This window comes from Oscillospiraceae bacterium (assembly GCA_031265355.1).
Classification (GTDB): domain Bacteria; phylum Bacillota; class Clostridia; order Oscillospirales; family UBA929; genus JAIRTA01.
In genome coordinates, this window is record JAISCT010000075.1 from 1 (window position 1) to 41,740 (window position 41,740).

At 62.6% G+C, this 41,740-nt stretch carries 30 protein-coding genes and 1 tRNA gene; 10 read left to right on the plus strand and 21 right to left on the minus strand.

What is annotated here, in order from left to right; genetic code table 11:
• The 10 genes from LBK75_11330 to csaB form a co-directional block, all read right to left on the minus strand.
• Positions 1-7,217, minus strand: a 7,217-nt coding sequence (locus LBK75_11330; GenBank protein ID MDR1158869.1) for a carboxylesterase family protein, incomplete at its 3' end; no start/stop codon positions are given.
• A 235-nt stretch (positions 7,218-7,452) separates the two neighbouring features.
• Positions 7,453-8,946 (minus strand): histidine kinase, encoded by a 1,494-nt coding sequence (locus LBK75_11335; protein ID MDR1158870.1) that lies wholly within the window; start codon positions 8,944-8,946, stop codon positions 7,453-7,455.
• Between the two features lie 6 nt (positions 8,947-8,952).
• Entirely contained in the window at positions 8,953-10,575 is a 1,623-nt protein-coding gene (locus LBK75_11340; protein ID MDR1158871.1) for a response regulator, read from the minus strand.
• Positions 10,576-11,063: 488 nt separating this feature from the next.
• Positions 11,064-11,696 (minus strand): hydrolase, encoded by a 633-nt coding sequence (locus tag LBK75_11345; GenBank protein ID MDR1158872.1) that lies wholly within the window; start codon positions 11,694-11,696, stop codon positions 11,064-11,066.
• Positions 11,697-11,847: 151 nt separating this feature from the next.
• Complete coding sequence (gene purN / locus LBK75_11350) at positions 11,848-12,489, minus strand: phosphoribosylglycinamide formyltransferase (protein MDR1158873.1); 642 nt, start codon at positions 12,487-12,489, stop codon at positions 11,848-11,850.
• Between the two features lie 57 nt (positions 12,490-12,546).
• Positions 12,547-13,572, minus strand: a complete 1,026-nt coding sequence (gene purM / locus LBK75_11355; protein MDR1158874.1) for a phosphoribosylformylglycinamidine cyclo-ligase — start codon at positions 13,570-13,572, stop codon at positions 12,547-12,549.
• 158 nt (positions 13,573-13,730) lie between these two features.
• Positions 13,731-14,441: a phosphoribosylaminoimidazolesuccinocarboxamide synthase gene (locus LBK75_11360; protein MDR1158875.1), complete on the minus strand. Its 711-nt coding sequence runs from the start codon at positions 14,439-14,441 to the stop codon at positions 13,731-13,733.
• A gap of 3 nt (positions 14,442-14,444) precedes the next feature.
• Complete coding sequence (gene purE, locus LBK75_11365; GenBank protein ID MDR1158876.1) at positions 14,445-14,960, minus strand: 5-(carboxyamino)imidazole ribonucleotide mutase; 516 nt, start codon at positions 14,958-14,960, stop codon at positions 14,445-14,447.
• A gap of 119 nt (positions 14,961-15,079) precedes the next feature.
• Positions 15,080-16,249 carry a glycosyltransferase gene (locus LBK75_11370; protein ID MDR1158877.1) on the minus strand — a complete coding sequence of 390 codons (1,170 nt, stop codon included), beginning with the start codon at positions 16,247-16,249 and terminating at the stop codon, positions 15,080-15,082.
• The gene (gene csaB, locus LBK75_11375) at positions 16,237-18,474 is read right to left on the minus strand and encodes a polysaccharide pyruvyl transferase CsaB (protein ID MDR1158878.1); all 2,238 of its coding nucleotides are present in this window, start codon (positions 18,472-18,474) and stop codon (positions 16,237-16,239) included. The genes LBK75_11370 and csaB overlap by 13 nt, the downstream gene beginning before the upstream one ends.
• A gap of 283 nt (positions 18,475-18,757) precedes the next feature.
• On the opposite strand from csaB, the gene LBK75_11380 reads away from it, so the two are divergent.
• The 7 genes from LBK75_11380 to LBK75_11410 all read left to right on the plus strand — a co-directional run bounded on the left by LBK75_11380 (position 18,758) and on the right by LBK75_11410 (position 26,910).
• Positions 18,758-20,113 carry a phenylacetate--CoA ligase family protein gene (locus LBK75_11380; GenBank protein MDR1158879.1) on the plus strand — a complete coding sequence of 452 codons (1,356 nt, stop codon included), beginning with the start codon at positions 18,758-18,760 and terminating at the stop codon, positions 20,111-20,113.
• 75 nt (positions 20,114-20,188) lie between these two features.
• A complete protein-coding gene (locus LBK75_11385; protein MDR1158880.1) occupies positions 20,189-20,692 on the plus strand; it encodes a DUF4330 domain-containing protein in 504 nt (167 codons plus the stop codon).
• Positions 20,685-22,316, plus strand: a complete 1,632-nt coding sequence (locus LBK75_11390; protein ID MDR1158881.1) for an O-antigen ligase family protein — start codon at positions 20,685-20,687, stop codon at positions 22,314-22,316. Before LBK75_11385 ends, LBK75_11390 begins: the two co-directional genes overlap by 8 nt.
• 106 nt (positions 22,317-22,422) lie before the next feature.
• Positions 22,423-22,496, plus strand: a tRNA-Gln gene (locus LBK75_11395).
• Between the two features lie 163 nt (positions 22,497-22,659).
• Complete coding sequence (locus LBK75_11400; protein ID MDR1158882.1) at positions 22,660-23,529, plus strand: pyridoxamine kinase; 870 nt, start codon at positions 22,660-22,662, stop codon at positions 23,527-23,529.
• A 92-nt stretch (positions 23,530-23,621) separates the two neighbouring features.
• Positions 23,622-25,868: a topoisomerase IV gene (locus LBK75_11405; GenBank protein MDR1158883.1), complete on the plus strand. Its 2,247-nt coding sequence runs from the start codon at positions 23,622-23,624 to the stop codon at positions 25,866-25,868.
• Between the two features lie 190 nt (positions 25,869-26,058).
• A complete protein-coding gene (locus tag LBK75_11410; GenBank protein MDR1158884.1) occupies positions 26,059-26,910 on the plus strand; it encodes a DegV family protein in 852 nt (283 codons plus the stop codon).
• A 25-nt stretch (positions 26,911-26,935) separates the two neighbouring features.
• Here LBK75_11410 and LBK75_11415 read toward each other — a convergent pair whose 3' ends face one another.
• From LBK75_11415 to LBK75_11445, 7 genes are all read right to left on the minus strand, one after another.
• Positions 26,936-28,414 (minus strand): MATE family efflux transporter, encoded by a 1,479-nt coding sequence (locus tag LBK75_11415; protein ID MDR1158885.1) that lies wholly within the window; start codon positions 28,412-28,414, stop codon positions 26,936-26,938.
• A 149-nt stretch (positions 28,415-28,563) separates the two neighbouring features.
• Complete coding sequence (locus LBK75_11420) at positions 28,564-29,175, minus strand: hypothetical protein (protein MDR1158886.1); 612 nt, start codon at positions 29,173-29,175, stop codon at positions 28,564-28,566.
• 107 nt (positions 29,176-29,282) lie between these two features.
• Positions 29,283-29,627, minus strand: coding sequence for a type II toxin-antitoxin system PemK/MazF family toxin (locus LBK75_11425; GenBank protein MDR1158887.1), 345 nt, complete (start codon positions 29,625-29,627; stop codon positions 29,283-29,285).
• Between the two features lie 143 nt (positions 29,628-29,770).
• Entirely contained in the window at positions 29,771-31,006 is a 1,236-nt protein-coding gene (gene alr / locus LBK75_11430) for an alanine racemase (GenBank protein ID MDR1158888.1), read from the minus strand.
• 107 nt (positions 31,007-31,113) lie between these two features.
• A complete protein-coding gene (locus LBK75_11435; protein MDR1158889.1) occupies positions 31,114-31,713 on the minus strand; it encodes a hypothetical protein in 600 nt (199 codons plus the stop codon).
• 7 nt (positions 31,714-31,720) lie between these two features.
• Positions 31,721-32,620, minus strand: a complete 900-nt coding sequence (locus tag LBK75_11440; GenBank protein MDR1158890.1) for an NAD(P)H-hydrate dehydratase — start codon at positions 32,618-32,620, stop codon at positions 31,721-31,723.
• Complete coding sequence (locus tag LBK75_11445) at positions 32,617-33,177, minus strand: manganese efflux pump MntP family protein (GenBank protein ID MDR1158891.1); 561 nt, start codon at positions 33,175-33,177, stop codon at positions 32,617-32,619. The genes LBK75_11440 and LBK75_11445 overlap by 4 nt, the downstream gene beginning before the upstream one ends.
• A 350-nt stretch (positions 33,178-33,527) precedes the next feature.
• Here LBK75_11445 and LBK75_11450 point away from each other — a divergent pair, with 350 nt between their 5' ends.
• Positions 33,528-34,523, plus strand: a complete 996-nt coding sequence (locus LBK75_11450; protein ID MDR1158892.1) for a biotin--[acetyl-CoA-carboxylase] ligase — start codon at positions 33,528-33,530, stop codon at positions 34,521-34,523.
• A 113-nt stretch (positions 34,524-34,636) separates the two neighbouring features.
• On the opposite strand, the gene LBK75_11455 is transcribed toward LBK75_11450, so the two are convergent.
• From LBK75_11455 to LBK75_11465, 3 genes are read right to left on the minus strand one after another with little or no spacing between them, the layout of a single operon-like run.
• On the minus strand, positions 34,637-36,844 hold the full coding sequence (locus tag LBK75_11455; protein MDR1158893.1) for a hypothetical protein: 2,208 nt from the start codon (positions 36,842-36,844) through the stop codon (positions 34,637-34,639).
• Entirely contained in the window at positions 36,841-37,755 is a 915-nt protein-coding gene (locus LBK75_11460; GenBank protein MDR1158894.1) for an ABC transporter ATP-binding protein, read from the minus strand. Before LBK75_11460 ends, LBK75_11455 begins: the two co-directional genes overlap by 4 nt.
• Positions 37,748-38,140 (minus strand): GntR family transcriptional regulator, encoded by a 393-nt coding sequence (locus LBK75_11465; GenBank protein ID MDR1158895.1) that lies wholly within the window; start codon positions 38,138-38,140, stop codon positions 37,748-37,750. Before LBK75_11465 ends, LBK75_11460 begins: the two co-directional genes overlap by 8 nt.
• Before the next feature lie 373 nt (positions 38,141-38,513).
• On the opposite strand from LBK75_11465, the gene serC reads away from it, so the two are divergent.
• Both serC and LBK75_11475 read left to right on the plus strand, forming a co-directional pair.
• A complete protein-coding gene (gene serC / locus LBK75_11470; protein ID MDR1158896.1) occupies positions 38,514-39,596 on the plus strand; it encodes a 3-phosphoserine/phosphohydroxythreonine transaminase in 1,083 nt (360 codons plus the stop codon).
• 14 nt (positions 39,597-39,610) lie between these two features.
• A complete protein-coding gene (locus LBK75_11475; GenBank protein ID MDR1158897.1) occupies positions 39,611-40,792 on the plus strand; it encodes a phosphoglycerate dehydrogenase in 1,182 nt (393 codons plus the stop codon).
• Positions 40,793-40,830: 38 nt separating this feature from the next.
• On the opposite strand, the gene LBK75_11480 is transcribed toward LBK75_11475, so the two are convergent.
• A partial coding sequence (locus LBK75_11480; protein MDR1158898.1) for a DUF4825 domain-containing protein occupies positions 40,831-41,740 on the minus strand: 910 nt, incomplete at its 5' end.

Genomic DNA, 41,740 nt, shown 5'->3' on the forward strand with positions numbered 1-41,740 from the left:
CCGTCCGTCTCCGTCACCCTGGCGACGGCCGGGTTGCTGACTGTCACCTCGTAGAACGCCGGGTCGGCGTCCGTCAAAAGATTCAGCGGCGCTTTGCCTTTGATGCGCAGCGAGATGCGAGCGCTGCTGTGGGCCCGCAGCACCGTCGTGTAGATAGGCGCTATGTGGGTGACGCCACCCACCGTGACGACATACTCGTGGCCGCCCAGCCAGGATTTGTCCGCCGTGACGTCCGCCGGCACCGTGACGCTGAACCGGCCGTCCTCATCCACCGTCACCGTGGTCTCATAGTCGGCGTCGTCCATCGTCGGCGTCCGGTTGTACGCCGCGAGAAGCGGCAGTTCCCAACCGGGCACATAGTTCCGGCCAGTGATCGTAACGATCTTCTCCGCCTTATCGGCCGTGACGGTGAAGTCGCCCGTTTCGACCTGTGCGAAGAGCCAGTCGACGACACCGAGCGTCTCGCCGTCATAGCTGTCGTTCGCCACCGGCACCCAGGACCAGTGCCCGTTGTACTCCACTGTCGGGAAGATCGTATACTTGAGGTCGTCGCCGGGCTCCTTACCCAGTTCTTGCAGCGTAGCGTAGATCAGATCCGAACTCTGCGCGATGGGGACCGTGGGGTCGGTCTGCGCGTGGAACAGCCACATCGGCAGGTCTGTGAGCTTTGCATAGTCCGCCGTCGTGAACGCCGGGTCTGCCACCATCGTCGCCGCGCAGATCGGTATCGCCGCCGCGAATAGGTTCGGGTAAGCGGTGATCATCGACATCGTCATCATGCCGCCCATCGAGCAGCCCGTCACGTAGATGCGCGCCGTGTCTACATCCGGGTGGGCCGCCAGGATCTCGTCGATCATGGCTTTGATCTTGGCCGCGTCCATCCGCTCCCAGACCAACACAGCCTGCGGCGCCGCCACATAGCTCGGATTTTGCGCCTGCCGCGCGGGCTCGGCCCAGGCCGTCGCGCCCTCGTTGCCGAGGAGCTGTTCCTCGTTGCCCACGCCGAAGTCGGTCTGGCTGTGCCCCTCACCGGCCCCGTGGAGCCAGACGATCAGCGGGTATGTCTTTCCTTCTTCCTTCTCGGGGGTGAACAGTCGGTAGCTCAGGCCGTCATCCGTCGTCTCGCGGGAGAAGTCGTCGACAATCAGATTGATCCGCCCTGCGTTCACGTATCGGGTGTCCGCCGCAATGGCGGTCTCACCGTTTTGGATGGCGGCCGTCTGCTGTACCGCGTACATCTCCAGCGGCCGCACCACATTGTGCGAGGCCATGAAATTTGTAAAATTGAACATGTACTGCATCACGTAACTGTAGTTCGCGTCGTTGTACCCATAGGGCAGCTCCAGCACGATATAGCGGCCGGAGGCAGTCCCGACGCCCGCCGGGTCGATTTCCTCTCTGTCGTTCACATATGCCTTGGCGATCGCCCGGGCCACCGGCGTTGGGTTCACTCCTCCCGTGAACATGTCCAGTTGGTTCAGCGTGACGGCGAACGCGTCCGCGTAGGCGTCGCCGGCGGCAACACTCTCACCCATGTCGATGATCACGGCCGGCACCACCGCGCCGTACTCCTCCACGCGCGTGACCACCTTGAACGCACGTACTTTCTCAAGGACGGGCACTTCTGCAGCCGCACCCAGGATTCCGCTTCTCGCGGTCACGTAGTAGGTCCCGACGTCCGGCAGTTCCTCGTGATGGATAACCGCCTGGCCGCCCGTCCCCGTGACGCCACGGCCGTACACCGTGCGCCCGTCTGTAAGCATCACTTCGGCCCCCTGCACGGACGCGCCGCCCGCTGCCGTCACCGCCACGGACAGGTCTCTCTCGATCCCGGCCAGCACCTCCGACGTCAGGACGGAGACCGTCAGTGTGTCGAGTCCGAGTGTCTCGTCTGACATTTGATAAAGACTGTTTTTGGCATATACCAAATTGACAAAGTCGCGCCGCGGGAACTCGGATCCGTCGGGGAACGCCTCTCCTAAGCGGAAACTCATGAACTCTCCGCCGCTGGCGGCGTCGGCGGTGCGCCACAGCGGCAGTTCCTCGCCGTTCGGGTCACCTGTCTTGACGAAGTTCGCCCAATAAGAAGACATGAGCTCACCCAACCGGTAGTCGGCCTCGGTCCACTGTCGCTGTTTGGGATCCGTTCGCATGGAGTTGAACATGTACCACAACTCAGAGGAGTGGAAGGCATGGTAGAACGCCTCGTCACGGTCCCCTACAACCTCTTGGCTGTGCGGCGGAAGCTGATGCTCAAAGTAGTACACATAGGCTCTGTGGTCCTCGTTGTGCAGGTTGCTGTACATCGCGGAGAGTCGGTACTGGGCAAGAATGCCATCGGCGTTGCTCCGCAGATTCATGCGGTAGGCGTCCTTGTCCGTCTGCGCGTCATAGATATCCTCTTCGTAATAAGGGCCAAACCGGTTCGCCATATTGTTTTGGAACGCACTGCGGTTTGTCGTACCGCTTGGATTTCCAAAGAGAGAGGTGTACTCGTCGGAGGTGCCGCCAATGACGATGTCAAGACCGTCGAAAACACCCGGCCGGCTGAGATCCACAGATTCCTGTGTGAGGACATGACCGTCCAGCACCATGTTGCCCACATTCAACTGCCCTTGTTTGGCCAGCAGTGTGGCGGCGTCGATCTGACGGAGTGCGGCGACGTCGGCGGTCCCGAACTGTGTCTGCATCCGGGTCGCCATTGCCTCCTGGGTCGTGACGAGCGTCGGATAACTGCTCGCCGCGTGATATCCGCTAAACCCGCTCTGCAGAATCGCGCGTTTAAACAACCCCTTCGCCAACGGTGAGGAAAGCAGACCCCTGACGGACATGCCGCCCGCGGACTGCCCTGACACCGTCACACGATTCGGGTCGCCCCCAAAAGCCGTGATGTTATTCTTGACCCATTCCAGACTCTTAATCTGATCGAGAAGTCCGTAGTTGCCCGAGACGCCGTTTGGATCCTCCGCAGAGAGCCCCGGCAGCGACAGGTAGCCGAAGACGCCGACGCGGTATTGGATCGAAACAACGATGATTCCCTTCGCCGCCAATTTGGAGGCGTTGAATTCCACCTCGGACGCGAAGCCGTGGTCAAACCCGCCGCCGTGGATCCACACCAGCACCGGCAGTTTTTCGTCACCGTTTTGCGCGGGTGTATAGACGTTCAGGTACAGGCAATCCTCGCTGACCGCAGGTCTCGGAGAGCCCTCATAGTAGAACTCGTCGCCCCAGAAGCCGCCGGGCGGATTGAGATCTGGATTTTGGTATGCCTGACTGCCCCAGGTGTCGCATATACGCACCGCATTGCCCCATACGACCGCGTCGAGGTCCTGCGGCGCCTTCCAGCGAAGTTCACCTACGGGCGGTTTGGCAAAGGGCACCCCCTTGTAAATTGTGACGCCCGCGGTGTCGGACGCTACGCCTCGGATCAGACCGCCGGTGACGGGAACAATCCCCAGTGTGCGCTCGCCTCTCACCTGCGCGAAGAGCCAATCGACGACACCGAGCGTCTCGCCGCCATAGCTGTCGTTCGCCACCGGCACCCAGGCCCAGTGCTGGTTGTAATCCACTGTCGGAAAGATCGTGTATTTGAAGTCGTCGCCGGGCTCCTTGCCGAGCCCCTGCAGCGTGGCGTAAATCAGATCGGAACTCTGCGCGATTCGGACGGTTGGGTCGTTTTGCGCATGGAACAGCCACATCGGCAGGTCTGCGAGCTTCGCGTAGTCCGCCGTCGTGAACGCCGGGCTTGCCACCGTCGTCGCCGCACAAATCGGCATCGCCGCCGCGAACAGGTTCGGATAAGCGGTGATCATCGACATCGTCATCATGCCGCCCATCGAGCAGCCCGTCACGTAGATGCGCGCGGGGTCCACATCGGGGTGGGTCGCCAAAATCTCGTCGATCATCCGTTTGATCTTGGCCGCGTCCGCCCGTGCCCAAGTCGTCGGGGATTGCGGCGCCGCCACGTAGCTCGGATTTTGCGCCTGCCGTGCTGGCTCGGCCCAGGCCGTCGCGCCCTCGTTGCCGAGGAGCTGTTCCTCGTTACCCACGCCGAAGTTGGCCGGATTGTGGCCCTCGCCGGCTCCGTGGAGCCAGACGATCAGCGGATAGGTCTTCTCGGCCTCCTTCTCGGGCGTGAAGAGGCGGTAGTTCAAACCGTCGTTCGTCGTCTCGCGGGAGAAGTCGTCAACGATCAAGTTGATCCGCCCCATGTTGACGTACCGGGTGTCCGCCGCAATGGCGGCCTCACCGCTTTGGATGGCGGCCGTCTGCCGCACCGTATACAGTTCCAACGGCCGCACGATGTTGTGCGCCACCGCGCCGCCGAATATGTACTGCATCACATAGCTGTAGTTCACGTCGTTGTAGCCGTAGGCCAGCTCCAGCACGATGTAGCGGCCGGAGGCGGTCCCGACGCCCGACGGGTCGATCTCCTCTTTGTCGTTTACATACGCTTTGACAATCGTCCGGTTCGCCGGCGTGGGATTCACTGTGGTGGCGTTTGTCAGCCGGTTCATCGTGACGGCAAACGAATCCGCGTCAAAGCCGCCGGCTGCGACGCTCTCGCCCATGTCGATGATCACGGCCGGCACCACCGCGCCGTACTCCTCCACGCGCGCAACCACCTTGAACGTACGCGCCGGCTCGTACGTAAACGAGGCTTTGACGCCCCGTTCGGCGAGTTCGAAGTTGTTGGAGGTGTCGCCGATGATTACGTCAAACGTCGTGCCCTCCGCCACTGTCCAACCGTCGCCCTCGCCGTAAGTCACATTGGACCCGCCGGTCGACGCGCCGGCGAGCACTTTGTCCTGATTCTGTCCGTCGTCGAAGTATTGCAGATCCGACAGACGGATCGTGAACGTGACGTCCTTTGTCTCATCCGGAGCCAGTTCCACTTTCGCGTAGTCGCGCAGATCCTTCATCGGACGCCCCTCGGCCGCACAGCTGTCCGCGCCGAGGTAGAGTTGCACGGTCTCCTTACCCTTGACAAGCCCCGTGTTCTTGACGGCGACCGTCGCCTTTATCGTATCCTCCGGATTCTTGCTGTTGAAAATATCACGGCTGAGGCGCAGATTGGAGAATGCAAACGTTGTGTAGGAGAGGCCGAACCCAAACGGATAGGCCACCTTGGCGTCATACTCCTCTTTTGTCGCCAGTTTGGTGTCAAACCAGCGGTAGCCAACCAACACGCCTTCGTCATAGAACACAGGATTTGTGCCGAATCCGCCGTTTGTATCGGTTCCGCTGTAGGCATTGGGACTGCGCGCCACGCCCTGCTCTTTCAGCGCGAGCGCGGCCGCCACGGACGGGCTGTCCGCAAATGACTTGGTAAATGTCTGTGTGAGTTTCCCGGAAGGATTCACGGCGCCGGAGAGCACGTCGGCCACCGCATGGCCGCCTTCCTGCCCCGCGAGCCACGACACCAGAATAGCGTCGGCCACCGGGGTGATCTTCGTCGTGTCGATCGCCGCGCCGACGTTTAAGATCACCACGAGTTTCTTGCCCGCCGCGTGCAACGCCTGCGCGTAGGCATTCAGCGCCTTCTCTTCGTTGGCCGTCAGGTAGTAGCTGTCGTTGCCGGTGAATGAGTTGTCACTGCCCTCGCCGGTCTGGCGGCTGATCACCATGAGTCCATACGCGGCATCGCTCGCCGCCAGCGCCGCCGTACTCGTCGCCAGCGTGCTGTCATTGAATGTGCCGCTGTAGTTCAGCGTGATGCTGGTGACGCGGTTTGACTGTCTGCCGTAGCTGAGGCTCTTCGTCTGGCCGGCGGCCTGGTTGATGTCCTGCACCGGACCATGAATCTTAAATCCGCTCTCTTGGAGCGCGCTTTCCAGCGACACAACGCTCGCGTGTGTCGGGTCGAAGTAAACGCCCGCGCTGCCGCCGCCGCGCGCTACAATATCGGTCGCGGTGACGCCGTTGTCGCCAAACCCGCCGCGCCCCTTGAGGTTGGCGCTGAGCAGCAGACTCATGCCCGCCTCCGCAGGCAGCGGCAGTACGTCCTCATTTTTGAGCAACACCATCGCGTCCGCCGATGTTCGCCGCGCGAGCGCATTTGACTCCGCAAAGAGCTCGGACGCGTAGAAATTCTGTTCCGTCTGTACGAGGTCGATGGCTGTGCCCCATGTGCCGTATTTGTCCCTAAAAATGTTACTCCGCGTGACGCCGCGCAGGATGTTTGTCACGTTGCGATCGAGCAGCGCCATCGTGAGCTGCGGGTAGGTGGCGTCCGGCGTACCCGACTCGTTGGCGGTGATCGTGTTTCTGATATTGGTCTTCTGCGTGGCGTTCATGCTGGACTCCACGAGGTCCATCTGCGCAAGCAAGGCCTGACGCCCGTCCGAGGCCGCGCCCCAATCGGACATCACAAAGCCATCGAAGCCCCAATCCCCGCGCAGCACGTCGGTCATCAGCCACGTGTTGTAACAGGCGTAGATGTTGTTCAGGCGGTTGTAAGAGCCCATCACGCTCATCGGCTTCCCGCCCCGCACCGCTATCTCAAACCCTTTGAGATAGATCTCGCGGAGCGCGCGCTCGGAGATAATCGTGTTCCCGCCAGAACGTGAACTCTCCTGCTCGTTGCCGGCGTAATGCTTGAGCGTGACGCCGACGCCCTGAGACTGCACGCCCTTTGTGTACTCAAGCGCGTTGGTCCCCGAGACAAACGGATCCTCGGAATAATATTCAAAGTTGCGTCCCGCCACGGGGTTGCGCAGGATGTTCTGCCCCGGCGCGAGCATGAGATCGATCCCGTAAAAGACTGCTTCTTTGCCGGTCTGTACGGCAATGTCGTGCATGGCCTGCTTGTCCCACGTGGAGGCGATGGCCGTCGGCGAGGTCCACGTCGTCGCCTTGTAACCCATACGGACGCCCGCGGGCCCGTCCGACAGCGTCAGCGGGGGGATGCCCATTTCTTTGAGGCGCGCCGAGGTGTAGGTGCCGCCGGCGGCACCGGTGTTTTTGATCCGCGTCCCTGCGTTTGCGTTCCCCGATGTACCGCCGAGCAGATCCACCTTTTCCGTCAATGTCAGTTGGGAGACAACGGCCTTAATCAGTGCCTCCGTCTCCTCCTCGGTCCATGTCCCCGTCTTCAGTTCCTCCAGGGACCGCAAGGCCGGCTCCTCCGCCGCATAAACTGCCATCGGGACAATCGACAGCAACAGGGCAACGGCGAGAAACCATGCGAGACTGCTTCGGATACCTCTCCTCTTCATGTGTCAACAACCTCCTAAACTCTTACGGCGCCCGGCACAGCCGGACGTTTCTTCAAGATGATTTTATCATAGGAAATCCGAAAAAGAAATTTCATTATATTTAGATATTCTGTGCTTTTCGTCATTTTTTTGTGCAACCCGTCAGATAGCGTGCACCATTTTTCGATTGCGTAAAATAATGCACGATTTACCCACTTTAAAGAAATCGAGCCGCTTTGCCGTTTATCGCCATATCTCATTTCCAAGAATTCGGTTCTGCCGGGTAACAGACCGTCACAACAGTCCCTCCGTCTGCCCGGTGTGCGAATCGCAGACTGACCCTCTCGCCGTAGCGGAGGCGCAAGCGGTCGCGGATGTTTTGGATCGCCATGCCAAACCCCTCCTCCGCATCCACCAGGGCCGCGTCCGCCTCTGTGGGCGGCGGGAGCGCCTCGCCGTTTAACATCCGCAAAACGTCGTCTGAGATCCCAACGCCATTGTCCGCAATCGAGACTCGCACGTTCGAGTCCTCCGCAGCGGCCTCCACCACAATCTCTCCCTCGTAGGGCAGGGGCTGGATACCGTGGAAGATCGCGTTTTCCCCGAGCGGCTGCAGCAGCATGGGCAGCACCTTTGTCTGTGCCAGCGCCGGGGGCAGCCGGAATTCGGCGTGGAATTTGTCCGGGAAGCGGTACGCCTGAATGGAAAAATAACTCTCAAGCAGTGCCATCTCCTCTGCCAGTGTGATGAACTCATCGCCTCGAGACTGAAACCGAAGAAGCCTTATCAGCGCGGCGGTCATCTTCTCAATGCTCGCGATGTTGTTCAGCCGGGCGATCCAGTGGATGGAGTGGATCGTGTGGTACAGAAAATGCGGAGTGATCCGGTACGAGAGAGCGGCCAGCTCCAGTTTGCGTTTGCGGGCCTCGTCCCGCTCGCGGGTCTGCAGCATGGCCTGGATGGTATCGGCCATGTGATGGACGCCGACCGCCAAACGGCCGACCTCGTTGTCGGCGATGGGGGTCGGAGCAAGGGAGAAGTCGCCCCGCTCGATCCGCTCCATGTCCTCTCTGAGCTGCCGGATGGGCCGGAGCGATTTTCGCATGAACCAAACCGCGAACAGCGAGAGCGCGGCAAACGCGACGAGATTCAGCGAGATCATCAGGTAGGCTGTCCGCCCCAGAAAGCTGTCGTTGTACCACATCTGCGCCGCGAAATACGCCTCACTCGCGGTGGTAAGCGCCTCCGCAGGCAGTACCACCTGACTCAGATGCTCGGCGTAGGGATACCAAGGCAGCTCGTCCAGCAGCACCAGAAATTCCGCGTTTCGCTCCCCCTCAAGGTAATACCGCACGCCCATCTGGGAGATGCGCATATACTCGTCATACGCACTCTCCAGCGCGCGCAGGTCTTTCGTCATTTCCTCGCTGCCCGCAAATGAACGCAGTGCCGTGAGCACTTGCTCAATCCGGTACACGTTCAGATCGTAAAAACGGCGCACGATAAGTCCTTGCTCTGTGCTCTGCTGGGCAATGTCCCGTTCCATACAGGTGATCTCGGCGAAACAAATCCGAAACTGGTATAGATTAGAAAGGTACCGCTGGTATGTATCCCGGTCCGCGTAGCGCCTGGCCGCCGCTTGTCGGCTGTAGACGGTGCCGGCCAATGTCACCAGCAGGGACAGCGTCATGAGCGACGCAAACGTCACCACCACCGTCCGCACGATAGAGCCCTCCCGCCGTTTTCTCATGGAGCCTCATCCCTCCCCCGGTCTGTCAGGCGGCGGTGCCTCGGACAATGGCGTATCCTCCAAAGCGCCCCCGGCGGTGCGATACTCGGCAGGCGTACAACCAACCATCACTTTGAAACGCTGGCTGAAATACCGGGCATTCTCCATCCCGACTCGCTCGGCGATCTCATAGATCCGCAGCGGACGGCCGGACGTCCGCAGGAGACGTTTGGCCTCCTCCATACGGATCCGCGTGAGCGTCTCGATGAGACTCTCGCCCGAGAGTTTTTTGTAGACATGGCTGATGTACGCAGGGGACATGCGCAGGTAGTCGGCGATGTCTTGCAACGAGACGGCGTTTTGGTAGTTTTCGTGGAAATACCGCAGGACGCGCCCTCTGAGCTCGCCGCCGTCCACCCGCTTTCCCATTGAGAGGCGGAGCCGCTCGATGAGGAAATCACACCGCTGCCGCAGCGTGTCGCAACGCAGGATGTCGAGGCTGCGCATGCCGCTCTCCGGGCCGGCCGCGCCGCTTCTGTCCACGATGTCTTTCACAACGGCAAAGAGTTCTAGGCAGGCGTTGTCGGCCGCTTCCCGGTCGAACAATCCCTGGATATCGCGCATGACGATCTCCTCGATGATCCGGGTCACTTCGGCTTCGTCGCAGGCCTCGCAGGCGCGGGAGAGTCGCAGGGACGTTTTTGTGACGCTGAGGAAAAACCGCCGGCGCTCGCGCAGATCGGCCTCGCACACCGCGCGCCGCCCGCTGAAAAACAGCCGATTCGCGAGCAGTACGCGCGCCGCTCGGTAACAGTCGCAGAGCCGTTCGCAGCTGTCCACACGAGCGCGCGCCTCGAAGATCCGGTACCCGGAGAGACGGGTCAGTTCCGCCGAGAACTCGGCGACAAAGGCGCCGGCCCGGGCGGTGAGTTCGTCCTCCCTATCTCCAAAGAGCGCGCAGAGGAACTCGTTTTCCCCCACATGCCCCGTCACGCAGGCAGTGCGCTTCCGGGCATTCTCCTCGGCCAGATAACGCACGGTTCGCATCAGCACATCGCGCTCGGTCTGATCTGCGTCCCCGCTCGCGAAACGCATCCGGTAGCTGTCCAGCGAGAACAGAAGCAGCTGCTGTTTCGCGTAGCCGGAAAGCCACAGGTTCGACAGCGCGGTCTGCAATGCGGCGCCGTCCGGTTCGCATCCGCGCGCGATCTCAAAAACAAGCTGTGTCTCAAGCGCCCGCCGGTCGTGCAGCGTCCGACCCGCGCGGCCCTGCTCGATCTCCTTCTTCACCCGCGTCAAGATGTCGATGAGACACTCCGCCTCCATGATCTCGGATTTCAGCACATAGTCGAAGATGCCAAGCCGGGAGGCGTCTCGCAGTTTGTAGAAGTCCTCGTACAGGCTGAGGACGATGATCTTTGCGGCCTGGCCCCGGTCCCGGAGGCGGCGCACAAAGGTGAGTCCGTCCATCACAGGCATCCGGACGTCGGTGATGATGAGCTGCGGCCGGATCTCCTCCGCCATGTCGAGCGCGATCTGTCCGTTCGCAGCCTGCCCAACAATCGTGAATCCCAATTTTTCCCAATCGATCATGGACGTCAGTCCCAGCCTAACGTAGACCTCGTCGTCCACAATCATCGTACTGATCATTGCACCTCTCCTCCTCAATGGTCCGCGCGCCAAAAGGTATACGTTTTAAAAAGCCCCTCTCATCTGCCATTTTCTCCTCGACGCGGCACGCCAATCATCCAATTTTCACAAAACACAATGCCACCAGGCGGATTCTTTGTTGCCTTTTCTGTCAATTTATGATACAATGAAAACAATATCACAACACATACCGATGCCAAAAAGGTATACCTTTTTAGGATCCACTGTCTACGGTTCAGATGTCAGAAGTGCGTCTGACGATGGCCGTGCGGAATAAATCGCCGGACAGCGGCGGGCGAGGCTTTTGACACCCGAATCATCATATGACATATATTTGTTGAAGTCAAGAGAACTTTCTGCATTTTTTGTAAATAACGCCCATGTCTGAGTGCTACATTTGACAAGTTTCTATCTTTCAAGACACATAAAAGCCACACACGGACTAAAATTGACCCGTGTGCGGCTTTTTGAGATGACTTCCCGCCTTTTTAGTGTTTGGGGATCATTGCCTCCGCGTATTCGACGCCCAGACCGTACGCGCCGCCAAGTTCGCGGATTAGGCCCATCACGGCGTTGTACGTGTCCTTGTTGTTCCAATCGCGCTGGAACTCAAGCAGTACCTGCTGCCAGGTCACGGGGACAACGCCGGCCTGGACCATCCGCCACATGGCCGTGTGGTGAGCCTCCCGCGAGGCTCCGCCGCACGCGTCGGCGGCCACAAAGACCCGGTAGCCGTCCCGCGCCATGCTGAGCGCGGGGAAGGCGACGCAGATCTCCGTCCAAAGACCCGCGAGGACAATGTGCTTTCGGCCTGTCTCCTCCACGGCCCTGCGCAAATTTGCATCCTCCCAGGCGTTGAGGGTGGTTCTGTCCACGGGCACGGTGCGGGGGTACACGGCTTGCAGCCGTGCGTACAGGGGGCCGGAAAACGTCTGCGCGGTCACCGTGGTGAGCAGGCAGGGCACCTTGAAGATCTGTGCGGCCTTTGCAAGGCCGACGACGTGGTCTGCGATGGCGGCGCGAAACGCGCCCTCCACCCCAAAATACATCTGCGGCTGGTGGTCGATCAGCACCACAGTCGTCTGGGCGGGGTCCAAAAGACAATCCGGATAGTTTCTCAACGGCGACACCTCCATATAGTGGGTGTCCCTAGCATGAACCATCTCCCCGTCATTTATGCGCCCATGCACCTCTGTAACCCCATACCCTGGCACCCCACACCCGCCTTCATCCGCTCACATACCCTTCGCACTCATTGTCAACTGTTATCTGTCAACTGTCAACAGCTTCCATCACCCTTCGGCCGTCCACGTGCAGCCGCCCCTCGCAAAAGAGACGCACGGCCTCGGGCAGCAGGATCCACTCGGCCTGTTCCATCACGCGGCGCTGGAGACTCTCCGGCGTGTCGTCCGATTCGACGGCTACGGCCTTTTGCAGAATGATCGGGCCGCCGTCGGTCTCCTCACTGACAAAATGCACCGTGGCGCCGGTGACTTTCACACCGTACGCGAGCACCGCCCGGTGTACGCGCAGGCCGTAGCAGCCGTCTCCGCAAAAGGCCGGGATCAACGCCGGATGCACGTTGATCACGCGGCCCGGGTATGCAAGACAAAAGGCCGGCGACAGCACATACAAAAAACCGGCCAGCACGATGAGGTGGATGTCGCGCACGCGCAGCTCCTCCAACACGGCCTGCGTGAAGGCCGCGCGGGTCTCGTACGCCTCCCGCGCCACCACCCGCGCCGGGACGCCCGCTTGGGCCGCCCGCGTGAGCGCATAGGCATTTGGATGCGATGAGATCACCAGCGACAGCCGGCCGCCGCCCAGTCGGCCGGCTGCCTCGGCGTCGATCAGCGCCTGCAAGTTCGACCCGCCGCCCGACACCAGTACGGCGATGTTTTTCTCCTCCGACACAGCTCCTCTCCTCCTTGCTATCTTCAGACAACCTCCGAAAACTCCGTGCGGGCCTGTTCACCAGATCGTGACTCCGCCTTCACCGCGGCGTACGACGCCGATCATATAGGGATGTTCCCCCGCCTCGACAAGGCTGGTCACCGCCTCGCCGGCGTCTTTCTTATCCACCGCGATGACAAGTCCGACGCCCATGTTAAACGTGCCGTACATGTCGCGCGGGGGGATACACCCCTCCCGCTTGATGATGTCGAAGATCGGGTGCTCCGGGAAGCTGTGGGGTTCGATGGCGGCACAGAGCCCCTGTGGCAGCATGCGCGGCACATTTTCGATGAACCCGCCGCCCGTGATGTGGGCGACGCCTTTGACCTTCACTTTTTTCATCAGACGCAGCAGCGGGCGCACATAGATCCGCGTGGGCTTTAGCAGTTCCTCCCCCAGCGTGCAACCAAGTTCGTTGTAGTGGCGATTCAACGCGCCCTCTCCCTCGCCCAGTACGCGCCGCACGAGCGAAAAACCGTTGGCATGCATCCCGGACGAGGACAGTCCAATCAGCAGGTCGCCCTCGATGATGCGCCGACCGTCGATCCGCTGCTCGTAGTCAACGAGCCCTACACAAAAGCCGGCGAGATCGTACTCGTCCTGGGCATAAAAACCAGGCATCTCGGCGGTCTCCCCGCCAACCAGTGCGCAGCCCGCCTCCCGGCAGCCCACCGCCATGCCGGACACGATAGCGGCGATCTTTTCGGGGGTGTTTTTCCCACAGGCGATGTAGTCGAGAAAGAAAAGCGGCGCGGCGCCCGAGCAGACCACGTCGTTGACACACATGGCCACACAGTCTATGCCCACCGTGTCGTGTTTGTCAAGTACGAAGGCAATCTTGAGCTTCGTGCCTACACCGTCTGTGCCGGAGACCAGCACCGGCCGGCGCAGACCCGCCAGATCCGGCTCAAATAGGCCACCGAAACCGCCGATGACACTCAACACGCCTTTTGTATGCGTCGATTCCACGTGTTTCTTCATCAGCGCCACGGCTTTGTATCCGGCCTCCACGTCCACGCCGGCCTGCGCGTATGCCTTACTCATCCCAGACCTCCTCATATAGTACCTTGTTGCCGCGAAGCGGCAACAAAAACAAGAATTTGGGTTGTGGGTTGCAGGTGCAATCCACGTTAGAATGATATAGGATCTCGAGAAAAATCACGCTTTTGGACGGAAATTTGCCATGCCCCAGAAGAGAACCGCTAGGCCCCCAACAGGCGGCGCAGGATCTCCCGGTAGGCGTTCTGTTCGCCGCCCAGGTCGCGGCGGAAGCGGTCCTTGTCCAACTTTTCGCCGGTGTCTGTATCCCAGAAACGGCAGGTGTCCGGGGAGATCTCGTCGGCCAGTACCAGCGCGCCGTCCGGCGTCCGGCCGAACTCCAGCTTGAAATCAATGAGACGGATCCCCAAGTCCTGCAGGTAGGCGCTCAACACCTCGTTGACTTTGCCCGCATACGCGTCGATCCGCCGCAGCTCCTCGCGGGTGGCAAGCCCGAGCGCCAGCGCGTGGTATTCGTTGATCATCGGGTCGCCCAGGTCGTCGTCCTTATAGGAGTATTCGAGCACCGCGACAGGCAGCGGCGTGCCCTCGACAATCCCCAACCGCTTGGACAGCGAACCGGCGGCGATATTGCGGACGATCACCTCGATCTTCACGATCTCCACACGGCGCACCAATGTCTCCCTGTCCGAGATCTGGCGGACGAAATGGGTGGGCACGCCGTGGGTCTCCAGCAGCTGCATCAGATGGTTCGTCACCCGGTTGTTGATGACCCCCTTGCCCTCGATGGTGCCCCTCTTCAGGCCGTTGAATGCGGTGGCGTCGTCCTTGTAGTCGACAATGACGAGCGTCGGGTCGTCGGTGGCAAAGACCTTCTTGGCCTTGCCCTCATAGAGCAGCGCGCCTTTTTGCATGGATCACAACTCCTTTTTGCAAGATTCGGACATCTCTTCTGCTCGCAGGGCGCGGTCGGCGGCGCGGACCTCGTCGGCCATCTCCGCCCGGTAGCGCAGCAGAGCGGTGTGCAGCGCCTCGTCAGACACCGCCAGGATCTCCACGGCAAGCAGCGCCGCGTTCTCCGCTCCGTCGATGGTCACCGTCGCCACCGGAACGCCGCGCGGCATCTGTACGGTGGAGAGCAGCGCGTCCAGCCCGTCCAGCGTGGAGGACTTGACCGGCAGTCCGACGACGGGCAGCGCCGTCACGGCGGCCAGCGCACCGGCCAGATGAGCCGCCTTGCCCGCGGCGGCGATCAGCACGCCGAAGCCCTCCGCCCGCGCGCACCCCGCAAAGTCGTGCGCCTCCTGTGGGGTACGGTGGGCGGACATCACACGCGCCTCAGCCGGTACGCCGAACCAGGCAAGCACGTCCAGCGCCCGCTGGACCACCGGCCGATCGCTCTGTGACCCCATGATAACGGCCACCTTTTTCATCGGCCGCTTCACCATCCTTTCTAAATTTACATTTTATTCCAAATTTACATCAAAGGCCGCGACAACGCAGACAGACAGATAGGTAGACAGACAGGCGCCGGTGTGATTTTTACGACGCTCTACAGGCGATCTTCGAAAATGCCGTGCCGCCCCAGAATGTCAGTCATCTGTTGCACGCGGGCGTCCCACGAGGCGGCGCGGCCGTAAGCGATCCGCTGCCGCTGCCTCCATGTCCCCCGCTCCGCCAGCGCTTTCTCGCAGGCGGCGATGAAGGCCTCGGGGCCGTCTGCAATGTAGACTGCGTCGGCGAAATCGCGCACCTGATCCGGCTGCGACGTGGAGACGATTGGCCGTCCGGTGGCGAGGTATTCATAAAATTTCAGCGGGCTCACATCCTGGGCCAGCGCGCCCGCCTGAAACAGATTCAGGCAGACGTCGAAGCGGGCGAGATAATGTGGCAGCTCCTTGTGCGGCTTCAGCCCCACGAGGTGGATGTTCGGCTGCGCCTGCAGCGGCGCGACGTCTACCCCGGGCAGTGGCGCGCCAACCAGCACAAACGACCAGCCAGGGCGGGCGTGCGCCACCGCCAGCAGCAGCGCGCAGTCGACGCAGGGCTGGATCATCCCCACAAACCCAAAGATCGGATTTTTGATTTGAAACAGCTCGTCCGGAAACGGCAGATCTTGCTCCGACGCTACGCGGTGGAACAACTCGAAGTGGACGCCGTTGGGGATAAGATAGGTGTTTTTGTTGTATACCTTCAGCCGCTCACAGAGCCCCTGCGCCGTCGCGAACACCACGTCGGCCTTGGCCGCAAGATCCGCCTCCATTGCGTCGACGACCGCCGGCGTCATGAGTCCTCCGTAGGCCGAATGCCGGTCAACGCAGTCGTACACGAGCGCCCGATGCGGCAGCCGATCCACGACATCGGCCGCCGTCGGACTGTAACACCACAGCAGCGGGTTCTCGAATCCGTGCGCCTCAAAGACCCGGCGCAAGTAGCGTGCCTGCGCGCGCTGGTTGAGCCGGTTGACCAGGCGGTACTTGTTGTACATCGGCCAGACGGGCGGCGTCGCGTACACGGTCACGCGGCCGCCGGCGACGGGCTCGCCCTCACCCCGCCAGGCGTGCAGCCGCCCGGCCGCCGCCGGGTCTTTGAACGGCGCGGCGCGGCTGACGGGCGGCTCAAAGTAGAGCACCCGGTGGCCGGTCAGCCGGCCCATGACCTGTTGTTTGCGGGTCGGAACAGGGTGCCAGTTGGTCGTGGAGAGACAGACTATTTTTGACATGGGGCTCCCCTCAGCATTTCCTGCAAAATTTCCATATTGCGGCCTTCGACGGCACGCAGCCGCGCCACGGCCCTGAGCCGCTCTTCCGCCTGGCCGCTCTCCGCCAGGGCGCCGTCGATCAGCGCTTTCAGCCTGGCCGCGTCCACCGACGCGAAGGGCGTATACCACGACTGTCCCATGTATGTCAAAAAAGCGGTGACTTTTTCGTCGTACGCCACGCCCACGAGCGGAATGCCCTGCCCGGAAGCGAAGATCAGCGCGTGCAGACGCATGGCCACGACAGCCCGACACCGGCCCAGGATGCCGATGACCTCCCCGGCCGGCCCTGTGTGAGAGAGCAGATGATGCGCTCCCTTCACCCGCGCGGCCGCCAAGGCCGCCGCCTCGATGTCGCCCCGGCGCTCAATGGGGAGAAAGACGGGCACGAGCCCGTAGGCGTCGCGGACATAGTCGGCCGCCTCGGCAAAAGCGGCGGCCTTACCCTCGAACCCGGGCCAGCGCCGCAGTGCAAAGGCAATGTAATCGCCGTTTGGCGGCACGCCCTGCGAGAGCAGCAGGCTATCGATGCGCTCCCGCGCTGCAACCGGCAGGTTGAGCGCCGGGTCGGCGGAGAGAACGATGCGCGGACGCGTGACGCCCAGCCGCCCAATGTCGGCCAGAGAACTCTCTTCTCGAAGCGTAATCGCCTCGACGCGGCGATCCAGCACACGGGCGGTAAGCCGTCGATTCAGCCGGCCCGTCAGCGGACCGACCCCGCAGCCGTACATCAGCACTCGGGCGCCCAGACGGTGCGCCCAGACGATGGTCAATAGGTAGTACCAAAGAGAACGGTTGGACGTGACGTTTTGGATCAAACTGCCGCCGCCCGAGATAAACAGCGCGGCGCGGCGCGCGGCGCGCCAGAACCCCCAGGGGTTGAACGTATACACCGAGGAGACGCCGCAGGTGCGCCGCGTCTGGCGCGGGCTTCGAGAGAGCACGACGACGGGCCTGTCGGGGTCCACGGCGCGGATCTCCCGCACGATTCCCTCCAAGATGGCGTCGTCCCCGGCGTTGTTGTACCCGTAGGCGCCGCAGACGAGCACCCCCTCCCGGCGAGCGGGCGGGCGGGCGGCACGGCGAAGGATGACGCGGTAGATCTCTTCCTGCGTGTCCAGCATCACCTCCATCGAGAATGTCCGGACAGCTTTCTGATAGAGCCCCTCGCCCATGCGCATCCGCAGCGCCGGATCGTCGCAGAGACAGCGCAAATGTTCGGCCAACGCACCGGCGTCGCCCGGCCGAAATAGATACCCGTTCACCATGTGGTCGACGAGCGCCGGGACGCCGCCCACCGCGGTGGCCACGGTGGCCCGCCGCGCGCGCGCGCCCTCGAGCAGAGCATAGGGGAACGTCTCCGTCAGCGAGGTGAGCAGGTTGATGTCGATGGCCTGGTAAAAGGCCTCCATATCGGTCATCCAACCGGTGAAACACACGCGGTCGGCCAGCCCCAGCGCGTCCGCAAGCGCGCGCAAGCGGTCGTACAGCTCGCCGTGCCCCGCGATGACGAGCCGCAGCCGGGAGCAGTGCGCCGCCGCCGCCGCGAATCCGCGCAGGAGAGTGTCGATGTCTTTAACCGGGGAGAGCCGGGCGGCGATCCCGCAGACCACGTCGTCCGGCGCCGGCGAGAAGCCGTACGGCGCCCAAAACGCCGCGCGGTCCACCGGCGCGGGGATTTTTGTAAAGTCCAGCCCGTTATATAACGTGAACAGCCTGTCCGGCGAGAAACCGCGATCGCACAGCAGGTCGGTCATGCCCTGCGATACGCCGATGCGGTAGTCGAGGCGGCGCAAGGCCCACTTGTTGATGTTGCCATATGTCACGCGGGCCAGCGGCCGGCCCAGATAGTCATGCCGGTAATCGGAATGCACGGTGGTCACGGTGGGCACGGGCCGGCGCCGGCGCAGCAGTCCGGCGACCATGTTGCCGCGGGAGCCGTGGCTGTGGACGACATCGGCGCCTTCCGCCGCGAGCAGTGCCTCCAGCCTGTCCACCGCGGCGCCGGGACGGTCCGGCAGCACTTCCACCGCAAACCCGCCCAGCGCGCGCGCCTCCTCGGCAAACGGTCCTTCACGAAAGACCGCCAGCCGCACGTTCATCCGCGCCGACAGACCCTTCAGCAGGGACAGCACATGCGTCTTCGCGCCGCCCACGTCCCCGCCGCTGATCAAATGTAAAATTTTCATGCTCGCCTCTCCCGCGCCGCCGTATGGCCACCGGTCCCTCCGTCGGGAACCTCAAAAGGCGCGTTGCCGTCTGAAAACGAAGCGAATGCCGCGTCCGGCAGAAGTTATTTCGGAGCGCCTGCTTGTCAAGGGACAAAAAATATTATACAATGTCCCGTGTTACGGGTCAAGCTTTCCGGCGCGGCGCGGGTGCGGTCAAATCGCCGCCGCGCGTGTGCCGGTACGGAAAACCGCCCAAAAAAATTTGTCCGGCGCCGGCGCCGGACGCGGGGGAGATGTGGCGATGGATCTTGTAAAGCCGATGATCGAACACGTGGTGTACCCCCTGATGGAGCGCAGGCGCGGAAACCAGATCCGCCCCTATCTGCGCGCGTTGCTTGCCAGCGAAACCCTGTCGCCGGACGAACTTGAGGCGCTTCAACGGCGACAGCTCAAGGCGCTGCTGGACGTGTGCGCCCGCGAGGTGCCGGCTTACCGGTCCCTGGGCGCGGAGGGCGCTCAGCCATTCAGCCGCTTTGCGGACATCCCGCCGCTCACCCGTGCGGCGCTGCGGGCGGAGCCGGACGCCTTTCTGGCCGCCTCGGCGCGCCCTGAGGCACTGATCCCCGGGACGTCGGGCAGTACGACTGAGGACGCGCCGGCCCGGTTCTATCTCGACCGCCGTGCGGTGGAACATTATGAGGCGGCGCGCTGGCGTGGTCTCTCCTGGTGGGGCATCACGCCGGGCAGCCGCAGCGTCATGGTGTGGGGCGCGCCCGTCGAGTGGGAGCGCTCGAAACAGGCCGCCTACAGGCGCCGGGAGAAGTGGCTGAAAAACCGTGTGATGATCCCGGCGCACGACCTGTCGAAAGCGGCGCTGCCCGGGCACATCGCGCTGCTGGACCGTTACCGGCCGGAGTATCTCTACGGGTATGCCTCGGCTCTCTACGCCCTGGCCGACCTCATGCGGCAGACGGGGCCGCGTCCGAAGCACCCGCCGCGGATCGTGCTGTCCACCTCCGAGATGCTGTTTGACTTCCAGCGCACGCTGATCGCAGAGGTCTTCGGCTGCCCCGTGGTGAACGAGTACGGCGCGAAGGACGCCGGCATTCTGGCCTACGAGTGCCCCGAGGGGCGGATGCATATCACCTGCGAAAACGCCCTGCTTGAGGTGCTGGATCTCCGGACGCTCCGGCCTCTCCCCCCCGGTGAGACAGGTGTGCTGGCCGTGACGGACCTGCACAATTTTTCGATGCCCCGTCTGCGTTACCTGCTGGGGGACACGATCTCGCTCTCGACCGAGCGTTGCGGGTGCGGGCGCACGCTGCCGCTGCTTGGCGCTCTGGAAGGCCGGCTGGTCGACATCCTGGTCACCCGCGACGACCGGATGGTACACGGCAACATTCTGGTGCGTCTGTCGCGCGCCCACGGGGCCGTGGAACGCTTTCAGATTGTCCAGCACACACCCGAACTGGCCACGTTGCGCATCGTCCCAACGGAAGGCGCCCGGACCGGCGACATGGACGCGTTTGTCCGGCAGGCGCGTGCGCTCCTGCCCGGCACACAGGTGGCGGTGGAGCTTGTGAGCGACATCCCTCCGGCCGCCTCCGGCAAGCGCCGGTACGCCATCCGGGAATTCTCTCTCCCGGGCGCCCCATAGGGCCCCGCGGCCGGTGTCCAATCCTCAGCAAGGCGCCTTTTATACAGACAATACAGCACAAAGGAGAAGACGCGGATGAAACTGATCAACGAAAAAGGCAAGCTCTTTGGCCTCATCAATGTGGTCGATCTACTTGTACTGCTGGCGGTACTGCTGGCAGTCGGCGGGGTCGCATGGCGGCTCTTCGGGCACAAAGTCGGCGAACTGACGGCGGCCACCACCACCATGACCTACACCGTGCGCGTACGCGGCGTCCACAGCCGGCTGGAGTCGGAGATCCAAAAAAATCTGGAGTACGACAGTCGCGTCATCGCCGGCAACGAATTCGTCGACGCCCGGGTGACGAACGTCTCCTTCGAGCCGTATATTCAGCAAAATCCCACCGACGACGGCCGGCTCGTCAACGCGACGGACCCGGTCCGCTTGGACGTGCTGTTCACCGTCGAGGCCGTCGTGCCGAAAAACACGCCGATCATCAAGGTGGGTACGCAGGAGATCCGTGTGGGGTACGGCCATTTTTTGAAGACGCCACTGCTTGAGTTCTCCTCCACGATTGAGTCGGTGAACTTCCGTGACTGAGTCGATCCGGACGATTTGGCGGCACAGCTGCCTCAGACGCCTCTGCCTATGGCTGCGCGCCTGCGCCGGGCACAGCGCGCTGGCTCGCTTTGGCGCGTTCTGGCCCGCGCAGTATGCGCGTTCCGGCTTCAAACGGCTCTGGACGCGGTGGATGTCGGGCCCGCAGCGCGCGGGGTACGCCTCTCTGTTTTGCCGGTGTCGGCAGCGCCTCGGGCGTTGGCTCCGCAAACTCGGTGCGGTGTGGGCGCCGCTCTGGTCCCACAGTTTTTTGGCGCGCGCGTGCGCCCGGCTTCGCCGCGCCGTCACAAAGCGCGCCGGGTTGACGGGGCGTCTGCTCGGGTCTCTGCGGCGTGGGGATCTCCCGTTGTGCCTGTTTTGCCTGTACCTGCCCGTCGACTATGCACTGCGCGAATGGAACGCCTTGGCCGCGCTGTCCACATATTGGGACGAGCTCTTTCTGCTGCTGTCCCTTCTTCTCGTCGTCGCGTGGAAGATGAGGTCCGACACGTCGCCCGAACCCTGTCTGACGCCGCTGGAGGGGCCGCTGCTCGCCTTCATGGGGCTCGGTCTCTTCCTTGTGGGGGTCGTGTCGCCGATCCTCGGGGTCGCCGTTTCGGGCTACCGCGCGGTCTGTCAGTACATGGTCTGGTATTTTGTCATTGTGCGTCTCGTGCGCGACCGCCGGGCCGTGCGCTTCTGCTGCATCCTGCTCACCGCACTCGGCGCTCTGGTGGCACTGCACGGCGTCTACCAATACGCCGTCGGTACGCCGATCCCCCGTTCGTGGGTCTCGATTTATGAAATGGGCGTGCGCACGCGTGTGTTCTCCATCCTCGGCAGCCCCAACGTCATGGGAGACCTGATGGTCATGCTGGCGCCCCTCGCGGCCGGCCTCGCCTACGCCGCGCGCACCACGCGCACCCGGCTGCTCTGTTGGGCGGCTGCGGGCGTCATGTGCCTCGCCTGTCTGTTCACCTTCTCGCGGGGGGCCTGGCTGGGCCTCGCGGCGGCCGTCGTGCTGTTTGCCTGGCTGCGGGATCGGCGGCTGTTGATTCTGGCGGGGGCCGCGCTGGTCGTCATCATCATGCTGCCGCAGATCGCCGACCGGATCACCTTCCTGTTCACCTCCGACTTCGCGAACAACAACGAGACGGCTGGGCGGGCGGCCCGGTGGGCTTATGGCATCGACCTGCTGATGCGTAGCGACCCCGTGTTCGGATTCGGCCTTGGCCGCTTCGGCGGCGCGGTGGCCATGCAAAACCAGACGCTGGAACGGATCCGCTACTTTTACATGGACAATTATTACCTAAAGATGCTGGTAGAGATGGGCTTTGTCGGTCTGACCGGCTACCTTGCGCTGCTGGCCGCGCTCCTCTGGAACGGATTTCGGACGCTGTTTCGCGTTCGGGCTCAGCGCGCCGATCACGCCGTGGCCTGCGGTCTCCTGGCCGGCATGGCCGGCGTCCTCATTCATAGCCTGTTTGAAAACATCTTCGAAGTGCCCTACATGAACGCATATTTCTGGGGCCTGGCCGCGCTGCTCATGGTGATCGGCTTTCGCCTCGGCGCCGACGGCACGCAGTCCACACAGGAAGCCCGCGCGGGTCTTTCGGCCGTTTCCTGATTTAGGAACTGCCCATGCGCCGTACGATTTTTCTCTTGACATGGCCGGCGAATTCGGTATAATAATAGTTGTGTCACAGTCGATTGTGTCACAGCCGACGCGGTCATGCGGGATAGTGTAACGGTAGCACCGCAGACTCTGACTCTGTTTGTGAGGGTTCGAATCCTTCTCCCGCAGCCAGGAACACCCGCCGGGCCCAAGGCCCGGCGGGTCTCACTGTGTATCAAAACAGAAAGAAATCTGCGGATTTTTTCGCACGTCACCGGCGCCGCCCGCCTCCCTCCTTCTCTCGCGAAATTTCCAATAATTGTCAATTGTGCATTATCATCGGAGGTGTGTTTTGATGAACTCATCTGTTGTCTCGGCAGACGCCCGGCCGCCCATGGCCCGGGTGGCGGCTGTCCATGACCTGTCCGGCTTCGGTCGCTGTTCGCTGGGCGTCGTGCTACCGGTGCTCGCCGCCATGGACATCCAGTGCTGCGCGCTGCCCACCGGTTTTTTCTCCACCCACACCGGGTACGACGGCTTCGTCTTCCACAACATGACCGACGCAATGCGCCCCACCGTCGACCACTGGCAGTCGATGGGGCTCACGTTCGACGCCGTGTACAGCGGTTTTCTCGGTTCGGCCGACCAGATAGACATCGTGCGTGAAACGATTGCCCGCTTCCGCCGGCCGGGGATGTTGGCCGTCGTCGACCCTGTGATGGGCGACCACGGTCAACCCTATCGCACCTACACGGCCGAGATGTGCCGGCAGATGCGTTTTCTGGCCGACGACGCCGACCTTATCACCCCCAACATCACGGAGGCAGCCCTGCTGTTGGGCGAGAACTACGCCGACGCCCCGCGTGACGAGGCGGGATTTTATGGCTGGCTGACGCGGCTCTCTCAAGATGGCCGCCGTTCCGTGGTCGTCACCGGCCTCACAGTGCGCGCGGGGCAGCTCGGTTCGGCCTGGTTGGATGCCGCGTCCGGGCAGAGCGGCATCGACTTTCACCCCTTTGTGGGGCAGGAATTCCACGGCACCGGCGACCTCTATGCCAGCGTGCTGGTGGGCCGGCTGCTCCACGGGCTGCCCCTGCCCGACGCCGTGGCGTCGGCGGCGGGATTCGTCCACGATTGCGCCGCGCTCTCCTGGGCGGAACGGACCCCGCCGCAGGGCGGCGTGCGTTTTGAAGCACTGCTCTCCCGTCTCGGTGCCGACGGCTGACAGTCGGGTGACGCAAACGGACCCCTCTCATGTTGTTCGAGGCGTCCAAATACCGGCTCTCGGCGGCCGAGGCGGAGGAGATTTGTCGGCTTATGGCAAGAAAGAAAAAAGAGGCGCCGGGGGTATCGGGCAAACCGGTCCCCGGTACGCGCGTGCAGGGCCTGCGCGCCGAGATCGTGCGGCAGAAGATCCCGGACACCCTGGAGATCAATTACATGCCCTACGCGATGAGCGTGATTGTCTCTCGGGCGATCCCGGAGATCGACGGGTTCAAGCCCGCCCACCGGAAGCTGCTCTACACGATGTACAAGATGGGCCTGCTCACAGGCGCGCGCACGAAGTCGGCCAACATTGTCGGGCAGACGATGCGTCTGAACCCTCACGGCGATCAGGCGATCTACGACACGATGGTGCGCCTCTCCCGCGGCAACGAGTCCCTGCTGCATCCGCTGATCGACTCCAAAGGCAACTTTGGCAAGGCCTACTCCCGCGACATGGCCTACGCCGCGGCCCGCTATACGGAGGCCAAGCTGGACTCCATCTGCGCCGAACTTTTCCGCGACATCGACCGTGACACGGTGGACTTTGTCGACAACTACGACAACACGACGAAAGAACCGACGCTGCTGCCGACCACCTTCCCCCACGTGCTGACCGCGGCCAACGCGGGCATCGCCGTGGGGATGGCGTCGCAGTTTTGCGGTTTCAACCTGACCGAGGTATGCGCCGCCGCCATCGCTTACTTGAAAGACCCCGACGTCGATCTGCTGGAGACCCTGCCCGCGCCGGACTTCCCTTCCGGGGGAGAGATCATCTACGAGCCGGATGCGATGCGGGAGATCTATCGGACGGGCCGGGGTTCTTTTCGTGTGCGCGCCCGCTGGCGTCACGACGCGAAGGCAAACCTCATTGAGGTATTTGAGATCCCTTACACGACGACGGTAGAGGCCATCATGGACAAATTGGCCGATCTCATGCGCGCCGGCAAGCTCCGCGAGGTGGCCGACGTGCGCGACGAGACCGATCTCTCCGGTCTAAAACTCGCGCTGGATTTAAAGCGCGGCGTCGACCCCGTCAAGCTGATGCAGCGGCTGATGAAGGTCACGCCCCTGATGGACACGTTTTCCTGCAACTTCAACCTTCTGATCGCCGGCACGCCCCATGTGCTCGGAGTGAGGGAAATTTTGGAAGAATGGTCGGCCTGGCGCACCGAGTGCGTGCGCCGGCGGCTGCACTTTGATCTGGCGCGACTGCGTGAGAAGCTGCACTTGCTGCGCGGCCTTAAGCAGATTTTGCTCGACATCGACCGGGCCATCGCAATCATTCGAGGCACCGAGGCCGAGGCCGAGGTGGTGCCGAACCTGATGATCGGTTTTGGCATCGACGAGGTGCAGGCCGAGTACGTCGCCGAGATCCGTCTGCGCAACATCAACCGGGAGTATATTCTGAGACGCGTCGAGGAAACGGCTCGTCTGGAGGCGGAGATCGCGGAACTGGAGAGCGCGCTCGCCTCGAAGACCCGGCTGCGGGAGCTCATCATCGCGGACCTGCGGCATGTGATGAAAAAATACGGCGCGCCTCGGAAGACGGCGCTCATCCACCAGCATGAGGTGGTGCATTACAACCCGGAAGAGCACATCGAGGACTACCCGGTGCATGTCTTTCTCTCTCGGGGCGGGTATCTGAAGAAGATCACCCCTCTCTCTCTGCGTATGTCAGGCGAGCAAAAGTACAAGGAAAACGACGGCCCGAGCCAGAGCTTCGAGGCCCGGAATCGGGATGAGCTGATGGTCTTCACAAACCGCCGTCAGTGTTACAAATTCCGGTTGTTCGAGCTGGAAGACGGGAAAGCGTCTTCGCTGGGCGACTATCTGCCGGCCAAACTGGAGATGGACGAGGGCGAGAGCGCGGTCTTTGTTTGCGTGCCGGGCGACTACGGCGGGTGGCTGCTGTTCTTTTTCGAAAACGGCAAAACGGCTCGCATAGAGCTTTCCGCTTACGCCACCACCTCCAACCGTCGCCGTCTGACCGGCGCATACAGCGACAAAAGCCCTCTGGTCACGGCGCTGCGGTTGACAGAGGAACGCGAGCTCTTTCTGCGCAGCAGCGACGGGCGTGGACTTCTCTTGCACACCGCCTCTCTGGCGCCCAAGACGACGCGCACCTCTCAAGGCGCGTCGGTCATGGCGTTGAAGAATCGGCACCGGCTCCAGTCGGTCGAGCCGGCCGAGTCCGTGGGGCTCACGCGGCCAGCCCGCTTCCGGGTGCGCACCCTGCCCGCCGCCGGCGTCTCCGTGCGCCCGGAGGATAAAGGCGACTTGCCCGCGCCGCTGATTTGATAAACCGCCGCCGAGGTGCCGTGGGCGTCTCCCATACCGGGTCAGGGTGCAATGTATAACGTGGGTTGCACCTGCAACCCACAACCCAAACTCTTGTTTTTTGTTGCCGCTTCGCAGCAACAAGGTGCTAAATTGTGGAAAATTTTGCGCGTACGCGACAGGCTCGCTGCGCACTGGAGGATGTGACGGAATGTCTGTCAAAATCATTACCGACAGCACATGCGACCTGTCGCCGGAGATGTTGACGCGGCTCGATGTCTCCGTTGTTCCGTTGTACGTCACGCTGGACGACAAGTCCTATCGGGACAGCCTGGACCTGACCCCAGAGGGCATCTACCGCTTCTTTGCCGAGACGAAGCGCACGCCCCGGACGTCGGCGGTCAGCGTGTGGGACTTCCTGCAGGTCATGACGCCGCTGGTCTTAGAGGGTCGGGAGATCGTGTACATCTCCATCTCCTCGGATCTCTCCACCTCGTTTCAAAACGCGGAGATCGCCGCAAGAGAGTTCCCGCAGACGCGCATCCGCACGGTAGACTCGCGGAGTCTCTCCACCGGCGTGGGCCTGCTGGTGCTGAAGGCTGCCCGGATGGCACGGGAGGGCCGTTCGGCCGATGAAATCGCCGACGAACTGATACGTCTGCGCGGTTGTGTGCGCGCAGGTTTTCTGGTCGACAGCATCGACTTTCTCTACCGGGGCGGCCGGTGTAACGCCCTAGAGGCACTGGGCGCCAATCTTCTCAAGCTGCGTCCCTCTCTGATACTGACCGAGGGGCGCATTGAGCCGGGGGTCAAGTACCGCGGCTCTCTCGCCGACTGCCTTCGCAAATACACGCTCGGTATCTTGGCCAGCATGCGACGCCCGGACCCGTCCTGCGTCTTCATCACACACACCAAGATAAACCCGGCCCTGACGGACATGGTCCGCGACCTCGTGGCAGACACCGGGCACTTCCGCGAGATCTGCGAAACCACCGCCGGCTGCGTCATCACCAGCCACTGCGGTGAAAACACCCTGGGGGTGCTGTACATGGAACTGCCGTAGGCCGTTCCATGTACAATGTGCTGATTTAGGTGTCCATGCCTGCTTTCAGATTCCTGAGCTCAATGGCGATCATCGCGCCCGCGACCAGGGCGGCCACGCCGTCGGCGACCGGGGTGGCCGCGAGTACGCCGTTTAGGCCCCAGAGCCAGCCGAACAGCAAGAGACTTGGGATCAGTACAATGACCTGCCGGAGCATCGAGAGGACAATGGATGTCTTGGGCCGGCCTGTCACGATGAACATGTTGGACGAAACGATCTGGAACCCGGTGACCGGCAGCATCAGCATGACGACGCGCATCGCCCGCGGGGTAAAGGTGAGCAACGAGGGGCTGCCGTCTGGCGCGAACAGTCTGATGATCGCGTCTGGGAACAATACGGACGCCAGAAAACCCACACAGCAGATGGCGGTGGCTGCGGTCACCGCCAGTAAGTAGGCCTTCCGAACACGGTCAAATTTCTTCGCGCCGTAATTGTACCCGAGGATGGGCTGCGCGCCCTGATTGATCCCGAACACCGGCATCAGAATCATCAATATGACGGAGCTCACAATGTTCATGCCCGAGAGCGCGACGTCGCCGCCGTTGGCGACGCCCAGCGCGGCCACGCCGTACAGACTCATGCTGAAATTGTAGAGAAACTGCACACAGGACGCGGCGACCTGGAGCAGAAACTGCGCGGACCCGAAGGACATGATGTGCCCCACGATGCGCAGCGAGGGCCGGAACGTCTTCGGTCGCAGCTTGATGACCGCCCGCTTGCTGAAGTTAAACGACAGCACCCAGACCGCAGCCGCCAGCTGGGAGATGATCGTCGCCCATGCGGCGCCTCCGACGCCCCAGTGGAACACAAAGATGAACAGCGGATCGAGAACCATGTTCATGCCCGCCCCGATGATCATGCCGACCATCGTGACCATGGGGAAACCCTGCGCGCGCGAACAATGCGACAACCCAAAGCCCACCATGGAAAAGACTTGTCCATATAAAATGATACGGAAATAGTCTTGCGCATAGGCAATCGCCTCGCTCCCCTCCTGCGCGCCCATCAGCGCAAACAGCGGTTCGAGGAACACAAGGCCCAACGCCATGAAGAGAAGACCCGAGCCGACCAGCAGCAGCAGGCAGTGGTTCAGCGCGTTTTCCGCCTCCTCCCGTCGCTGCTGCCCCAGACGGATGGAGATCATGTTGGCGGCGCCCACGCCGAAGAGCATGGAAAACGCCATGGAGATCGTCATCAGCGGCATGGCCAGCGCGAGTCCGCCCAGCGCCGCCTCGCCCACGCCGCGCCCCACAAAGATGCGGTCGACCACGTTGTAGAGCGCGTTAACCACCATGCCGGTGACGGCGGGGGCGGCGAAACGAAGCAACAGCCGACCCACCGGTTCCGTGCCCAGGCGCTCCGCGGCATAATGCGCGGGCATCTCAATATCGGCCGCCGCCGGGTCGCCCGCGGGCATGGCCAGCTGAGCCGGCTCAGCCTCGGATTTTTGTTTTGTATCGATCAAAGAAACAGCCTCCTGACAAACAAATGGTTCCATGCGCGACCCTATGCGCTCAGCGCCGCGCCGGATCTCTTTACGTCAAATTGGCGGGCACATGGAATTCTCCCCCCGCCGCGGCGGGGGGAGATGAAGCCGCACCCAATCCTCTATCGTCAACTCAGGGTATATGATCCCCGCACAAAGACAGTGGCCGCGCCGCCGGCTTTGAAACCGCGCCCCTCCACCGTCGCGAGATAGAGGTGATTTTGCTCCAGTGCGCCGCCATCCGCCAACTCCCCGCCAGTCGTGACATCGATCAGCCCCGGGGACCCGCCGGCCACACAGGCAGCCGACCCGAGCCGAAGCAACGCCTCGCTGCCCAGCGCGAGCTTCAGCGTCTGGCCGCTTGTGAGATCCACCCGCTTCATCGTGTCCGCAGACGGCACCGCGCCGCCGCCACTGCTGCCCTGCTTGCTCAGCACGGCCTCGGCCACCGCGTCGATAAACGCCGGGTCCGTCAGACTGCCGGCCGCGCCGCCCTCCAGGCCGGCCATGAGTTGGTTGTATTTTGTCTCCAACTGGTTGGAATACTCCTTGGTCTTGGCCGCGACGGCCGCGTCGATCTTTTCGGAGAGCCCGGGAATAAGCTCGTCCGTTATGTAGCTCACCGTCACCATCGGGTCATCCCGGCTGCCCAGTTCCACCGCCATTGCCATGTACCCGACGAACAGCAGCACGATCAACAAGAAGGCGGACAACCCCACCACCCATTTTTTCTGCACCATTTCTCACATCCTCCTCATTTACAGATAACAGTGAACAGATAACAGATAACAGTTGCCTGCTATCTGCTACCTGTCGCAGGAAGGGCTGCGCTGTTCACTGTTGCCTGTTATCTGTCTCCCAGACCGAAACTCACGGCGAGCGCCGTGTCGATCTGGTGCATCAACGTATCGTCCAGCCGGCCCATCTTTTCGCGCAACCGCCGTTTGTCGATGGTACGCACCTGCTCCAGCAACACCACCGAGTCGCGAGAAAGACCGTAAGACCGGGCCGAGAGCTCGATGTGCGTAGGCAGACGGGCCTTGCCGATCTGTGATGTAATGGCCGCCGCTATCACCGTAGGGCTGTGGCGGTTGCCCACGTTGTTTTGGACAATGAGCACAGGACGCATGCCCCCCTGCTCGCTGCCCACCACCGGGCTGAGATCGGCGTAGTAGATGTCTCCGCGCCGGATGCATTGGGAGACGCCGACCTCCACCGGCGGCGCCGCGCCGCGTTGCAATGTGATGTCCACACATTTCACCTCGCAGAAAAATTTGTGACATCACTATTTTTCCCACGAGGCCGCGCAAATTATACGGAAGACAGCAGCAACAATCAGAGTCGCCCAAACGAAGCGTCGGGCACTGAGATGGGAGCGGCCGGCCAGCGAGTGACGTACTCTTCGTCGCCCAGCAAATAGTTGGTGCGGCCGACCTCTAAACCCCCGCGCAGGTACACACGCGGCACACGCTTGCCCACCGAGCAGATGAGTTCATAGGAGATGGTGCCGGCCAGCGCCGCGAGCTCGCTTACCGGCAGTTCCGGCCCGAACAGGACGACAGGGTCCCCCACGTGCACGTCCGGGATGCCGGAGACGTCGACGGTCATCATGTCCATGCAGACATGCCCCAAAATCGGAGCGCGCCGCCCGGCGATCAACACACAGGCACGCCCTGACAGCGCACGCGGATACCCGTCGGCGTACCCGGCGGCCACGACGGCCACCCGCATGGCCGCCGGCGCACGAAAGGTACGCCCGTAGCTCACCGCAGCTCCTTTGTCGATGAGCTTGACCTGGGAGACGACCGAACACAACCGCATCGCGGGCACGAGATCCATCCGGTCCGTCAGACCGATCTCCGGCGTGAGGCCGTACAGGAGGAGCCCGGCGCGCACCATGTCGAAACGCGCTTTGGAATATTGTATCACAGCGCCCGAATTTGCGCAATGGCAAATCGGAATCCGTATACCCTCCGCCGCCAACGCGTCGCGTATGAGGACGAGGGCCGCGATCTGCGCCTCCGTGTCCGGGTCGTTTGCCACCTCGGACGACGGCAGATGGGTGAACAGCCCTTCAAAATGCAGGTGGGGCAGACGGCACAGCGCGGCCAGCGCCGGCAGCGTCTCCACGCCCCGCCACACGAGACCCAGCCGAGACATCCCAGTGTCTACCTTAAGATGAACGGACAGCGCGCGCGCACACCCGGCGCTCGCGCGCGACATTGCGCACGCCATGTCCTCGTCGAAGATCGTCTGCGTCAGGTTGTGCTCAATCAGCACAGGCGCCATATCGGCCGGCGTGAAACCGAGGATTAGGACAGGCGTTCGGATGCCGGCGCGGCGCAGTTCCAGCGCCTCGTCCAGACTGGCCACGCCGAGAAAATCCGTCTCCAACTCCTGCAGCAGCCGCGCGAGCGCCACCGCGCCGTGCCCATAGGCGTCTGCCTTCACCATGGCCATCAGCCGGCAGTCGTCCCCGATCCGCGCGCGAATGGCTCTATAGTTGTGCATCGCCGCGTCCAGGGAGATCTCCGCCCAGGTCCGCCGCAAAGCAAGTACAGCATCTTTCATCACAATGTCCGTGCCTTTCGAAATTTCAGGTCTAATGACGTGCGGCTTGTCCGCCATACGGCGGCCCGGGACGATGGACGCTCTCGGCCCCGGGGCCGAGAGCGTCCTCAAGATTCAAAAGAAAATTTTTCAAACACACAGTCGATGACCCGCGCGTCCGCCGCGTAGGTCTCCGCCCGCACAGGTTTGCACGTCTCTCTCTCGAACCAGACGCGCTGCTCGATCTCGACACCCGCCGCCGTGGACTTGTAGACCATGAGCAGACACGCGACACCGTCCAGCTTCTCCCGCCCGGTGGAGGCGACATAACCCTCGCCCCAAGTCTTCAGCATCACGGGCAGCGCGTCCACCGGTGTGAGACCCGTCCCCGGCAGAGGACCTGTCTCTAAAATCAGGCCGTCGTAGGACAGCGCCGTCCCGCCCGCCTCGATTGTGGCGCGGACGCCGCGCACCTCCTCAGGCGCCAAAATCTCCACCGCGCTCTCCCCGTCACGGTCGTAGTCGAACTGCAGCGTGAACGCGTTCACCGCATCGCCGAAATCCGCCGTCAGCACCGCCTGCAAAGAGCAGCGCCGGAGACCAGCGTACAATGTCCGGACAGCCTCGGCGTCGTCGACAGCGTCCGCGCGCCCGCAGGCGGCGAACAGACAAACCGTGCACACAAGGGCCATCGCAAGCGCGCACAGCCGCGCGCAGATCCGTTTCATTGTGCCATCAAACCCCCTGTTTGCCGCGCAGCACCGCATCGATCGCCTCCGGCACATACGCTATCAAGTCGGACGGCGTCATGCCGTAGACACCGCGCGCCGCGGCGGCCAGGTCCCCCGCGCGGCCGTGCAGGTACACGCCTGCGGCTGTGACCTCGGCCTCGTCCGCGCGCCAGAGATCGGGCCGGGCCGCGCGCTGCGCCAACAGCCCGGTGAGCAGCCCCGCCAAAACGTCGCCGCTGCCCCCCTTGGCCATACCCGGGTTGCCCGTCCCGTTGCCATAGAGCCGGCCGTCCGGCGACGCCGTCACCGTGCGGTGACCCTTGAGCACTACGATGGCGCGCCGCCGCTCGGCCATCCGCCGGGCGGCGGCGGCCCGCCCCTCGGTCAAATCGCCGCCCAGACGACGAAATTCCCCCTCGTGCGGGGTGAGGATCAGGGGCGCCGTCCGTTTCAATATATGTCCGGCCAGCGCATTTAGACCGTCCGCATCCGCCACAAACGGCGCCGGGCACTCGGCGGTCAGTACCGCCACCAATGCATCCAGCGCTTCGGACCGGCCAAGCCCAGGCCCCGCCAGCAGGGCGTGCACGCCCTGCATCCATGCCCGGATCTCCGGCAGCGCCTGCGCGGACAGCCGGCCCTCCGCATCCTCCGGCAGCGGCCGGCACATTACCTCGGGGCAACAGGAAGCCGCCACGACCGGATAGACGCTGCGCGGCACGAGCAGGCTGACAAGCCCGGCGCCGGCGCGCACGCAGCTCTCCGCCGCCAATCTGGCCGCGCCGGTGTAGCCCACACTGCCGCAGACGAGCAGAGCCCGGCCGCAGTCCCCTTTGTGCATCTCCGCCGGCCTGTGCGGCAAAATCCCCGCCACAAAGGCCTCGTCGACTGGAAGGACGTTCATAGCGTATGCTCCCATACAATCCGGATGCCCAGCAGAACCAGGACGACACCGCCGACCATTTCGGCGCGGCGGCGGAAGAGCACGCCCAAGCGTCGGCCCAGCAGACCGCCCAGCAGCGACAATCCAAAGGCCACACACCCGATGATAGCGGCCGAGAGGAGGATCGGCGTCTTTAGCAGCGGCAGCGTCACGCCCACGGCCAGCGCGTCCACACTGGTGGCCAGCGCCTGCAGCAGGAACTGCGGGTGGGTCAGCGCTTTCAGCGCGCCCTCCTCTTCTCCCTGCCGGCGCAGCGCGTTGTACACCATGCGTCCGCCGATGAAGCCGAGCAGCAACATCGCCAGCCAGTGGTCGACGCTCTCTATGTATCGAAGCAATTGGCTGCCCAGCAGATACCCGATGAGCGGCATGAAGAACTGAAACGCTCCGAAATAGACGCCCATCCACACCGCATGTCTGGGGCGAAACCCCGCGCAGGCCATCCCGTTCGTGACCGCGACGGCCAAGGCGTCCAGCGCCAGCGTAACGGCCATGACACACACCGTGAGCAGTTCCATCGACTCCCCCTCGGGCCTGACCGATCTGCCTGCCGGTCTGGCCGCTTGAATTTATATTATACCAGAGACCGGACCGACTGCCAAGAGTCGTTTTGGCGTCTGGGCGTCCCATTGACCCCTCCTCCTAAAAAATATATTCTGATGTCAAAATTTATGCATAACACACAGAGCGAAATGCCGTGAAACATCAAAAAACATGGCCATGGCTGCCGCGCCGTGGCCATGTTTTTTGATGTGCGGGTTTACAAGCATCGGGACGGGCTTTACAATGATAGATAGCACAAAACGCCGGGCCGCCCAAAACCGGCCTCACGTACAGGCCGGACGAACGAGGGGACGAAGGGAGAGAGATGAACATGCAGACGACCAAGGAGCGCGTACTCGCGCTGCTGGAGCCGGAGACGCAGTGTTCCGGGGCCTCGATCAGCCGGACGCTGGGGGTGAGCCGCGCGGCGGTGTGGCAAGCCGTGGAAGCCTTGCGTGCCGAGGGATATGAGATCGAAGCGCGTACGCGTCTGGGGTACCGCCTGCTGGCCCGGCCCGATCTGCTGACGCCGGGGGAGATCCGCCGCTTCCGCGCTCCGGAGACGGCGGACTTACCGGTCGCTTACCATGCCCGGGTGGATTCCACCAACCGGGCGGCCCGGCAGTGGGCGCTCGCGGCCGCGCCGCACGGCGCGGCGGTCGTCGCGGATGAGCAGACCGCCGGGCGCGGACGCTTCGGGCGGTCGTTCCTCTCACCGCCCGGCATGGGGCTCTATCTGTCGGTGATCCTGCGCCCCGACTGGCCGCCGGAGTGGCTGCCGCTGCTCACGATCTTTGTCGCGGTCGCCGCCTGCGACGCCATCGCCGCCGTCGCGGGGTGCCGTCCTCAGATCAAATGGGTCAATGACCTTCTGATGGGCGGGCGCAAACTGGCCGGCATTCTCACAGAGCTCTCTCTGGAGGGAGAGAGCGGCCGCGTGGATTCCGCCGTCGTGGGCATCGGCATCAACTGCCACGCCGCCGCCTTCCCGGCGGATCTGGCGGCCAAGGCCACCTCCCTCGAGGCGGAGACCGAACGCCGTATCCGCCGGGCGCAGCTCGCCGCCGCGCTGCTCGACCGCTTCTTTGACATGGCCGGCCACGGGCAGCCCGCGCGCTACGCGGACGACCTCGCACGCTACCGGGCGGACTGCGTGACCCTGGGCCGACGCGTCCTGGTCTCATCCCCGGCGGGCACACGGACGGGGCAGGCCCTCGCCGTCACGGACAGCGGCGCTCTGACTGTGCGTTTTGACGGCGGCCGCACCGAGGACCTCTCGTCCGGCGAAGTCTCTCTCCACGGCGACCCGCCGCCCGGCTGAGACGCTGCGGCGCGCACGGCGCCGTCACGCCGCGTCCAATCTAACGTGGGTTGCACCTGCAACCCACAACCCAAATGCTTGTTTTTTGTTGCCGCTTCGCGGCAACAAGGGTACTAAGGCAGAGCCGAAGGGATAACGGCCCCCGCCATTTCCAGCAGCGCTTCGACGTCGCTCTCCCCGATGTTCGCGTACAAATACAGGTTTTCACTGCGTACGGTGTCTCCTGCGGTTTCTCCGTCGGCGGACACTCCAAAGAGTGAATAGCTGACGAGCGGCTTTGTGATGTCCGGAGCGTCCGCCGCCGTACCCAGCAGCCACGCGGTCAAGGCCAACTCAGCGGTGCTTTCTGCCGTTTCGCCCCACTGGCAACTCAAAGAATCGCTGCGGTACCAGTCGGCCTCATACGGGACGTTTTCCAGCACCAAATCGCCGCCCAACCACGAAAGTTCCGAGGCGCCCGCCGCCACGCTCTGTGCCATCCAGGTACGGGCTGAGGCGCTGGTCATCCCGTTGACGGCGGCCATCAGCAGATTCGCGGCCCTCGGGGTATGCCCGCTCAGCCGATAAAACGACTCGAACGGTACGCCGCCACGCACCCCCCTCACCACGAGTGCGGTGCCCAATGTCGCGACGCCGTCCTCCGTTTTGTACAGCGGCACGCCGGAAACCACGCGGTCCGCATCGCTCGGCACCGCCTCGCCGAAGGCCGCGGTGTTGATGACGGGCATATAGGACATATTGGCCAACGAGGCCCGGGTAAGCGGCGGCAGCGCCTGAAATTCCTCCCGAAATACTCGGACGAGCTCCCATCCAACGGCTTTGGAAAGAACGGAGTGATTGACACCGCCTCTGTAAATGTTTCCCCCGAAGTCGATGCTTTTGATCTCCCCGTCCTCCGGGAAAGCGCCGGCGGCGGCGGCGTAATTGGGGTCGCTGTCGATGAGACGCTGGACTCTCTCCCCATCTTGAGCTTGGATATAAAATTGACGGCTGATGACGCGGCCGCTTTCCAGGGTGACGTCCATCATAATCCGGGTACTCTGCGCCAAAGGATAGCCGCCGGAACCGCGGACGGTCGCCAGGCTCTTCGCAACCAGAGCGCAGAGTTCCGGCGAGGCGAGGACAACCTCGCTGCGGCGCAGCATGCCGTAGCTCACCGTACTCCGGCGCGCATCCAAATGTTCCTGTACCCCCGCGATGTCAGACGCCTCCGGGACAGTCGCCATCTCCGCCTGACAGACGGCCGATACGCCAAACAGCAGGGCGAAGCATACGGCCGCGGTCGCCGGCAGCACAAGAAGTCCCTGCTTCAGGCTGCGGAGCCGCTTCGTCGTGATGAGCATGTAGACGCTGTACAGTACCAGCGCCAGCAAAACGAGGACAATCATCACGGTGCCCATCCCCTCCTCGTAATTCATGAATGCGCACAATACCGCCACGGCCCCCAAAAGAACAAACGCCGGGGTCGTAACAAGCCCGCTGTAAATCCGCTGCAGCATCGGCCCCGGCGCGGACCGGGCCGCCGTCTCGGATGCCCTGAAATGGAAAATCGCACAGGCCGCTCCGATGTAGAACACGGCGAGGACACCCGTATACAAAAGCGTTGGAGCCGAGTAAAACAGCGCCGGGATACTGGCGGCCGCTCCGCCGAATCTCGTCTCGAAGGCGCCCAGGAAAAAGTAGAACGGAAAATTCAGGCTCACGTCAAATAGCGGACCCATGTGGCTTGGGAGCAGCAGGGGCGCGATACTCTCCGTCGTGATGTTCAGCACAACACTGAAATACCGCGGCAAAAACAGGAGGAGCATGGTGAGCACAAAGGCGGAGAAACGCGTCCCGGTGGCGCATACGCCGACAAGCGCGCAGCCGGCGACAAGCAGCGAACCCAGGGCATACCCCAGGAAGTTCGGCAGTAAGTCCGACAGGGCCGGCCCGAAGCCGCAGACAGCATAGGCGGCATGGGCCGTCAGCACTGCGAGCGCCACTGTCCCCAGTACCCAGGTGAGTGCCGCGCCAGCGGCAGCGCCGTACAGTGACAGCCGCGTCTCCGGCAGCGCGTGATAGAAGTCGGATGCGCGGCGGCTGAATAGGAATGAGAAGGCCGCGAACACCAGCACAATCGTGCCCACGTACATAAACAGGATCAACGCGGGCGTCAGCGTAAGGATGTCGGGCGTGCTGCGCCACTCGGACGTAAGTGCGCTGACGATGGGCGTCAGGGCCGTAATGAGCAGGATGAGCGCGAGCAGGATGCCGCCCACGAGCCTGAGCTGCCGCAGGATGTCAAGGTACAGCCCGGTCGGAAACAATGATTTCTTCATATCTCTTTCTCAACCTCCTCGTCCCCGCCGAAAGCGTATCCAAGTGCTTCCAGCTCGTAGACAAAGACTTCTTCCAACGACAGCGGCAAGAGCTCCAGCAGCAACGGTGCGCGTTTGGCGAGCCGCTGTCTCATCTCGTCCCGGTCGGCGCGGACGATGGCCCGCGCGACGGAGCCCTGTTTTTCGAAGCGCAGGAGCTCGACACCGTCGAACACCGACCGGTCGAAGTCCTCCGGGAAAGCCACCTGCACCTTGAACAGCGTCGTCTTGAGGTTCTGGACGTCGCTCTCGAAGACGAGACCGCCCCGATGCATCAGCGCGAGTTGGTCGCAGGTGTCCTCAAGTTCGCGCAGCGAGTGGCTGGAGATCACCGCCGTGGCCCGGCGCGTCTCGATGTCCTCGTACAGCGTGCGTTTGACGAGCGCGCGCATTACGGGGTCGAGCCCGTCGAATGTCTCGTCCAGCAGGATGTAATCCGTGTGGCAGCACAGCGAGAGCAAGATGGCCGCCTGCCGCCGCATGCCCTTGGAAAACGTCTGGATGTTGGCGTTCATATCGAGTCCGAAGCGCGCCGCGAGTGCGCGGAGCCGCTCGTACGAGAACGCCGGGTACTCCGCGGCATACAGCCGCGCCATGCGGTGCATGTTTGCCCCCGGCAGGAAGAACAGTTCATCTGCCACGAAAATCATGCGCTGTTTGGCCATCGGGTCGTTGCAGACCTCTCGGCCGTTCAGGCGCACACTGCCCGCATCCGGGCGGTAGATTCCGGTGAGCAGCCGCAGGAGCGTCGATTTGCCCGCTCCGTTGGAGCCGACAAGTCCGTAGATGCACCCGTTGTCGATCGTACAACTGATGTGGTCCAGCGCCCGGCACGCGCCGAATGTCTTTGTCAAATCTCTTACCTCAATCATCGGTCGTCCTCCCCTTCGCGCCGACGCCGGCGGCTTCCTCCACCGCGCCGTGCAGCTCTTTCATCGTGGCCCCCTCGCTGTGCAGCTGCGCGGCCAGCATCCCAAAGGCCCGCAGCTTCTCTCGCATTCCATGTGCGATGACGGCCCGCGCGCCCACCGATACGAAGCGGCCATTTCCCGGCGTGCTCCGGCACAGTCCGCGCCGTTCGAGCTCCGCGTATGCCTTTTGCAGCGTGTTGGGGTTCACCTCCAGCGCCACCGACAGCGCGCGCACCGACGGCAGCAGTTCTCCCTCGGCAAAGTCCCCCAAACGGATCTTCATCTCCACCTGTTCAATCACCTGTTCGTAGATCGGCACCCGCGAGAGTTTGTCAATGCTCAGCACATCCTCCCCTCCTTCTCCTGTATTTGAGGGCTGTCAATCCCCTCCCGCCGGTACAACACGGATCTTTTCTCGGCAGAAGTGATTGATGATTCAGGTGTCAAAAGCGCGTCTTCTGACACCTAAATCATTGACGCCGCCCGCGTGGATGGTGGTTTTGCGTGAACTATGTGTATTATCTGTCATAGTACACATGCACTATACACCCACCCGCGCATATTGTCAAGAGGATTTTTAAGAATCATCAGTCTTTGTTATTTTTTTGTCGATTTCATTGACATGCCGGTTTCCTGTGGTATAATTGAAAGCATCCGGTACCTCGGTGTTTTTAAAATAGTAAATTTTTCCAATTTTGCATATGGGGAGGAAGACACGCATGGGAGAAAGAATTTACAATTTCTCAGCCGGGCCGGCAATGATGCCGGAGCCCGTACTGGCGCGCGCCGCCACCGAAATGCTGGACTGGAACGGCAGCGGTATGTCCGTCATGGAGATGAGTCACCGCTCTAAAACATACGCCGCAATTTTTCAAGATGCGGAGCGGAGTCTGCGCGAATTGATGGAGATCCCCGACACACACCGTGTCCTGTTTTTGCAAGGCGGCGCCACGCTGCAGTTTTCAATGATCCCCGTCAACTTGCTGCCGCGCACCGGCCGCGCCGACTATGCGATCACGGGTGAGTTTGCGAAAAAGGCCTTCAAAGAAGGCCAAAAGGTGGGCGAGGTGCGTGCCGCCGCCGATCTCTCCGGGGAGAACTTCAGCCGTATCCCCGCGCAGTCCGAGCTGGCGCTCGACGCCGGCGCCGCCTATTTCCACTATTGCATGAACAACACCATCTTCGGTACCAAGTGGCCTTATATCCCCGAGACCGGGGATGTGCCGCTCACCTGCGATATGTCCTCGTGTATCCTCTCGGAGCCCGTGGACGTCTCTCGCTTCGGTCTCATCTATGCCGGCGCGCAGAAGAACATGGGCCCGGCGGGCCTCACCGTCGTCATTCTCCATGAGGATCTGGCCGGCGCCGCGCCGCCTTCGACGCCGGGGCTGCTCGACTATGCCGCTCTCATCAAGTCCGACTCCATGCTCAACACGCCGCCCACTTACGGCATCTACTTGCTGGGCCTGGTGCTCGACTGGGTACGCTCACAGGGCGGTCTGGCCGCCCTGCGGACGCACAACCTCGCCAAGGCCGCCGTGCTCTACGACGCGCTGGACGAGAGCCGTCTATTCAAACCGTCCGCCGACAAGGGTTCGCGCTCGATGATGAACGTGACCTTCTTCACCGGCGATCCGGCGCTCGACGATCTCTTTGTCAAGGAGGCGGCTGCCGCCGGCCTCGTTACGCTCAAGGGCCACCGCGCTGTCGGCGGGATGCGCGCCTCCATTTACAACGCCATGCCGATGGATGGCGTCCTAAAGCTCGCCGCGTTCATGCGGGCGTTCGAGAAAAAACACTGAGGGGAAGTGAACACATGTATAAGGTGCTCACACGCAACAAAATCGCCAAAGTCGGGCTCGAGCGACTGGATCCGGCTCTCTTTACATATGCAGATACACTGGAGCAGCCGGACGCCATCCTCGTACGCTCGGCCGACCTGCACGGCCTCGGGCTGTCCGACGCGGGCACACTGCAGTGCATCGCCCGGGCGGGCGCCGGCGTGAACAACATCCCGGTCGACCGCTGCAGCGAGGCGGGCATCGTGGTTTTCAACACGCCGGGCGCCAACGCAAACGGCGTCAAGGAGCTGGTGCTCTGCGCGCTCTTTCTCTCCGCCCGCGACATCGCGGGCGGTATCGCCTGGGCGGCCGGGTTGAAGGGGGAGGGCGACGCCGTCCCCGCGCTCATCGAAAAAGGCAAATCCGCCTTCGCCGGCCCCGAACTCACGGGCAAGACGCTGGGTGTCGTCGGCCTCGGCGCGATCGGCGTGATGGTGGCCAACGCCGCCCGGACCCTGGGCATGACGGTGTTGGGGTTTGACCCCTATCTTTCGGTCGACTCAGCCTGGGGTCTCTCTCGGGGCGTACACCGCGCGCACGGGCTGAAGCAGATCTATGCCGAGAGCGACTACATCTCTCTGCACGTGCCGCTTGGTCCGGAGACCCGCGGAATGATCAACGCCGAGGTGTTTGCCCACTGCAAACCCGGCCTGCGCATCATCAATCTGGCGCGCGGAGATCTCGTGCGGACCGACGACCTGCTCGCGGCGCTCTCCGACGGCCGCGTGGCTCGGTATGTCACCGACTTCCCCACCGCCGCGATGCTCGGACACGAGAAGATCGTCGCCATCCCGCATCTCGGCGCCTCCACGCCGGAGAGCGAGGACAACTGCGCCGTTATGGCCGCGAAGGAGCTTTCCGACTTCCTCCTGCTGGGGCACATTCGAAATTCCGTGAACTACCCAAACATCTCGCTGGAGGTGGGCGAGGGCTGCGCGCGGCTGTGCGTGGCACACCGGAACATCCCGATGATGGTGAGCGCGCTGTCGTCCACGCTGGCGGAGGCGGGTATCAACATCGAAAACATGGTGAACCGTTCGAACAAGGACTATGCCTATACCCTGCTCGACGTAAACGCCATGCCGAGCGACGACCTCCTGCGCGCGCTCTCCACCGTAGACGGCATTCTCCGCACCCGTCTCATCGCCCGAGGCTGAGCTTTTGTTTTGTAAAATTTTTCCTTCCCTTGCAGGTATCAGGGTGTAGTCACACTGTCGGACGGCGAGGGGGTTTCGACTGGCACGGACTGTGTGAATAGCGCCGTTGCCGCCGTCTCAAAGTCATTTCGAAAATCCTCCCATGTAAGGCCCAAATTTCCGATAAAATCGCCAGCCTGCTCTTTGTTGACAGCTATTCTTGACGTATATGCCGCCTTATCAAGCTCGCCGTCACTCGGAGTGTTTCGGAAAGCGAAATTGACCTCTGCCAGATTGTCGATCAGGGCAAACAGCAGCGCGGCGTTTTTTGGCAGGGCGGTAATATTCCGCTCCGTGCCAGTCTGCTCGTAATAGAGCGTCAACGTGTACGGCGCGTGACCCATGCCGTAGTCGTCGCCTATGGAGAAAAATCTTTGTGTCAACTCGCCGCCAAGCGGCAGCAGAGCGTCCACTATCTTCCCGACCGCGCTGTTGTCGCCAACATAGGGCGTTCTGAGCGCGGAAAGGGCAGTTGCCTGAACAGGCGTGACGTTTGCGTTTGCGTCCGCTCGGCTCAGCGTTAAACCCGTCGTCAGCATAGCGGCAAGCACTACTGCCGCGAATACGATAATTCTGGCAGGTTTCTTGAAATTCAGCACGTTTTTCACCCTCCCCTTTATGCCGCCCTCGCCGAACGCCAGCGGCGACGCGCCCAGTATCCGTCGGTTCATTGACAGCGACAGGAGCGTCTCTGAATAGTCCGCTTTGACGCCCATTCCGAGTTCACGCAAAACGCGCTCGTCACAGGACATCTCCATATCGGCGCAGAGCAGCGTAAAAGCGACCCAAGCAAGCGGGTTGAACCAATGTAGGCACAGAAGTGCGAACGCGAGCAGTTTCACAAGATAATCGCACCGCTTGATGTGCGTTTGCTCGTGAAGCATGACATAGCGCAGCTCTTCCTCCGTC

Coding starts and splice junctions, on each gene's coding strand:
- LBK75_11335 (MDR1158870.1), bottom strand. CDS start 8,946: ATGAGAAAACGGCGGGAGGGCTCTATCGTGCGGACGGTGGTGGTGACG.
- LBK75_11340 (MDR1158871.1), bottom strand. CDS start 10,575: ATGATCAGTACGATGATTGTGGACGACGAGGTCTACGTTAGGCTGGGA.
- purM (MDR1158874.1), bottom strand. CDS start 13,572: ATGAGTAAGGCATACGCGCAGGCCGGCGTGGACGTGGAGGCCGGATAC.
- LBK75_11360 (MDR1158875.1), bottom strand. CDS start 14,441: ATGCAAAAAGGCGCGCTGCTCTATGAGGGCAAGGCCAAGAAGGTCTTT.
- purE (MDR1158876.1), bottom strand. CDS start 14,960: ATGAAAAAGGTGGCCGTTATCATGGGGTCACAGAGCGATCGGCCGGTG.
- LBK75_11370 (MDR1158877.1), bottom strand. CDS start 16,249: ATGTCAAAAATAGTCTGTCTCTCCACGACCAACTGGCACCCTGTTCCG.
- csaB (MDR1158878.1), bottom strand. CDS start 18,474: ATGAAAATTTTACATTTGATCAGCGGCGGGGACGTGGGCGGCGCGAAG.
- LBK75_11380 (MDR1158879.1), top strand. CDS start 18,758: ATGGATCTTGTAAAGCCGATGATCGAACACGTGGTGTACCCCCTGATG.
- LBK75_11385 (MDR1158880.1), top strand. CDS start 20,189: ATGAAACTGATCAACGAAAAAGGCAAGCTCTTTGGCCTCATCAATGTG.
- LBK75_11400 (MDR1158882.1), top strand. CDS start 22,660: ATGAACTCATCTGTTGTCTCGGCAGACGCCCGGCCGCCCATGGCCCGG.
- LBK75_11405 (MDR1158883.1), top strand. CDS start 23,622: ATGGCAAGAAAGAAAAAAGAGGCGCCGGGGGTATCGGGCAAACCGGTC.
- LBK75_11410 (MDR1158884.1), top strand. CDS start 26,059: ATGTCTGTCAAAATCATTACCGACAGCACATGCGACCTGTCGCCGGAG.
- LBK75_11420 (MDR1158886.1), bottom strand. CDS start 29,175: ATGGTGCAGAAAAAATGGGTGGTGGGGTTGTCCGCCTTCTTGTTGATC.
- alr (MDR1158888.1), bottom strand. CDS start 31,006: ATGAAAGATGCTGTACTTGCTTTGCGGCGGACCTGGGCGGAGATCTCC.
- LBK75_11435 (MDR1158889.1), bottom strand. CDS start 31,713: ATGAAACGGATCTGCGCGCGGCTGTGCGCGCTTGCGATGGCCCTTGTG.
- LBK75_11440 (MDR1158890.1), bottom strand. CDS start 32,620: ATGAACGTCCTTCCAGTCGACGAGGCCTTTGTGGCGGGGATTTTGCCG.
- LBK75_11445 (MDR1158891.1), bottom strand. CDS start 33,177: ATGGAACTGCTCACGGTGTGTGTCATGGCCGTTACGCTGGCGCTGGAC.
- LBK75_11450 (MDR1158892.1), top strand. CDS start 33,528: ATGAACATGCAGACGACCAAGGAGCGCGTACTCGCGCTGCTGGAGCCG.
- LBK75_11455 (MDR1158893.1), bottom strand. CDS start 36,844: ATGAAGAAATCATTGTTTCCGACCGGGCTGTACCTTGACATCCTGCGG.
- LBK75_11460 (MDR1158894.1), bottom strand. CDS start 37,755: ATGATTGAGGTAAGAGATTTGACAAAGACATTCGGCGCGTGCCGGGCG.
- serC (MDR1158896.1), top strand. CDS start 38,514: ATGGGAGAAAGAATTTACAATTTCTCAGCCGGGCCGGCAATGATGCCG.
- LBK75_11475 (MDR1158897.1), top strand. CDS start 39,611: ATGTATAAGGTGCTCACACGCAACAAAATCGCCAAAGTCGGGCTCGAG.